This window comes from Sphingorhabdus sp., assembly GCF_035329025.1.
GTDB lineage: Bacteria > Pseudomonadota > Alphaproteobacteria > Sphingomonadales > Sphingomonadaceae > Sphingorhabdus_B.
This window is the reverse complement of the sequence record NZ_DAOLHN010000017.1, coordinates 1-54,326: the sequence shown is the minus strand read 5'-3', so window position 1 is coordinate 54,326 and position 54,326 is coordinate 1. Positions and strand designations below refer to the sequence as shown.

Sequence of the window (54,326 nt, the reverse complement as noted above, 5' to 3'; positions counted from 1 at the left end):
GCATCGAACGCATCCATGTCGAGCAGGATGCCGGCAAGCTGATGCACGATCAGCATCCGACCATGTCTTATGTCGATTTGAACCGATCGGGCGTCGCCCTGATGGAAATCGTTTCACGCCCCGATATGCGCTCGCCTGCAGAGGCAGGGGCGTATGTGAAAAAGCTGCGCTCAATCCTGCGCTATGTCGGTTCTTGCGATGGCAATATGGAGGAAGGTTCGCTGCGTGCCGACGTCAACGTCTCGGTGCGCAAGCCCGGCGAAGAATTTGGCACGCGCACCGAGACTAAGAATGTCAACTCGATCCGCTTCGTCATGCAGGCAATCGAGGTTGAAGCGCGGCGGCAGGTCGATCTGATTGAAGATGGCGGCCAAGTCGTTCAGGAAACCCGTCTGTTCGATCCGAACAAGATGGAAACCCGTTCGATGCGGAGCAAGGAAGACGCGCACGACTATCGCTATTTCCCCGATCCGGACCTGTTGCCGCTCGAACTCGATGACGCATTTCTTGAGGAATGCCGTGCAAGTTTGCCCGAACTGCCTGACGCCAAGCGCGCGCGGTACGAGAATGAGCTGGGCCTGACGGCCTACAACGCAGCCGTTCTGACTGCCGAAGCCGAAACGGCCTGCTGGTTCGAAGATCTGCTGAGCTACGGTGTCGACCCGAAACAGGGTTCGAACTGGTTGCTGTCCGAACTGTTCGGCGCGCTGAACAAGCTCGGCAAGTCGCTCGACGAAAGCCCGGTCAGCCCCGCACAGGCCGCAGAACTGCTCAAGCTGGTCGCTGATGGCACCATTTCGGGCAGCATCGCTAAGCAGGTGTTCGAGATCATGCTCGAAACCGGGCAGGGTGCGGCTTCGATTGTCGAGGAAAAAGGCCTCAAGCAGACCAGTGATACTGGCACCATTGAGGCCGTCATCGCCGAAATCCTCGCCAACAATCCGGGACAACTCGAACAATATCGCGGCGGCAAGGAGCAGCTGTTTGGCTTCTTCGTCGGCCAGACGATGAAGGCGATGCAGGGCAAGGCCAATCCCGGCGTGGTCAATGAATTGCTCAAAAAGGCACTCGCGGGCTAAGGTGCGTGTGAAACGATTTCACATTCGGGTGGCAAATAGTCTCTTGCGCAGTGACATTATCGGCGCGAGAAATGCTCAATAGCGGCGGTTGGCCGCCTGGAGCGATAATGGCGCGAGGTTTAGGAATTGGGTTGGCATTGGCGGCATTGTTCGCCGCCAGCCCGATTCTGGCGCAATCTCCCGTGGCAACAGAAAAATATGCGGTGCGCGAGGGGTTTGCCTTTCCGCACGATAGAGCACCCCGCATACTGGTTTTTCGCCCTGAAGTTAAAGTGGGGGAGCAAACCACGGCGGGTATCTTCCAGAACAATGCCGAATGGCATGCCTCTGCGACGCGCGAACTTGGCAATGCGCTGATCGCGGCGGGGAGCAGGCGCGGGATCGAAATGGTGCTGTATGACGATCGAGCCGCGAATAGCCAGTTATTGACAGAGCATCGTGCGCTGTTCCGTCTGGTGGTCGGCACGATCATCCGGCACAAATTGTTCGGCAAAGATCCTCTGCCTTCCAAGGTTGACAGTTTCGACTGGAGCTTGGGCAGCGGTGTTGCGAAAATCGCACCTGCGGCAAAGGCCGACTATGGCCTGTTCCTTCTCAGCCACGACAGTTTTGAATCGGCCGGGCGCCGCGCCGCGAAACTGGTCGCCGCGCTGATGGGCAATGGCGACATTGCAGGCACGCATTTCGGCTATGCTGCACTGGTCGATATGAAAAATGGCGACATTGTCTGGCTGGGGGTCGATTTGAAGGCGCGAGGAGACGTTCGCACGGCAGAGGGTGCTGCGCTACGCGTCGAGCAATTGCTGACCGGTTTTCCTGCCCGCGTCGCCGGAAAGGCCAATGGTCAATGAAGCATTTCATCCATGCTTTTGCGCTTGCGACTTGTGTCTTGGCTAGCTCTGCCTCACTCGCGGCCCAGCCGCTAGAACTGCTCCCGACTAGTGCGGGGTATCAACCAAAGGACGAGATAGAGAAGGGCCTTTGGCTCGAAATGGACGAGGCCGAGCAGCAGATGCGCGCGTCCAAATTCTTGATCGAGGACCCCGAACTGAATGCCTATGTGAAAGGCGTTCTGTGTCGCGCAGTTGGCACCGAAAAATGCGGTGCGGCGCGCATCTATCTGATGCGCACACCACAGTTCAACGCGGCGATGGCACCCAATGGCATGATGCTGGTGTGGAGTGGCCTGCTGTTGCGGGCGCGCAATGAGGCTGAACTGGCCGCGGTTCTAGGCCATGAATTCGTTCATTTTGAACAGCAGCACAGCTTGAAATCCTTTCATGACATCAAGGCAAAATCCAATGCGATGACCTGGTTGGGATTTGTACCCGGCGGCATGCTGGCGCAGATCGGGCTTATGGGGTCTGTCTTCCGCTTCAACCGCGAAATGGAAAAACAGGCAGATATTGCCGCACTCGACTATCTTAGCGCCAGCGGATATGACCCGACGGCACCCTCCAAAATATGGGAACAGCTTCTTGGCGAAATGGAGGTGCAGGCCAAGGCGAACAAAAGCGGGGCCGTGGCGCAGGAGGCGAGCGACTTTTTCTCGTCGCACCCAAATACTCGTGATCGCATGGAATATCTGCGCGCTGCGGCCCAGCATAAAGCCCCGAGCAGCGACGATGGGGCAGGGCGCTATCGTGCTGCCATCGCCCGCTGGTGGCCGCGCCTGATCGATGACCAAGTGAAGCTCAATGATTTCGCAACCACCGAATTTTTACTCGAAGGCTTGGCGCGCGGAAATTGGACGGCAGACCTGCTTTTCGCCCGTGGTGAACTGTATCGTGCGCGCGGGAAAGAGGGCGATCTGGCGAAGGCGGAGGGGTTTTACCGTCAATCGCTTATGAAGGATCCCGCATTGGCCGAAAGCTGGCGCAGCCTTGGAATGCTTTTGCTGCGTCAGCGTAAGTTGGTCGAGGGTCGGAAGACGCTACGCCGCTATCTGGAAAGCGCCCCGACCGCGAGTGATCGACCGATGATCGAGGCAATGGCGCGGGAGCCGCAGAAATGAGACTGGTTCCCATGGCGATCTCGCTGTTGGCGCTGGTCGGTGCGTCTGTTCCCGGCTTTGCGGAATGGAAGGCGCTGGTAGCCGATGAAGGCGTAAATGTTGCGGGGAAGCTGATATTTGCAACGCCCAAATCGGGTTGGAACAGATCATCAGCCCGTCCGTCCGACCATGGAGAACGTTGGACCCGCGATGGCCTCGCGCTCAACGAACTTACTTTCTTTGCCGCCATTCCAGATGGCAGTACAATCTACAACGCGCCTTATGGTTCAGCGAAAAAACTGCCCCAATTCCGCTCGAATATGCTGGCGACCGAGATTGTCGAACTGTTCGAGAACAGCAACCGTATCCTTCTGGACTCATCGGTTTTTTCCATCGATGCGGTCGAACCCGCGAAATTGGGCACATATGAAGGCGTCCGTTTCGCTTATAGTTATGCCGCGCAGGATGAAGGCCTGACCCGCAAGGGGGAGGGGGTTGCCGCGATAGTCGAGGGTAAGCTCTATCTGGTCAATTTTATAGCGCCTGAAATCCACTATTTCGATCGCGACATCGAAGAGATCAGGCAGTTGGTGGCAACGTTGCAATTGCGTCCACCCCAAGCCATACGGCCCTGAAAACGGGTTGTCGTAACAGCGAGCAATCCTGCCGCTTTCGGCACTTGCCCTAGGCCGACTTTGCCGTTAGAGGCACCCGACCGCACGGCCAATACGGGTGTGGCGGAGCGGGCGTGGCGGAATTGGTAGACGCGCTGGTTTTAGGTACCAGTATCGCAAGATGTGGGGGTTCGAGTCCCTTCGCCCGCACCAGTTCACAAGCGCCCGGCTTCCCAGCCAAGTCCGTCCACAGATTTTTGACGCGCAAATCTGCGCAGAGTTGAGGATTAGAGTTTTAGTTATGCAAGCCCAGGAAACCCAGAATGAAGGCCTGAAGCGGGCCTATCGCCTCACCGTCACCGTTGCCGATATCGAATCGCGGATCGACGCCGAAGTGCAGAAAATCGCGCCGCAGGTGCGTATGCCCGGCTTCCGCCCCGGCAAGGTTCCTGCAAACCTCGTCAAGAAAATGCACAAGGATGCACTGCTTCAGGAAGCGCTGAACACATCTATCCAGGAAGGCGTGCAGAAAACGATCACTGACAACAAGCTGCGCCCAGCGACCCAGCCCCACGTGCATCTCGATCATGACTATGCGCCCGGCAAGGATGCAGTCGTCGATTTTCACTTCGAAATCCTGCCGAGCATCCCCGAAGTAAAGATTGAAGGCCTGTCGCTCGAACGTCTGACGGTTGAAGCCGAAGGCGCGGAAATCGATGCTGCGCTGGGGCGTCTTGCATCGGGTCACAAGAATTTCGAAACCGCTGCGAAGAGCTATAAGGCTGCGACGGGCGACGTCGTTGTCATCGATTTCGAAGGCAAGGTTGACGGCGTTCCGTTCGACGGCGGCAAGGGCGAGGGCATGTCGGTCGAGCTTGGTTCGGGCCAGCTGATCCCCGGCTTTGAAGACCAGCTTGTTGGCGTAAAGGCCAATGACAGCAAGGTCATCAACGTAACCTTCCCCGAAAATTATGGTGCCAAGGAACTGGCGGGCAAAGCCGCAACCTTTGACATCGTTGTCGGCGAAGTGAAGAAACCGGTTGAAAGCAAGGCTGATGACAGCCTCGCCCAAGCCTTCGGTCTCGAAAGCCTCGACAAGCTCAAGGAACTGATGAAGGTCCAGGTCGAGCAGGAACTGAACGGCCTGACCCGCACCTATATGAAGCGCCAGTTGCTCGACCAGTTGGCCGCGGATCATGATTTCGAAGTGCCCCCCTCGATGGTTGAGGCCGAGTTCGAACAGATCTGGGCGCAGCTTGAACAGGAAGCGGATCGCGAAGACGATCCCGAAGCTGCCCGCAAGGAAATGGAAGCTGAACGCGAAGATTATCGCGATATCGCGGTTCGCCGCGTGCGCCTTGGCCTGCTGCTTTCGGAAATCGGCCAGGCGAATGGTGTCGAAGTCAGTCAGCAGGAAATGAACATGCTGGTGACACAGGCTGCACAGCAATATCGTCAGGAAGACCGCCAGCGTTTCGTGCAATATCTGCAGGAAAACCCGATGGCAGCAGCACAGCTTCGTGCTCCGCTGTTCGAAGACAAGGTTGTCGACTTTTTGTTCGACAAGGCAAGTGTGACCGAAAAGACCGTGACCCGCGCTGAACTCGAAGCGGCGATCGAGGCCGAACCCGAAGCGAAGCCCGCCAAAAAGGCTCCGGCGAAGAAGGCCGCTGCCAAGAAGGAAGCCGCCCCCGCCAAGGAAGAAAAGCCTGCTGCCAAAAAGGCCGCTACCAAAAAGGAAGTGGCTAAGGACGAGGGCGAAAAACCTGCGAAAAAGGCTCCGGCCAAAAAGGCAGCAGCCAAGAAATAATCGCTTAGGGCGATACATAATAAAGGGCTCGGAGTGATCCGGGCCCTTTCTGTTTTGTATTGTTGGTAGCCAGCGATTAAGTGACAAGGTCTGTAAAATGCGGTCTTGGCCGGGTTTCCAGGCAGACAAGAAGGGTCCAATAGGCGATACAGCGCAGGATAGGCCCGATCTTAACCCTTTTCCTGCTTGAAACTTTCACCCGCTGCCCCGATGTAGGCATTGTTCAGAAACACAAAGCACAGAGGCGTTCATGCACGATCCGTTCCGCGATCCCACCCAGGCACTAGTTCCCGTCGTTATCGAGCAATCGAACCGCGGCGAACGGAGCTGGGATATTTTCTCTCGGCTGCTGCGCGAACGCATCATTTTCGTGACCGGCGAGGTTGAGGACAATATGGCTGCAGTCATCACGGCGCAGCTGCTGTTCCTCGAATCCGATAATCCCAAAAAGGATATCTGGATGTACATCAACTCGCCTGGCGGCGTTGTGACAGCCGGTATGGCGATCCACGATACCATGCAATATATCCGCCCGCGCGTTGGTACTGTCTGCATTGGTCAGGCTGCGTCGATGGGCAGTTTTCTGCTCGCAGCGGGTGAGCCGGGGATGCGGATCGCCTTAACCAATGCCCGCATCATGGTGCACCAGCCCTCGGGCGGTGCGCGCGGCATGGCTTCCGACATCCAGATTCAGGCCAATGAGATCCTGCGCATTCGCAAGCGTATGAATGATCTTTACGCCAAATATACCGGCAAGCCTTTGAAGGACATTGAAAAGGCGATGGATCGCGACACTTTCCTTGAGGCCGATGAAGCCAAGGCATTCGGCATTGTGGACGAGGTATTCGACAAGCGTCCCGCGACTACCGAAGGCAGTGATAGCTGATCCGCATTGCCCGTCTTTACCGTTTATCGACCGCGTTTCTGAAACAGAATTGCGGATTTTTCAGCTATTGCGAAATTATGACATCGCGATAGGATGGCAATGTTTGGGCAATTCAGCTCGAGTTTTGTCGTGCGTAGTACAGGAAGTTTATGACCAAGTTGAGCGGCTCCGATACCAAGAGCACCCTATATTGCTCCTTCTGCGGCAAGTCGCAGCACGAAGTGCGCAAGCTGATTGCGGGCCCGACCGTCTTCATCTGCGATGAATGCGTCGATCTGTGCAACGACATCATCCGCGAGGAAACCAAGGGCGCGCTCACTGGCAAGAAAGACGGTGAAGTCCCGACACCGCAGGAAATCTGCGATGTTTTGGACGATTATGTCATCGGTCAGTTTCAAGCGAAACGCGTTCTGTCAGTCGCGGTTCACAACCACTACAAGCGTCTCAACCATGCGCAGAAGAATGGCGATGTCGAACTTGCCAAGTCGAACATCTTGCTGATCGGCCCGACTGGTTGCGGCAAGACGCTCCTTGCACAGACGCTGGCGAAGACCTTTGACGTGCCTTTTACCATGGCCGATGCGACGACTCTGACCGAAGCAGGCTATGTTGGTGAGGACGTCGAGAATATCATTCTCAAGCTGTTGCAGGCCTCCGATTACAATGTTGAGCGTGCCCAGCGCGGTATCGTTTATATCGATGAAATTGATAAAATCAGCCGCAAGGCCGAAAACCCTTCGATTACTCGTGACGTCAGTGGTGAGGGCGTGCAACAGGCACTGCTCAAGCTGATGGAAGGCACGACCGCCAGCGTTCCTCCGCAAGGCGGGCGCAAGCATCCGCAGCAGGAATTTCTGCAGGTTGATACGACGAATATTCTTTTCATCTGCGGCGGCGCCTTTGCCGGCCTTGAAAAGATCATTGCGAACCGACTCGAAGGCAAGTCGATCGGATTTGGCGCGCATGTTGCCGATCCGGACGAGCGTCGCACGGGTGAGGTGTTGAAGCAGATCGAACCCGAAGATCTGTTGAAATATGGCCTTATTCCGGAATTTGTCGGGCGTTTGCCGGTCACGGCGACACTGGAAGACCTAGATGTTGCTGCGCTGGTCAAGATTTTGGCTGAGCCCAAAAATGCTTTGGTGAAACAGTATCGCAAGCTGTTTGAAATGGAGAATGTCGGGCTGACATTCACCGACGATGCACTGGAAGCGGTGGCCAAGCGCGCCATCGAGCGCAAGACTGGCGCGCGAGGCCTTCGATCAATTCTCGAGGCGATCCTGCTCGATACCATGTTCGAATTGCCATCGATGCACGGTGTCAGCGAGGTAGTAGTTGACAAGGACGTGGTCGAAGGCCGGAAAGAGCCCGTGCGCGTCTTCTCCGAGACAGCAAAAGAGTCTGCGGCCTAATTTTTTCTAAAGCTGTTGCTGGCGTGCAACAGTCGAAAGAACTCGGCTTGGAAATCGCGAATTTCCGAGGGTTTTTTGTTCTTTCTGGCTGTCCGAGGACCGCATGATACTCGTAGCCATGCTGCAAAGCAGCAAATGTCACATTCCTGACACACAAAGGGGGCACCGAATGGGTAGGCCGAGCTTTGCCGAATCGTCAGATTCAAGCTAACGGCGGGATATGGGGGCGTTCGCCTTCGCACATATATAGGGGTATAAGATGCAAATCCGTTTCTATCTGGCGGCAGGCGTAGCCGCGCTCTCGATTGCGAGCTTTACGGCGACACCCGCCGAAGCCCAGCAGATTACAACCGGTATCGAAGGTTCCGTAGTTGACGACTCGGGTAACCCGATTGGCGGCGCTGAAGTTGTCATAACGGACACCCGTACCGGTGCGACACGCACGATCACAACGGGCGCAGATGGCAAATTCAATGCATCGAACCTTGTGACCGGAGGTCCCTACACCATTTCCGCCAATGCTTCTGGCTATGAGGGCCAGTCGGCTGAGGGCATTAATACCACCCTTCAGGGTAACACCAGCCTGACTTTCACCCTTGCTTCGGGCGCTGGCGAAATCGTCGTCACCGGCAGCCGCGTTCAGGCAACGCAACTGGCAGTTGGCCCGGGTCAGACTTTCACCACCGAAATTCTGGAAGCGGCCCCGACTTTTAACCGCGACGTTCGCGACGTCATCCGTATCGACCCGCGCGTCAGCCTCGACCGCGACGACACTGGTTCGGGTCAGGACCGCATTTCATGCCTTGGCGGCAATGACCGCGGGAATGCATTCACCGTTGACGGTATAAGCCAGGGTGACATTTACGGCCTTAACGACACCGGCTTCTCTTCGCGCAGTTCTACCCCGCTGCCCTATGCCGCTATTCGTGAATCACAGGTGCAGTTCGCTCCCTTCGACGTAGATTATGGCCAGTTCACTGGTTGTGCAATCAACGTCGTGACCAAGTCGGGAACCAACGACTACAAGTTCGGTGGCTTCTATGAATTTTCCAACAACGATCTGCGTGCAGACGACGTTTTCGACAGCAACACCAATGCCAGCCGCGTTGTAGCACCGATCAAGCCCGACAAGCGCTGGGGCGTTTATCTTGGTGGTCCGATCATCAAGGACAAGCTGTTTATTTTCGGTGCCTATGAAAACCAGCGCGCTGGTCAGTCGCAGGATGACGGTCCGGCAGGCGCAGGCTATGCCAACGAAATGTCGGGCGTTCCGGTTGCCGAATTCAACCGTATCCGCGAAATTCTCAATCGCGTTTACAAGATTGACACGGGCGACTTGGTGACCAGTCGCCCATACAAGAATGATCGTTATTTTGCCCGTGCAGACTGGCAGATTACTGATGACCATCGTCTTGAGGCAACATATCAGAAACTGGAAGAGTCGACGCTTCGTACGGACGACTTATTCACAGGCAACTCACCGCAAGCGATAGGCCAGAATACCTTCTATCTCTCAGGCACCAAGTCGGACTATTATTCTGGTCGCCTCTATTCGCAGTGGACCGATGTACTCTCGACAGAGCTGCGTTATTCGCGTTCGGAAGTTCAGGATCTTCAGGATCCGTTTGGCGGCGGTGAAGCCCAATCAGGCAGCCCGATTCCACGCATCATTGTCGGTATTGACAATGCAACAGGCAACGACGGTGCAGTGCTGGCAGGTCCGGGCAATTCGCGATCAGCCAACGATCTGCGCACAACGCTGGAGCAGTATCGTGCCGTAGCGAAGCTGGACATGGGAGACCACCAGATCAAATTTGGTGCAGAACTGAACCGCGCGAACTTGTTCAACCTATTTGTTCAAAATGCGACTGGAACCATGGTGTTCCGTAACGCAACCGATTTGGAAGCTGGCTTGCTCTCGCCAGGTCTGGGCAACAATCAGACTTCGACCACACCCGCAAATGTGATCGCAGGTAACACCGAAGGTGCTTTTGGTAACTTCTCTCAGACGGGTGATGTGAACGATGCAGCTGCGCGTTTCAACCGCAGCATCTACTCGATCTTTGCCCAAGATGACTGGCAGGTCACCGACGCCCTCAGTGCCGTGATCGGTATTCGTGCCGACTGGTATGATGGCGGGGCACCGGAATTTAATCCGAACTTCTTCACTCGCTATGGCTTCGGCAACAACACAGGCTTCAGCAACCTGCCCCCGATTATTATGCCGCGTGCAGCGCTGACTTATGACATGGGCGACTTTGCTGTATTCTCGCGTGCACAGGTACGTGCAGGCGTTGGTATCTTCTCCGGCGGTGATCCGCTTGTGTGGTTCGGTAATGCATTCCAGAATGATGGTAGTGGCTTTGCCCAAGGAACAACGCAGGCTGCCGGATGCCCGGCTGGTCAGATCGATGTTGTCACAGGTGGAACTTTCACTGGTCTTCCCACCTGCTTCCGGCAGGCAGCAATCGATTCTGCGGCACGGGGCCTTGGCTTTACTCAAGCCATCGATACCGATATCAAAATGCCTTCGGTGCTGCGCGCCAACTTAGGTTTCACATCGGAGCTGAATTTTGCCGAAAGCGGCTTCTTCAGCGGGTGGAACCTGACACTCGACTACATCTACAGCAAGTACAAGAACCCGTTCACCGTGGTTGACCTGTCGCAGGTGCCTGAATTCCGTGCAGGCCGCGCAAGCCAGACCGTCGACGGTCGCCCGATCTATGTCACAATCGACCCGAGCAATGCAGGCTGTACAGCGAAATTTGTTTCGGCTGATCCTACCCCGGTGTTCACTGGGGTTAATGCGGCATGCTTCACTACCGCGCGTGAGGACGAGTTGATGCTGACCAATGCTGGCAGCTTCCGCAGCCACAATGCATCGTTCCTGCTGTCGAAATATTTCGACGGTGGCGTCTTTACCGATGGTGGTTCGACTTTCGTCAGCTTTGGCTATGCATTTTCTGACAGTCAGGATCGTCGCAACATGTACAGCTCGACCGCTGGGTCGAACTACGACATTACTGCGGCTTTCGATCGCCAGAACCCTGCTGCCTCACGTGGTTTTTACAACAGCCGTCACAACGTCACCTTTAACACCAGCTTTAAGGAAGAGTTTTTTGGTGATTATGCGACACGTTTTGGCCTGACCTTCGTTGCACGTTCTGGACGTCCGTACAGCCTGACCTTTACTGGTTCGGGCGTATTCAATGACAGTGCGTCCGGCTCTGACAACGCTCTGATCTATCTGCCAACCGGCCTTACCGACCCGAATGTGTCGCCCAGCTCGACGATCACAGCTACACAGATGCAGTCGCTGGTCGATTTTGCTAACGGCCTTGGGTGTGCAAAGAAGTATATCGGTAAAACCGTTCCGCGTAACAGCTGCTCGAACAACTGGTATTATGATATGGACCTCTCGGTGTCGCAAGAACTGCCCGGACCGGGCCATTTCTTCGGCAAGAGCGACAAGATCCGTCTCTACGCCAGCTTCGACAACTTCTTGAACATGCTCGACTCGGGTTGGAATGTTCAGCGTCGTCGTGATTTTGGTGGTCGTCAGGATCTGGCAACGGTTACCGGGGTCGATGCACAGGGCCGCTATATCTTTTCGAGCGCTGCGGGCCTGAACTCGTTCGACTCTGACAACTTCATCAACGTCAGTTCATCGGTCTGGCGCATCAAGCTCGGCGTGTCGTACGACTTCTAATCGCTTGGATTAAAATTGAATTCGGAAAGGGCGGAGCTGAAAAGTTCCGCCCTTTTTGTTTGGGTGACAGAATTCGGTCGCCGTTAGTCCCTGCGATGCAGTTGAAAGGCTACTTATAAATACAACTGTCCAGCCCGTCGCGCTTCACCACGCCAATCCGTGCGGCGATACTGTTGCCATAGCGGCGGGTGAAGCCGCTAGCACCGTTGACGGCGCGTTTCTTGGGTAGGGGCAGGGCCGCCGCCATGCGGGCCGCTTCGACGCGGCTGAGGTTGGCGGCGCTTTTATTGAAATAGCGTTGCGCGCCCGATTCCGCGCCATAGGTGCCAATACCTGTCTCCGCGACGTTCAGGTACACTTCCATAATCCGACGCTTTCCCCAGAATGTTTCGATGAGGAAGGTGAAATAGGTTTCGGGTACTTTGCGGACATAGCGTGTCCAGCCACTGCCTTGCCAAAGGAACACATTTTTAGCCGTCTGTTGGCTGATGGTCGAACCGCCACGAATACGTCCGCCGCGCTGGTTGCGCTGGATCGCTTTTTCGATCGCTTCGGTATCAAATCCGCTGTGCTGGCAAAATTTCCCGTCTTCGGCGGCGATGACTGCACGCACCAGATTGGGGGATATGTTCGATAAAGGCTCCCAATCGCGCTCGGCTCCATTGCTGTCGAACAGCATGGTCAAGGTCGTCGGTGCCGGTACGAAGCGATACAGCAACACCAAGGCGAAGGTGATCGCCAGATACCAGAGCAGGCAGCGGATGAGGAATGAGAAGAAACGGGCGACGGGCGAACGCTTTGCTTGGGCCATAGCCTTAGCTAGCGCGCACCCGTGGCCGCGTCATCCATTTTTACAAATGCCTTTAGACGGCAGCGAGCAAACGCTTTTCGCCCGCGATCCGTAACATCGCCTTTTGCAGCTTTTCAAATGCGCGCACCTCGATCTGGCGCACGCGTTCGCGGCTGACATTATATTCCTGGCTGAGTTCCTCAAGCGTCCGGGGCTCTTCAATCAGGCGGCGTTCGGTCAGGATATGCTTTTCACGGTCGTTCAGGCTGCCCATGGCCTCCAGCAGCAACTGGTGGCGCACATCACTTTCCTGCGCTTCAGCGACGCGTTCGTCCTGCAGCGGTTCGTGGTCGACCAGCCAATCCTGCCACTGGCCATCGCCATCCTCACGCATTGAAACGTTCAGTGAGGTATCTCCACCCATCGCCATGCGACGGTTCATTTCGATGACTTCGCTTTCGGACACGCCAAGGTCGGTCGAGATTTTGGCAACGTCTTCAGGCCGCAGATCGCCATCCTCAAACGCTTGCATGTTGTTTTTCATGCGGCGGAGGTTGAAGAAAAGCTTCTTTTGCGCGGCGGTGGTGCCGATTTTGACCAGACTCCAGCTGCGCAGGATAAATTCCTGCATCGACGCCTTGATCCACCACATCGCATAGGTTGCGAGGCGGAAGCCGCGATCGGGATCGAATTTCTTCACGCCCTGCATCAGGCCGACATTGCCTTCGGAGATCAGCTCCGAAACGGGCAGGCCATAGCCACGATAGCCCATGGCGATTTTCGCAACGAGTCGCAGGTGCGACGATACGAGCTGCGCAGCAGCGGCAGGGTCTTCATGCTCCTGATAGCGCTTGGCGAGCATATATTCTTGCTCGGGCGCAAGTATCGGATATTTTTTTATTTCCGCCAGATAGCGGTTGAGGCTGTCGTCCCCCCCAAGGGCAGGGATAGTTGCCGGAACATTTTTAGTCTCTGACATTATCTTCCTCTTTCATGTCCGCGCCGGGGCCTCATCAAGCACCCCTTTGTCGAACCGTTACAGTGAATTCTATACCCTGAGCGACGTTAGCAGAAGGTGAATATCATCAGGCAATCTGCTTTCGAAACCCAGCTTTTCACCGGTAATGGGATGAATAAACCCCAGTGACACCGCGTGCAAGGCTTGTCGGTCGAAATAGGACTGATTTGGTCCAAATTTAAATGCTTTTCGTCGATTATTATAAGTGGAATCTCCAACCAATGGGTGGCCGATATGTGCCATATGGACGCGGACCTGATGCGTGCGTCCGGTTTCCAGGCGGCATTCGACCAGCGATGCATCCTTGAACTGCTCAATTGTGCGGTAATGGGTGACGGCGTGTTTGCCCTTGCCTTCAGGCAGGACAGCCATTTTCTTGCGATTGGTGGTCGAACGACCGATTTGGGTGCGGATTGTTCCGCCTGCGGGGGAGGGCTGGCCGACGACCACCGCAAGATAACGACGTTCGATGTCGTGGGTAGCGAAGAGCTTTGCCAAGCCTTCATGTGCGGCATCGGATTTGGCAACGACCAGCAGCCCCGAAGTATCTCGGTCGATGCGATGGACAATTCCCGGGCGCTGAACCCCGCCTATTCCGGACAATTTGCCTTTGCAGTGGTGGAGCAGGGCATTCACCAATGTGCCGTCGGCATGGCCTGCCGCCGGATGCACTACAAGCCCGGCGGGCTTGTTGACAATGATCAGATGTTCGTCCTCGAACACAATGTCGAGTTCGATGTCTTGCGGTGCTGCCTTGTCTGGAACAGGAGCAGGAACGGTGAGGGTAAAAGCCTGGCCCTGATGACGCTTGCTGGATGGATCCGACACGGCTTGACCTGCGATTTGAAGCGCGTCAGCTTCCAGCAACGCCTGAATACGGGCGCGTGACAGCGAGGGAATTGCTTCCGCCAGAGCGCGGTCCAAACGTCCCGGGCCCAAAATGCCGCTATGCGTGACTTCTTGCCCCTCCATGGCCCGAATGTGGGGGCATTTTGTTGTTTATCAAGCATGGTTTGCCGATTTTGCGGATGTAACCGCGATTGAAGGGTTGAAACGGCATTGCACTGCGTTCATTGCACTGACGTCATGACCAACAGGGGACCCGGCTGACCATGTCCGACAATGATATCGACCTTGCTGCATTGCTGTGCTCGCGGCTATGCCACGACTTGCTCAGTCCGGTAGGGGCCATGAACAATGGCTTGGAACTTCTTGCGGATGAACATGATCCGGAAATGCGGAAACGCTGTATGGATTTGCTGGCTGAAAGCGCGAAATCAGCAGCCGACAAACTGAAGTTTTTTCGCCTCGCATTCGGCGCAGCGGGCGGTTTTGGCAGTGAAGTGGACCCGATGGAGGCCAAAGCGGTCATTGAACCGCTTGTCACCAGCGATGGGCGCACGACCTTGCACTGGGGCGTACCGGCGGGCTTGATGCCCAAAAAGGCGGTGAAGGTTCTGTTGAACCTGGTGCTGATTGCCAAAGATACGCTGGTTCGAGGTGGCGAACTCCATGTGGGCGCCGAAGCACGCGAAGGTGAGCAGGAAATCGTCATTCGCGCAACCGGGCCGCGGATAATCATGGATCAGTCAGTGCGTGACGCGCTTTCCGGCGAGTTGACCGAAAGCCAGATTGACTCTCGAACTGCTGCTGCCTGGATGGTTCGCGGGCTTTGTGCGGCCAATGGCGGGCTGGTGCAAATTGCAGGGCCGGATGACACACAAATTGTTATCGGAGCACTTGTTCGCTGACGCCACATAAGGTGCCAGCGTAAAGCCCTTTTTAACCAAGATTGCCCCATAAGACGTCCTGTTGATTTATTGGGGCGCCTGAAATGGATGATCTGCGCGAAGAATTTATCGCGGAAACCCGGGAAACCTTGGAAATTCTTGCCGGACAGTTGGTCCAGTGGGAGAAAACGCCCGATGATCTGGGGCTGATCGACAGCGCCTTTCGCTTCGTTCACACGGTAAAGGGGAGCTGCGGCTTTCTGGACCTGCCTCGTTTGTTGCGGCTTAGTCATGCGGCCGAAGATGTTTTGAGCCACGCCCGCGATGGCCGAATAACCGTATGTCCTGAACTGGTGTCAGCTACTTTGGCGGTAATCGACCGGATTGCGGCCTTGACCGATGCACTCGAAACGGGTGAATCGGTTTTTGACAATGATCCCGACCTTATTTCGGCGATGATTGCGTTTTTGCCTTCTGAGGCTGATGCGCATGATTCAGTGTCAGTGCCCGCCGCTGATGATGTCAAAGATGAAAATCTAACGGTTATTGACGACACCATAAGTCGCAACAAGAACCGGACTGTTCGCGTCTCGTTAAACTTGCTCGACAAGCTGATGAACGGAGTGTCCGATCTTGTGCTTGCACGCAATGAGGTGTCTCGCCAGCTCCGCAGATATGGCGCATCGACCGAAATCGATCATGCCTTCGGTCGCCTTTCGACAACCGTCGCGGAAATGCGCGATGCCATCGGAATGATGCGTATGCAGCATATCGACCGGTTGTTTTCCTCCCTGCCACGATTGTTACGCGACATCTGCATTGATCTCGACAAGCAAATTGAGCTGACCGTCGAAGGCAGCGAAGTTGAAGTCGACCGGGAGATGGTCGAGGCACTGCGCGATCCGTTGACCCACATTTTGCGCAATTCAGCCGACCACGGGATAGAAAGCGCCGAGGAGCGGCGTGCTGCTGGCAAAGACCCGGTCGGCCATATCCATGTTATTGCCCGCCAGTCGGGCAACCAGATTCTGGTCGAGATCAGCGATGACGGCCGCGGCATTGATTTGGAAAAATTGGGCCAGAAGGCGATTGCGCGGAAATTGTTGACGGCCAGCCAGTGGCAAAAAATGTCTGACCGCGCCAAACTTGATACGATTTTTGCGCCTGGACTTTCCACTGCCGACGCAGTGACAGCCATTTCCGGACGCGGCGTGGGTATGGATGTGGTTCGCAACAATATGCATGCGATTGGTGGAACCATCGATCTTGAAAACCATGAGGGGCATGGTTTGAAGATTACTTTGCGCCTGCCGCTGACCCTGTCGATCATTGCGGGTCTCTCCCTTCGGGCGGGTGGGCAATTGTTCGGGATTTCCCGGTCTTCTGTGGTGGAAATCATTTCAGTCTCCAACCGTAATGTAGAAATCGAACATATCGGCGAAATGCCCATTGCCAAAGTGCGCGGCGAACGTCTGGCTTATGCAAAGCTGGAAGAATTGCTGGACCTTGCAGAAACTGAATGCAGCCAGGGGATGGCGCGCACGCTGGTGATTATTCGCCCTGCGGTCGGTGCGACCTTCGCGCTGGATGTAGAGGCAGTCGTTGATAATGAGGAACTGGTGGTCAAGCCGGGTGCCCCGCTCATCATGGCAACCGGGCTATATGCCGGTACGACGCTTCCCGACAATGGTCGCCCCATGCTGTTGCTCGACGCCAGTGGTTTGGCCGCTACGATCGGTATCGAAGAGGATATATTCGACCGCCAATCGGAACGGCAGGATTCGACACATCTCGAAAAACGACAACTGGATTCTGGTTTGTTGTTCGAAACGATGGATGGTTCGATCCGGGCGATCCGTCTGGCCGCCGTTGAGCGGATGGAGGATTTCGAACGCACAGCGTTTCACGAAGTGGGCGGGCGTCTATGTATTTCGGCGAACGAAACGCTAATCGATGTCTATGGCCTGGACCAGATTCCTGACGAAGGGCATGTGAAACTTCTGCGCCTTTCCGATGGGACGAGCACAGTATTCCTGGCTGTCGCGGATGTGATCGATATTTTTGCAATCGATGCAGAGGTTGCGCCCTCGCTTAATCCGGAGATCTATGAAGGCATCGTGCATGTGGATGGCCGGCCGATCGAACTGCTCAGTAGCTACAGCTTTTTCGAACTGAAATCTGGCGAAGTCAGGGCTCATGCATCCCAAAGGCCATTGTGCTTTATCAGTGCCCATCAAGAAGATGGTTGGGAGCATAGGGTTCTGGCACCGCTTCTTAGGGCATCCGGTTATGATGTGACATTCGATGAACATCAAAGGCCTTCGGCGTCGGTTGTCCTTTCGCTCGACGCCGGCACCGACAATTTGGTTGGTGATAGCCGCCTCGTTAAATTACGGGACAGTCTGCGCTCGAGTGAAGACGGGCGAGATTCCATTTATCGCTATGATCGTGCGGCACTGCTTTCTGCGGTTAGTGCAAAAATTGCGGGGGGTGTGTGAAATGACCAAGCTATTTTTGATCGCAGAAATTGCCGGCACGTCTATCGCAATTTGCAGCGACGTGATCGAGTCCGTTGTGACGATCGGCGATGTGGTCGATGTGCCGCGCAGTGACCCCGTTATTGCGGGCCTGTTCGCGCTACGCAGCCGCGTGTTGACCTTGATTGACTGTCAGTATCGGGTGACGGGCCAACGCAAAGCTGTTGAGCATAAGGGACTTGCGGTTGTCGCTTCGATCGGTGGACACAATTTCGGCCTGATGGTTGACAGGGTCCGAGATGTTGTTTCGGTCGCGGACGACGCCTTGGTCCAAGCTGCAAAACTCGACCGCAAATGGCGCGACCTGGTAAGTGAGCTCGTTGAAATCGATGGCAAATTGCACATGGTCGTCGATCCGGAGCGGTTGGTTGCCATCGATGATCGCATGGCGGCTTGAACTTGGGCATCGATTTTTGTTGCCGGATGCCCTGGAATTAACCGGTCACTAACAGCCTGGCACTAGATTTGGTTCAATATGGACCAAGGAGCATCCGCAATGAAAACCTGCCTGATTGTCGATGACAGCAAAGTCATACGGAAGGTGGCTCGCCACATATTGGAAACATTGGAATTTCAGGTGAACGAGGCTGCCGACGGAAATGAGGCGCTCGATCAATGTGCCAGTCGCCAGCCCGACGTCATCCTGCTCGACTGGAATATGCCGATTATGAGCGGGATGGACTTTTTGCGCGCATATCGCGCTTCCACAGCCGCTTCCGCCAAGGTGATATTCTGCACGACAGAAAATGGCATCGGGCATATCCAGGCAGCGATCGAAGCGGGGGCGGACGAATATGTCATGAAACCGTTCGATCGCGAAACTCTGGAAACCAAATTGCAGATGGTGGGATGTATCTGAACCACTGATCATGCGCGTGTCTTCCGGCCTTGCAACTCCGCCTCAGGAACAAAGCGATCGTCCGATAAGGGTACTGCTTGTCGACGACAGCAATGTTGTGCGTTCGATTTTTGCGCGGATGTTGAGCGACAGCGGAGAGATCGAGGTTGTCGGCGAAGCTGGAAACAGCGAAGAAGCGTTGAAGCTGCTCAAAACTGTGCGGCCCGACATCATCCTCCTTGATATCGAAATGCCCGAACGGTCGGGCCTGGATGCGCTGCCCGACATATTGGATGCCGCCGGTGGAGGCAGAGTGCTGGTGGTATCGTCCTTCGTTGAAGAGAACGGCCCCGCGGCAATAAGAGCGCTCGAGCTCGGTGCTTGTGATACGCTTTCAAAGCCCGGTCGCTTCGGCTTTGCCGGTCGATTCCCGGAACTGCTTGTCGAAAAGGTTGTTCGCTTAGGGAGCTCATCCAGACTGGTTGCGCGGAAGAATGCGGCGCCTGAAAATGCCATTCCGATTTCGGATAGTAAATTTGAGATACCGGTGCCGGATTGTATCGCGATTGGTGCATCTACGGGCGGGATACCGGTTATTTACGAAATCGTTCGTAACCTGCCGGCTGAGTTGCATTGTCCGGTGTTCATCGCGCAGCATCTGCCCGACGCATTTATGGAGTTTTTTGCACGCCAGCTTTCGGCTCATACTGATCGCACGGTTTGCGTGCCAAAACCGGGAATGGAAATCTCTGAGCGCACAATCTATGTTTCACCAGGAAGCGCGCATTTGACTTGTGCGCAAAACGGTCGTCGCCGCAAAATTGAGCATCTCGATTATTATCCGAGCAGTCGGTATAGCCCGTCTGTCGACGCTCTGTTCGAATCGGTTGCGCAGGTTTACGGTTCGGGTGCTCTGGCGATCGTTTTGAGCGGCATGGGGAATGATGGCGCTGCGGGCGCTGTTCGTCTTTCTGCTGCTGGTGCCAATGTCATCGTACAAGACGCCGAAAGCTCCGTGGTCTGGGGAATGCCTGGAGCCGTTGCCAAGGCAGGGCTTGCCGATGCAATATTGCCGCCGCCACTCATGTCCCGATTGCTCGCCAGAGCGGTACAGCAATGACCGAGGGTCAAATCGCGCGCGCGCATCGCAAGCTTTCCGAATTGCTCGCGCGGGAGACCGGCCAACAATTGTTAGCAAACCGGCACTGGCGCGTAGAGATGGCGCTGAAGCCGATACTGCGAAAGCATTCCATCCCTGATATCGATATGCTGGCCACGATCCTTGATGGTGGAGGCGAACCAGAACTTCTCAAGGAATGCATGGAATCCATGGTCAACAATGAAACCTGCTTCTTCCGCGACCAGGCGAACTTTGCGCTGCTGACCGGACCGGTAATGGATTCGCTGCGTGCAGCAAGGGCGAATACAAAGCGTTTGCGGATATGGTCGGCGGCCTGCTCGACAGGGCAAGAGCCCCATTCGCTTGCCATGTCATTTCTCGAAAATGCCGAGAAATGGCGCGGTTGGAACATCCAGATTCTGGCGACTGATATTTCGACAACTGCTTTGGCCAAGGCACGCAAGGGCCAATATTCACAGTTTGAGATTCAGCGCGGCCTTCCGGTAATGCTGATGCTTAAATATTTCGACCAGGTTGACGGTGATTGGGTGGCAAAGCCTGAAGTCCGCAAAATGGTCACTTTTGCACAGCATAATCAGCTCGATAGCCCTCGCCATATGGGGCAGTTCGACCTCATACTTTGTCGCAACATGCTGATGTATCTCTGCGATGATAAAAGGCGTGAGGTTTTGGAGCAACTCGCATCGGCGTTGACTGCCGATGGCATATTGATGTTGGGTGCCGCCGAGACCGTTATAGGCCAAACGGAGAAATTCGTGGCGTCGCGCGAATTTCGCGGTTTCTATCAGCGAACGGTTTCAGGCAATGTTGCCGCGACCGGCCAGCAACGCCTCGCTATCTAAGCAGGCTTTGCATTGAAGCACTTGCAGCCTATTAAAGCCGAATGATCTGGTATCCATCACCAAATTTCGGCGAGCGAACGCTTCCAATTACGATGCTCGTTCTGCACTATACAGGTATGAAGAGCGGTCCAGAAGCCGTCGAATGGCTGGCCAACCCGGCGTCGAAGGTTTCTGCACATTTTGTCGTCGAGGAAGACGGACAAATCATCCACATGGTCCGTGAAGAGCAACGCGCGCAGCATGCGGGCCTCTCCTATTGGCGTGGGATTACCGATTGCAATAGCGCGAGCATTGGGATCGAAATCGTCAATCCAGGGCATGAATGGGGCTATCGACCATTTCCCGAGGAACAGATGGCGGCACTTGTTCCTTTGGTCGCCGAAATCGTTCGGACCTATGGAATTCCGCCGCGCAACGTTGTTGGCCACAGCGATGTTGCGCCTGCGCGCAAGCAGGATCCCGGCGAATTGTTCGATTGGGAACGCCTGGCGAAAGTCGGGCTTGCGGTTCCGCGACCAACCAAAAATCTTGTAGATCCCGGCTGGGGCGATGCTGCTTTCCTGCTGGCCCTCGAACGATATGGCTACGGCATCGCAGATGGCCCCAAGGCCGTGGTCGCATTCCAGCGCCGTTTCCGGCCGGAAACTGTTGATGGCGTGATCGATGGCCAGTGCCGGGCAATCCTGTGGAGCCTTCTCTTGGAACATGAAGGCGGACCTGCTATCGGCTAACGCGCCAGAGGGTCGGGCGACCGCCGGTGCTTCGCTTGCGGGGTGCGGGAGGAAAGTCCGGGCTCCAGCGAGGAACGGTGCCGGATAACTTCCGGCTGGGGTAACCCAAGGGAAAGTGCCACAGAAAGCAAACCGCCACGGCTTCGGTCGGGTAAGGGCGAAAGGGTGCGGCAAGAGCGCACCGCGCGGGCGGCAACGTCAGCGGCACGGCAAACCCCACCGGGAGCAAAATCGAATAGGGGCGGCACATGGCATCCTCCTGCCAGTCGCCCGGGTTGATTGCTTGACCCTTGTTGCAAGACAAGGGCTAGAGGAATGGTCGCCTATCCCTGAAAAGGGTGGACAGAACCCGGCTTACAGACCCTCTGGCAGTTTTTTCCAGTACAGATAGATGCTTCCCAACAGCGTGAGCACGACGGCCTCAACCACCATTGGTTCAAAAACTTGCGAGGAGCCGCCATCCAGTGCGAGGCTGACAAAACGACCCATTAAGGCAAGGGCAGGGAGAAGCCACGTCGCCGCGAGCCAGGTCGAACTGAGTTTCCATGCTGCGACAAAGGCGAACACGGCAATTGCCAGAAAAAGGCCTCCGATATCGGCCCGAATATTGGCATTTCCGATTGCACCGACCGTCTGAATACCTCGTGCGTCCGCCAAGGAGGCAAGGTCGAACCAATGTTGATACGCTGAAATCAGCGACAATAGCCCGATAATGGCAACAAATATGCGTGATGCAGCCAGCATGAAGCATTCTCCCTTTTGATTTACTTATTGAACCAATTGTGGTTCTCTCCTGTCAGAGGGTATCTACATTGATGAGGGGAAAGCAAATGTCATTAGTCGATAGAGCAAAGAATATCCTTCTTAACCCGAAAGCCGAATGGGATGTCATCGCCAAAGAGCCTGCTACTGTGGGAAGCTTGTTCACTGGCTATGCGATTCCGTTGTCCGTGCTTCCAATTATCGGATCGGTCATTGCGCTGGGGCTGCTGGGCATCGGCGCAGGATCGCTCGCCCCTATGGGCATTGCTTCCGTCGGAGTAGGAATAGCTGCCGGCATGGCCGCCGTGGGCTTTGTTATCGGTCTGGTCATGCTCTATGTGATGAGCCTCATCGTCAATGCGGTGTCGCCAAGCTTCAATGGCAAATCGGACATTGTCAGCGCAACGAAGTTGATGGCCTATGCGTCGACTCCGTCATGGATTGCGGGCCTTATCTCGCCGTTTCTTGGTCCTGTCGGCGGGCTCGTTTCGCTGGCAGCGATCGCCTATGTCGTATATCTGATTTACACGGGTATTGGCCCGATTATGGAAGCTCCGGCGGAGAAAGTTGCCGGTTTTACTGTAGTTATCATATTGATTTACATTGTTCTTTCGGCGGTGCTGACAATGTTTATCGGTGGTATGCTGATCGCCACTTTCTTTGGTGGCGCTATGATGGCTGGCGCAGCCAGCATGTAATTTGGCTGAATTCGGCCTAGCATCGGAGCCATGCCATCGCTAAGGCGGCGGCATGGCTCGTTCTTCACGCAGTAATGACTGGGGATTTCCCCGCTGGCGCGGCTATGGCACCTCGCGTGAAGCGCAGGCTGTCCGGCTGTGCGACAGAGTGGGATGCGATCGTGCAGGGAATTGTCCCGCTCCCAAGTCACCGAACAGCCCGGAACGCTGGATGTTTTGCGAGGATCATGCCGCTGAATATAATCGGGGCTATGATTATTTTGCCGGGCTGAGCGCTGAAGAAGCTGCGGAGCGTGAATCGAACGAACGTCGCGACAATAGCGGCTACCACGAATCTGCACATTATGGTTGGGCTGGGTCCGGTGACGGTAGCCGCAGTCGCGATGAAATGCGTGCGCTCGAACTGCTCGGACTGGATCCGGATGCCGATTTCGAAGAAGTGAAAAAAGCCTGGCGCAAGATTGCCAAGGAAACGCACCCGGACGTGCGACCTAATGATTCAGATGCTGCTAAGGCTTTTCAGGCGGGGCAAGCTGCATTCGATGTTTTGCGCGCGGCAGAAGAGCGGCGCGTCTGGAAGGGCTGAGCACCCTCAGGAGTAGCGCGCGGCGGTTTCGCGTATCAACGCAATCATGTTGGGGATACCCTGAGTCCGGTTCGAGCTCAGCTGGTTTTTGAGATCAAAGGGCGCAAGCGCAGCTTCGATATTGAGCGATCCAATCTCGGCTGCGGTCTTGCCTTCCACCGTTTTTAGCACAAGCGCGATAATGCCTTTGGTTATGGCAGCGTTGCTATCGGCAAGGAACGACAATTGGTTGTCATCTGTCACCGGGTAAACCCATACGCTAGCCGAACAACCACGCACCAAGGTGGCATCTGTTTTTAGCGCATCGGGCATGGGGGGCAGCGCCTTGCCCAGATCGATCAACAGACGATAGCGGTCATCGCCATCGAGAAACTCATATTCGTCGAGAATGTCGGCCAGCGCAGTCATAGGCGCTGCGCTTATGGCCTTGGACTTCAGATATCAATGCCCGCTGCAATGGCTTCAAGCTTTTTAACACGTTCCTTCAGATCGGCTACCTCGATGCGCGACACTGTGGAAGGAGCCCCATCATGCGATGGGCGATGCTGGCTTTCCATTTCGATGCGCTTGAGTTCGATCCAGTCGCGCCATCCGCGCAGGCTGGCGGCAGCGATTATGCCGACGGTTGCCAGCGCAAGGGCACTTACAGTCAGATAGAAGCTGGGGTCCTGTGGCATGGGTCCTTCCTTCCTTTTGGGTTACCGGTCGCGCAGCGCTTCGATTTCACGGCTGACGTCGATGGCGCTTGAATTGTCTGTGGCGATGCGTTCCAGAACTTTAATCCGCTCTTTCAGCTCGCTGATTTCGTTCTGCAGCGCTTGCGTATCGACATTGTTCGCCAGGCGCTGGGTTTTGTTTCCCAACATATCCTGATCTTCGATAATGCCGTACTTCGCCTGATGCTTGCTCTGGATGATCTTGCCGATCGTGATGATGGCAATGATGGCCACAACCATCGTGAAGGGATCGCCAATCATTTGATTACTTCCTTTTCATGCAATGGCTGAGCAGGCAGGCTGCGAAGCGCTTCGATTTCATTGGCAAGACTGTAACCCTGATCAGTCACAATGCGTTCCAAAACAGCAACACGTTCTTCAAGTCGCCCCTTGTCAGCGGCATATTGCGCGGCTTTCTCGGCGATGCTCTGGGCATTCAGTTCCATCTGCCGTTCTTTCATTTTCAACCAAGGACGGAAAATTGCCCCGGCAAATATGGCCAGCAATCCGCAGCAAATGCCCAAAATAGGTATGAGTAAGGGGCTCATAGAAACAGCTTCCTTTTTTATTTCAGTTTGCCGGGCCGCGCAGGGCTTCGATTTCGGCGGTCAACTTGTGGGTATCATCGACTACAATCTTCTCCACACTGGCAAGGCGATCCTTGATCGAACCCAGTTCGGCGCGCAGTTGCGCATTTTCCTGGCTCAGCAGCTTGATCCGTTCGACCGATTCCTGATCAGTCTTGGGATAGACCGCCTGGCCCCACGCACCATCAAGCGGATAGCCATTTTTGATGCGTAGCCAGGTTGTAATAACCCAGCCGGCTGAAATTGAGACAATTCCCACGCCGATCATCGGACCAATTGCAGAAATGATAGCTAGTTTATCCGGATCCATTTGCTTTGCCCTATTGGTCGCGCTCAGCGCAGACTTTCAATTTCATCGGCCAGACGCACGCCTTTGTCAGTCGCGATGCGCTCCAGAACGGCGATCCGTTCTTCCAGCCGGCTGATCTTGCCGCCAAGTTGTTCATTCTCGCTGGTCAACAGTCCGATTTTGCGCTCTGCTTCGGGCAGTTCCTTGGTGGTCTTGCCGCCCCATTCATCTTCCAACGCATAGCCATGCTTGGCGCGGATCCAGTTGTTGATCACCCAGCCTGCGGTGCAAAGACCGACTATCCAGATTATCGTGTCGGGTCCCATATCCCTTTTCCCTTTCCTTGACGCGCTCAGCGCAAGCGTTCGATTTCGCGGCCCAGATTGAGGCTGCTGTCGGTCGCAATCCGTTCCATCACTGAAAGCCTATCTTCCAGGCGGAGCATTTGGCCGCGCATCGCTTCATTCTCGTTGACCAACAATTCGGTCTGGCGCGACGGTGCGAGCCCGTCCTGCTTGAGCGCTGCCCTGACTTTGCGACGACCATACCATTGGATGGTCAGCGTTGCGGCCACGCCCAGCATGCTGCCCAGAAACAGGACAAACATGAATTCGCCTTCGTGCATGTATTTTCTCCCAAGCCGATCTGCTGCTTAGCGCAGGCTTTCGATTTCGTCGGCGAGCTGTTTGTTATTGCTGACATAGAAGGTTTCCATGTCGGCAAGGCGACGGTCGATTTCGCGGAAGCGTGAACGGATGTCGCGGGTGGTTCGGGCAGGGGACTGGCGGACGCCCTGCCAGAATTTCTGCTCGACCTTGTCCTCGGCGTAGAGGTGGATCGGCTTTTTGTCGGCCATCCAGGCGGTGATCCAGTAAGCAATCAGCGTCCAAGGAAAGCCGCCCATCAATGTGAGCATGACCGCGCCCAGCCGAACCCAGAGGACATTGACCCCTGTATAGTCCGCTATGCCTGCGCAAACGCCTTTCCATTTGCCATTCTGCTTATCGAGATAGAATTTGGTGTGCATGCCAGACATCTCAGTTCTTCCTCTCCAGTCGGCGGATATTGTCTAAGTCGGCATATTCCTCACTCTCATGATCGAGGCGGCGGGGATGCCAATCTGGGTTGTCGGCAGCGACAAGGCGTTCGACTGTGTCTAGACGGTCTTCGAGGCGGCGTGCCAGTTCGTGCATGTCACCGAGCATGCGCTCATCATCATTGGTCAGCGTTGCCGCGGTTTTCCACTTGGTGACATAGTGCATGATCAGCCAGGGTAGCCCGATGAAGAGCATCCCGACTACGAATATGGGTACAAGTTCGTCTGCCATCGGCTCAGCCCTTCTTCATTGCTTTTTTCATGGCTTCGAGTTCGGCATCAACTTCGTCGATGGCGTTCAAAGCGTCGATTTCTTCGCCCAGTGTCTTGGGACCATCGGCGCCGATCGACAGAGCATCGGCATAGCCCTGTGCTTCATCGACCCGCCGTTCAAGATCATCGAAACGGCTGAACGCGTCGCGGACCTTGTCACCATTATACATGGTACGCAGCTTGACCTGGTTTTCGGCGCTTTCGAGGCGCGTCATCAAGGCGTTCTGGCGCGAGCGGGCGTCGATCAGCTTTTTCTGCAGCTTGTGAATGTCGGTTTCTGACGCCTTCAGGGCATCGTCGAGCACGGCTACTTCCGAACGGAGCTGTTCCGCCATGTCGACTGCCTTTTTGCGTTCGACCAATGCGGCCTTGGCCAGATCTTCGCGTTCCTTTGACAGAGCCAGCTGGGCTTTTTCGGTCCAATCAGCCTGAAGATGGTCGAGCTTGGCGATATGGCGTTGCAGCTCCTTCTTGTCGGCAATCGTGCGTGCGGCAGAGGCGCGCACTTCGACAAGGGTTTCTTCCATCTCCATTATGATCATGCGGATCAGCTTCGCCGGGTCTTCCGACCTGTCGAGCAGGTCGGTGACATTGGCGGCGATGATATCGCGTGTCCTGGAAAATATGCCCATTGGGTAACTCCGGATATTGAAACGTTCAGTCGACTGGAACATTGCACGAAAAGGGGCGACCGGGGCAAGCTCTTGTAGGGGAGCTGGGGGAGAGCTTTCGCGCCCCGGTCGGCGGCTTGCAGCGTCAGGCAAGATAGGCACTAACGCCGACAGGCCGGTTGGACTGTTCTGCTGCATGGTGGCTGGCATCTTTCTGCTGGATGACAAAGGACGAAAGCCCGAATGCGATGAGCAGCAGCATCGAGATCGACGCGCCGACGATCGTTCCGGTCGGCTGGGTTTCGGTCTGGTTGAGCTTTTGCATTTTCTTTCCTCTTGGTTTCGGCCTTTGAGCGGCTTGCAAGACATATAGCAGGAGGCGTGCCAATTTGATGACAATGGCAGAAATCCGTGCAAATTATACAAAGCTGACGCCAAAATCGGTTTTTGAACCATGTAAATCTTGCCAAATGATGGTGAAATATGCCAACAGTGAGGAATGGAACGCGGTACGCAATTCATCGGCCAAAGTTCGGCCTTTCTCGATGCGGTCGAACGCGCCAGCCGGGCCGCTTCATTGAATCGCCCGATCCTTGTCATCGGCGAACGCGGAACGGGCAAGGAATTGATCGCAGAGCGTCTCCATCGCCTGTCGCAGCGTTGGGACGGCCCGTTGGTAACAATGAACTGCGCCGCTTTGCCCGAAACGCTGATCGAGGCCGAACTGTTTGGGCATGAGGCAGGTGCCTTTACCGGTGCCACCCGCGCACGCGAAGGGCGCTTTGAAGAGGCGCATGGCGGCACATTATTTCTCGACGAGTTGGGCACGCTTTCGATGGGTGCACAAGAGCGCCTGCTGCGGGCCGTCGAATATGGCGAGGTCACACGGATCGGCTCATCCAAGCCCATTCGCGTCGACGTCCGCATCGTAGGGGCAACCAACGAAAGCCTGCCTGACATGGTCGCAAAGGAGCGCTTCCGTGCCGACCTTCTCGACCGTTTGAGTTTCGAGGTCATCACCCTACCGCCTTTGCGTGTCCGTGAGGGGGATATCGAGGTGTTATCCGACTATTTCGGGCGTCGCATGGCGAATGAGCTTGAATGGGATAGCTGGCCGGGCTTTGGTCCGGTCGCACGCCGGGCGATGGAAAATTACAGCTGGCCAGGCAATGTGCGTGAACTGCGCAACGTCGTCGAACGTGCGGTGTATCGCTGGAATTCGCCCGAACAGCCGGTCGATTATGTCCAGTTCGACCCGTTCGAAAGCCCTTGGACTGCACTTCCCAACTCTAGCCCCCAGCCTCGTGAAAGCGAAAGTGGTGGCGGGAAGGAAGAAGACGCTGGTGCATCACGCCATTCGACCGATTTCTCGGCAATCAGTGAGGCGCAGATCAAGGTCGGCGACTTCAAGGCAACCACCGAAGCCTTCGAAAAAGCGCTGCTGGAACAAGCGCTTGCGCAGCATCGCTACAACCAGCGGCAGACGGCGAAGGCGCTCAATCTGAGTTATGACCAGCTACGGCACAGCCTAAAAAAGCACGATCTGCTAGGTTGATAAATCAGCCTTCGGAAACCACCAGCCGGTAACCGACATCGAGTTCATCCAGTTCGAGAATATCGGCATGACGGCGCGCCCATGCTCCGCTATCAAGATCCGCAGCTAGTTGCTCCAAAGCGGCCTCTGCGCCCTCGATTTTCCAGAATGAGGACATTCCTTTCCGGATGATAGGGTCGAGATACGCCCGCGGTCGCCTCCAATAGGCATAGAGGAAGCCGTCGGAGCAATCATGCGGCACTGGCACGGTCGTGACGGACACAGGGCCAAGCCAGTTTTGATATTCGTCGATTCCGGGCATTTGCCCCTCATCGAGTGTCACAAGCGCTGGCAGATATTCGGTCAGCCAGCATCCGCGATGCGACGGATCAAAAGTAAGCAGGACAATTGGCCCGCGCGTAACCCGGCGTATCTCGGCCAAGCCCTTCGCCTTGTCAGGCCAATGGTGAATTGTCAGAATTGCCATCGAGGCATCGAAACTTTTGTCTTCAAAGGGCAGCCTGTCGACGCTCGCCTGCACAGCCGGCCCAAGATGTGGGGGGCGTTGCGCAATCATTTCGGCGGATGGTTCGACTGCCGTTACCGAACGGTCAGTCGGCTCATAATTGCCAGCACCAGCCCCTACATTGAGAACGGTTTCCGCATTTTCCAATGCCGCATGGATATGCGCCGCAATGCGCGGGTCAGCCTTGCGCAAATTGGCGTAATCAACGCCGATCCTGTCATAAGTTGCAGACATGGATTGGCTCTAACGCCCGTAAGAACTTCAAGCAATTACCCCTTTTGGTCAGCGCGTTCCGCCCCTTTGCCGTCGAGATTGAGAGCGACAAAATCCCAGTCGATTGCCTTGTTCAAAATCGCCTCGATATGCGCGGCGCGGTCGTTGCGGTAATCGATATAATAGGCATGCTCCCATACATCGAGGATCAGTAGCGGCGTATCGCCATGCTTCACCGGGCAATCGGCATCATGATAGCTTTTGATCTGCAGCCTCTCGCCTTCGAGCAACAGCGCGGTCCAGCCGCTGCCGAAATGGCCGGTTGCTTCTTCTTTCAGTTTTGCGAGTAGATCGGCGTGCGAACCAAATTGATCGGCAATCATATCGGCCAGTTTACCGCCGGGCGTTTTGGCTTCGGGGCTCAAGCATAGCCAGTAGAAACTATGGTTCCAGATTTGGCCGACTTGGTTGAATAAGCTGCCCTTCGCGCTTAGGATCAGTTCAACCAGCGATTTTCCCGCAAGAGCCTCGTCTTCAGCAACAAGCTTGTTCGCTTTGTCGACATAGGATTTGTGGTGTTTGCCATGGTGATATTCGAATGTTTCTGCCGAAATCAGATCGCCGAAAGCTGTTGTGGAATAGGGGAGCAGGGGGAGGGTGAACATCGCTTGTCCTTTTTTTAGCGCGGGAGTGGCGCTGAAATAGCGATGTAAGCACCCGCGCAATGTTTACGACAAACGCGGCGATAGATGGATGCAATGTCACGATAGACTGCATTATCGACGGAAAAAGGCGGCGAAGTCAGCCGCCATTCCCGTTGATTGTTGATGTAGCGTTTAGTCTGTAAAACCCACGAACGTAGCGGCCTCGGCCACCGACTTCCGCGGAGGTACGACGGCGTTTGACGGAAAGTCCATGTCGGGCCAACCCAATGCGATGCTTTTCATGATCACCTGATCGTCCGCAATTCCGGCGTGTTCGCGGACCACGGGTGACTGCATGATGCCCTGGCTGTTGATCACCGTACCGAGGCCGCGCGACCATGCAGCATTGACCAGAGCCGTTGCGACTGCGCCGCAATCAAACGGCGTATCATCACTGCCATCGAGAACTTTGTCATAGGTGATAATCACACAGACCGGGGCGTCGAACTGGCGGAAACCGCGCAGCACCCAGTCCTGCCGTTTTTCCTTGTTGTCGCGTTCAATGCCCATCGCGCCAAACAACTGCTTGGCGACATCGACCTGTCGTTCGCGATGGATGCCTTCAAAGGGTTGGCCGGTTCGGAACTCGCGCGATTGCGGGACGCCCGCCAGTGTGCGTTCGGTGTTACCCTTGCGGATGCGGTCGAGCGGTTCACCGGTGATGACGTAGAAATTCCACGGCTGCGTATTCATCGACGACGGCGCGCGCATCGCCAGCGTCAGGATTTCCTCGATCAGTTCGCGCGGAACCGGATCAGGCTTATAGCCTCTAATGCTGCGCCGACCTAAAATGACTTCGTCAAATTGCATCTCTCTCTCCCGTTAAAAAAAGGCGGCTCAAAGGCCGCCTTTTCCATTTTCCTGTGTTGGCTATCAGCCGCCGTTGAACCCGATCATTGCGTAGAGCATGGGGATGGATAGCAGCGTGTTGGTGCGTGAGAACATCATCGCAGTTGATGCTGCCTTTGCTTTGGTCGCGTCGTCCGCCTCTACCATGCCGAGGGCTTTTTTCTGGTTGGGCCAGATCACGAACCAGACGTTGAACGCCATGATCAGCGCCAGCCACATGCCGATACCGATCAGGCGGTGGCTTTCAGCAAGCATCAGCGCATCCATCAGATATCCTGCGCGCAAGGCAATGATGAGGCCGAATAAAACGGTCATTGCCGCACCCCAGCGGAAGAAAAACAATGCAGACGGAGCGATATGCTTCGACACGCCCGGCTTCAGTTCAGCCGGGATTTTGGGCATTGTCGGGATCTGGACGAAATTGAAATAATAGAGCAGGCCGATCCAGAGGATTCCAAAGAACGTGTGCAGCCAACGAATGGTCTGTTGCTCCAGATCGCCATTGGCCGGAACCGCGAATATCAGGGCTAGCGCGAGAACAAGGCCAACGCCCAGCACCGCGTGCAGATTTCCAAAAAACTTAGCCATATTTCTTCCCCTTTTTGGCTTGGTTAACCCGAATGCTGCGAAGCCTAGCCAAGCCTGCCTTGTGTTACAAGGGGAAGGGTGGCTTTGTTAGCTACAGGATTAGCCCTGCGGCGGCACATTGGGCTCGTCACCCAGTTTCAGGCCATGCTTCAACAACATCGGGATATTCGCCATTGCGAAAAGGAAGGTGATGATTGTCACGCCCCAGACCTTTAGTGTGAGCCACAGATCAAAGCTGAGCGTTGCGCGCATCGCCTCGTTCGCAGTGGCCAAGGCGGCAAAGAACAGGCCCCAGTTGAGCGACAGTTTGAGCCAGCCCTTATCATCAAGGCCGTCATAGGCGGCCTCCAATACATAGCGCAGCAGCGCTTTCCCCCGCACCCAGCCGCCAATCAACAATAGGCCGAAAAAGGCGTAAATCAGTGTTGGTTTGATCTGGATAAAGCGTTCGTCGTGGAACCAGAGGGTCAGTGCGCCGAAAAACACGCCCAGCGCCGCTGTCAATTTGAGCATCGGCGATATCTTGCCGATTTTCCATTTCGACACGATCACCGCAATCACGATGGCGACCATGAAGGTGCCGGTGCCGACAATTGCGCCTTGCTTGGGATCGGCATCAGATGAACCCAGCTTTGATGCCACGAAGAACAGCAGCAGCGGCCCAAAATCGAGCAGGAAGTTGAGCATGCCATGTTTGGGCTTGGCGGTTGGCGTATCGTTCATGCGGATCCTGCAATCGCAACCGCGAGGTCGCGAGCATCAAAGGGGCGGAGGTCGTTAATCGTTTCACCAACACCAATGGCGTGGATCGGAAGGCCGAACTGTTTGGCTGCGGCAACTAGAACGCCACCTCGTGCGCTGCCATCCAGCTTGGTCATCACAAGGCCGGTCACGCCAGCCACTTCCTTGAAGATTTCAATCTGGCTGAGCGCATTCTGCCCGGTGGTCGCGTCGAGGACGAGGACGACATCATGCGGTGCAGCCGGGTTCAGGCGACCCAGAACGCGGCGTATTTTGGCGAGCTCGTCCATCAATTCGCGTTTGTTCTGCAGGCGGCCTGCGGTGTCGACGATCAGCACGTCGATGCCTTCTGCCGTCGCTTTCTTCACGGCATCAAAGACTACGCCTGCGGCATCACCGCCTTCGGGTCCGGTGACGATTGGTACGCCAATCCGGTCAGCCCAGACCTTGAGCTGGCCGATGGCAGCCGCACGGAATGTGTCGCCGGCCGCCAGCATCACGCCATAGTCCTGTTCAAGGAAATTATGCGCCAGCTTGGCAATGGTGGTGGTTTTGCCCGATCCGTTGACGCCGATCACGAGGATGACCTGCGGACGCGGGAAGGCGTCGATTTCGAGCGGCTTGGCCACTGGCGTCAGGATTTGCGTAAGTTCTTCCTCGACCACTTCGCGCAGGTCGGCCATGTCGATGCCCTTGTCGAAGCGCGTGGCCGCAAGCTTGTCGCGGATTTGTGCAGCGGTTGCGGGGCCAAGATCGGTGACGATCAACGCCTCTTCGATCTCGTCGAGCATTTCCGCATCAAGCTTGCCCTTGGTAATCAGGCCGGTCAGATTTTCGCTGAGTTTGCTCGACGTTTTCTTGAGGCCGCCAAGCAGCTTGTCGCGCCAGCCGGGATTGTCACTCATCCGGCGACCCTTCCTTGGAGCCGTCCATTTTCCTGTCCTTCGATCAATGCGGTTACAATAGCGCCTTCAGGCACCTTGCGGTCGAGTTCGACATAAGCGAAATTTTCCGAATGGCCAGATGTGCCGCCTGCCTCGACGACAATTTTTTGTGTGCTGCAGATCAGAGATTTGAGCCATGCATCGCGTTTGGCCGCGACGGCTTCACGCAGTCTGCGCGCGCGATCTTTGATGTCTTGCGCCCGGACTTGCGGCATTTTTGCGGCAGGCGTTCCGGCTTTTGGCGAGTAAGGGAAGATGTGGCCGTGGACGATGGCGCAATCTTCGACCAGCGCGAGGCTGTTTCCGAACATCGCTTCATCTTCGGTCGGGAAACCGGCGATGATGTCCGCGCCGATGGCGATATCATAGCGCTTGGCCTTCATGCGCGCCACAATCTCGATCGCCTGCTCGCGCGAATGGCGACGCTTCATGCGTTTCAGGATCAGGTTATCGCCCGCCTGCAAGCTCAGATGCACATGCGGCATGATGCGGGGTTCGCCAGTAATCAGGTCGAATAGACGCTGGTCGATTTCGACCCCGTCAATGGAAGACAGGCGAAGGCGGGGCAGGGTGGGGACATGGCGGATGATCTGCTCCACCAACCGCCCGAAATTGGGTTGGCCAGGAAGGTCGTGGCCATAGCTGGTAACATCAACACCGGTCAGCACCACTTCGGCGATGCCCCGGTCGACCAGTCGCTGGATATGCTCGACAACCTGGCCGGCAGGAACCGAACGGCTGTTCCCGCGGCCGTAGGGTATGATGCAGAAAGTGCAGCGATGGTCGCAGCCGGTCTGCACCTCGACAAACGCACGGGTGTTGCCGGAAAAGGCGGTGGCAAGGTGCGGCGCGGTCTGCTGCACCGCCATGATGTCGCTGACGCGCACCTTGGGGCCGTCGATAGCAAACAGGGCAGGGGATTGTTTCTCGATGTTGCCGATGACCGCATCGGCCTCTGCCATCACCTCGAAGGTCTGCGGTTCGATCTGCGCTGCGCAGCCGGTGACGATGATGCGCGCATCGGGGCGGCGCTTACGTGCCTGACGGATAGCCTGACGGGTTTGGCGCACCGCTTCGTTGGTCACCGCACAGCTGTTGACGATAACCAAATTGGGTTCGTCACCCAGTTGCTCCGCCAAGGCATGGCTTTCCGCCAAGTTTAGACGGCAGCCCATGGTAATGATTTCGGGGCTGCTCAACCGAATGCGCTCCAGTCAGCTTCGCCGGTGAAGACGTGTGTGGCTGCACCCTCCATCTCGATCGGGGCGCCTTCCTGCCAGCCGATGCGCAAATCGCCGCCGGGCAGGTGGACAGTGACCGGCGATACTGCCTTGCCACTGCGGATTGCGGCAACGGCTGTGGCGCACGCACCGGTGCCGCACGCCAGCGTCAGCCCCACGCCGCGCTCCCACACGCGCAGCCGGATATTTTGGGGATCGACGATGGTCGCCACATTGACGTTTATTTTTTCAGGAAACAACGGGTCCGTCTCGATGACCGGCCCTAGTCGCTCAAGGTCGACGGCGTCGGTGTCGGGGACAAAGAAAATGACATGCGGATTGCCGACATTGACCGCCATCGGTCGTTCGAGGTCTTCCCAGCCAACCGGCATGTCGAACGTATCCATAGGCATGGCGAGCGGGATGAACTCCCAATCAAAGGCTGGCGGGTTCAGGAATACCGTCGCACTGTTTTCCTGTGGCTGCGTTTCGAGGATTCCACCTTTGGTTTCGATGCGGGCCGGCTTGCCCAGCAATGTCGCGACACAGCGCGTCGCGTTGCCACACGCTTCCACTTCTCCACCGTCGGCATTGAAAATGCGCATCCGCACGTCGGCGGATGAAGAGGGCTCGAGCAAAATGAGCTGGTCGCAGCCAATCCCCGTCCGGCGGTCGGCGATCGCATGCGCGCGCGGTCCAGTCATTTTGACAGGGTCGCTGCGGGCATCGATGACAACGAAATCGTTGCCCAGTCCGTGCATCTTGTGAAAAGGCGCTGCCATAACGGCAGCGCATTAGGCTATCGTCTAGTCCCAAGTCCAGAGAAAGCCGCGCCTTGCCTTATCGTTGTCAGCTAGCGGCGCGTTGCACCTTGCTGCCATAGGCAGGCTGTTCGTCTGCCTCGGCCTTATCGCCCAGATTTGAAGATTTGCGGCTGACCAGAAGATTGCGTTCAGCCAGCATTTTCCGAACATTGTCGACCGACATGGGCTGGCCATAAAACCATCCCTGGCCCTTGGTGCAGCCCAGTTCTCGGAGCTTGTCTACCAGTGCCTGTTCTTCAATTCCTTCTGCGGTAATCGGCACGCTCAGGCTGGATCCAAGTCCGGCAATGGCATTTACGATCGCCGCACTCTCCGGGTTTTCCAGCATCGTCGAGACAAAACTGCGATCGATCTTGATGCGATCGAACGGTAATGCGCGCAGATGTGCAAGTGAGCTGTATCCAGTGCCGAAATCGTCCAAGGCAATCTGAATGCCCTGGTTCTTCAGGCTGCCTACAATCGATTGGGCAAGGCTGAGATTTTTAAACAGCGAGCTCTCGGTAATCTCGACTTCAAGTCGCTGGGCCGGAAAGCCCGTTTCAACCAGCAGCTTTACGATTTTCTGCGCGAGCCAAGGGTCTTTTAACTGGACGGGCGAAATGTTGACCGAGATGGTCAGTTTCGGGTCCCAATTCTTCGCCTCAAGCATGGCCTTGCGAATTATGCTGATCGAAAGATCCCCGATCATGCCGGTTTCTTCGGCGACGGGAATGAATTCGTCAGGCGGAATCAGACCGCGCATGGGTGAGACCCAGCGTGCGAGCATTTCAAAGCCCGCCAGTTCGCCAGTCTGCAAGTCGATCTGTTGTTCGAAATAGGGAACGAACTCGTCATTGGGGATGGCCGCACGGATATCGGCTTCAAGCGAATTGCGGGTACGCAGTTCGACTTCCATACCGTTCTCAAACCAGCAGAAGCCGTTACGGCCGTTTTTCTTTGCTGCGTAAAGGGCAATGTCTGCACGGCGGATCAGCATATCTATGCCGTCGCAGTCCAACTCCGGCCTACTGATACCGATCGACGCGGTGATGCTATGGTCGGTATCGCCGATGGTAACCGGTCGAGACAGGGCTTCTATCAAATCTTCAGCAACACGATCGACGGTTTCCGGAAATTCGGGTTCAAACACCATACAGATGCCGAACTCATCACCGCCCAGACGCGACAGCACGCTGGAAGGGGGGACGGTATCGCGCATGCGATCCGCAACTTCGCGCAGCAGCTGATCACCGCTGTCGTGACCATAAAGATCGTTGATCTTTTTGAAACCATCCAGATCAATCATCAGGAAAGCAACCGATTTGCCTCGCCGCGAAGCCCGCGTCGTCAATTCGGCCGTCTTTTCCTTGATAGCTCTTCGATTGAACAGGTTTGTCAGCGGGTCGGTGATGGCCAAGTGCTGGGCGCGAACTTCAGCCTGGCGATAGACATCGACTTCGTCACTCAGCGCGCTGGTGCGACGCCAAATCAGCAATATGAGGGCAATATTGAGTAGCAGTGCGGAAACCATGGCCTGGTCGGTCGTCGCACCTTGACCGAAATACTGCTTCACCAGCTGTGTGCCTACTGATCCGCCAATATAGACGAACATGGCAAGTACCGAAAAGATAAGTAGCAGACTTGTCCGGGAAGCTGAATCGCCCCGAATGACTTGTCCGTCTTCACCGATTTCTGGGCGATTGTTCCGCGTGGCCCGCATATCATCCTTACCCCTGTATTCGCAGGCTTTCTGCAGAAGAAAGGTCAAAATTGGGTTAATCCAGGGTTGCTAGTGCAGTCGGGTTGCCGTCTCTTATAACCGGCTTGCATTTTTGCACAGTCGGGGCTAATGGCCCGTCCACACGGGGCTTTGGCTCTATTTATCGATGTGCAGCAACATCACACGCCGGTCAGCGAGGTTTCGCCCACCGGCGTGTTGTGCGTTTCTGCACGGACAGTGTTGAAGGAAGTTCGATGTTCGACAAGCTGAGCGACCGGTTAGGAGGCGTATTCGATCGCCTGCGCGGTCGCGGTGCGCTGAACGAGGCAGACGTCCGCGAAGCGATGCGTGAGGTTCGCGTTGCGCTTCTTGAGGCCGACGTCGCGCTTCCGGTGGCACGCGAATTTGTCGAGAAGGTTACCGAGCAGGCCGTCGGCCAGTCGGTGCTTAAATCGGTTACGCCTGGCCAGCAGGTCGTCAAAATCGTCAATGATGCGCTTGTCGAAATGCTCGGCTCGGATGCGAGCGAACTGAACCTCGCCGTTGCGCCGCCCGCGATCATCATGATGGTTGGCCTGCAAGGGTCGGGTAAAACCACCACGACTGCAAAGATTGCCAAACTTCTCAAGGAGAAGGAGCGCAAAAAGGTATTGATGGCGTCGCTGGACGTCAACCGCCCGGCCGCGCAGGAGCAGTTGGCGACGCTCGGTACCCAAGTCGATGTTGCAACTTTGCCAATTGTTGCGGGCCAGCAGCCGGTGGATATTGCCAAGCGCGCGATGCAGGCGGCAAAGCTGCAGGGCTTCGACGTCCTGATGCTTGATACCGCAGGTCGCCTGCATGTTGACCAGCAACTGATGGACGAAATGAAGGCTGTCGCCAACGTTTCAACGCCGCAGGAAATCCTGCTCGTGGTCGACTCTTTGACCGGTCAGGATGCAGTCAACGTCGCACAGAATTTTAGCGAACAGGTTGATCTGACTGGCGTCGTGCTGACCCGTATGGACGGCGATGCGCGCGGCGGTGCTGCACTTTCGATGCGCGCCGTTACCGGAAAGCCGATCAAATTCGCGGGCGTCGGCGAAAAGATGGACGCCATCGAGGCCTTCCATCCGGAACGCGTTGCCGGCCGTATTCTTGGCATGGGCGACGTTGTCGGCCTGGTTGAGCGCGCCGCACAGGTTGTCGATCAGGAAGAGTCGGAAAAGCTCGCCGCCAAAATGGCGAAAGGCCAGTTCGACCTCAATGATCTGCGCGCCCAGCTTCGCCAGATGACCAAGATGGGCGGTCTTGGTGCTCTTGCTGGTATGATGCCGGGCATGAAAAAGGCCAAGGCGGCGATGGCGCAAGGCGGTATGGACGACAAAATACTGCACCGCATGGATGCAATCATCGGCTCGATGACGCCTAAAGAACGCGAAAAGCCAGCATTATTGAACGCGAAGCGCAAGATCCGCGTCGCCAATGGTTCGGGCACCACGGTGCAAGACGTCAACCGCCTCCTGAAAATGCATCAGGAGATGGAAAGCGCGATGAAGCGCATCAAGAAAATGGGCGGGCTGAAAGGGCTTGCCGCGTTGTTCGGCAAATCGGGCGGCGATCTGGGCGCGACGATGGAGGGCATGCACGGGTTGCCGCCGGGTTCGATGCCCAAAGGAATGGGTGGCCTTCCGGGTATGCCTGGTGGTGGTGCGGGCGGCTTGCCGCCGGACATCGCTCGGTTGCTGAATAAGAAAAAATAGAACTTCACATTAATTCAAAGAATTGTTTCAGAAAGGTAAAGGTAAATATCATGGCATTGGCAATGCGTTTGTCGCGCGGCGGTTCAAAGAAGCGCCCTTATTACAAAATCGTCGTCGCTGACGCGCGTGCACCGCGCGACGGCAAGTTCATCGAGCGTATCGGCAGCTACAATCCGCTGCTTGCCAAGGATGATGCTGCGCGTATCGTTCTCGATGCCGACCGCGCGAAGCACTGGCTCGCCGCTGGTGCGCAGCCTTCGGACCGTGTTGCACGCTTTCTCGACGCCGCTGGCGTGAAGGAACGCGCTGCGAAGAACAATCCGAACAAGGGCGAACCCGGCCAGAAAGCCAAGGACCGCGCTGAAGACAAGGCTGCCAAGATCGCAGAAGCTGAAGAAGCTGCTGCTGCGGCTCCTGCGGTTGAAGAAGTTGTTGAAGAAGCCGCTCCCGCAGAGGAAGTCGCTGCCGAAGCACCCGCTGCCGAAGAAGCTGCTCCTGTCGAAGCCGCCGCTGAAGAAGCGCCTGCTTCTGACGAGGCCAGCGAAGAAAAGGCTGAGGGTTAATCCTTGGCTGACAAGGCCGTCACGCTTGCCGCCATTTCGGGCGCGCACGGCGTGACGGGCGAAGTCCGGTTAAAGCTGTTCGCCGAGAGCGTGGATAGCCTCAAACGGCATAAAAATTACAATGGCGGTGCGCTGACACTGAAATCGGTACGCCCGCACAAGGGCGGCGCGATCGCGCGTTTCGCCGAAATCACCGACCGCAATGCCGCAGAAGCGCTGCGCAGCACATTGCTGACCGTACCACGCAGCGAACTGCCAGCGTTGGACGATGGCGAATATTATTACAGCGATCTGATAGGGCTGCCATGCGTGTCCACCGACGGTGCCGATCTGGGCACCTGCATTGCAGTCGAAAATTTCGGCGCAGGCGACATATTGGAAATCGGAAAGCCCGACCGCAAGAAATTCATGGTGCCGATGAATGAACGCGCGGTGCCTGAATGGGGAGAGCGGATTGTCGTTGACGCTGCCTTTGCTCAATAGTATATACATCATGTATATACGGAGGCGCGTATGGGCAAAGAATATCCTGCAAAAAGCTTTAAATCGGGCAATTCCGTAGCAATTCGAATGCCTGCGGCACTGGGCATCGAGCCGGATCGGGAATGGACGGTTGTGATGGATGATGACCGCATCGTTATCGAGCCAATGGAAAAGCCCAAACGCAAGTTCAACATCGCGAAAGTAGCCGGATCGGCCAGTACCTTGAGATATATTGCTCCCGAAAGTCGGTTGTTCGAACCGCGACCATCGACGAACGAAGAGATCAAGCGCAATTGATGCGGTACCTATTGGATACCAACATCATCGTCGCGTTGACAATCGATGCCGATGAAAAGGTCGTTAGTCGTGCTGCCGAATGCGACTCCGATGATATAGTAACCTCGTCAATCGCGCTTGCCGAGGTTGCTTTGGGCGTTGAGAAAGGCAAGCCGCCAACGATGGAAGAGTTGGGTGCGTTCATGGAAGAAGTGCCTGTTCTCGATTTCGATCACGCAGCGGCCATGGAATATGCACGTTTGCCGTTCAAACGGGGTAGCTTTGATCGATTGATCGCCGCTCATGCGCTTTCGCGGAACTTAGTCGTTGTGACCGGAAATGAAAAGGACTTTGCCGATGTGCCGGGGCTGAAGGTTGAGAATTGGACGGTTTGACATGATCTATCTGATGGCGTGGTGTCTTCCGTCATTCTTGCTTTCGTCTTTGGTCGCCCTGTTTGCCCGATTGGAAGGAAGGCAAAAAGCCTACTGGGTTTCGGTGGTTTTGATTGGCTATGCGCCGCTGCCCGTATTGGCATACTTGGCGATGTTTGGCTTGAGCTTGATGCGCGAGGTCGACATGAGCATTACTGACGCGAGTGCCTTCATCGTGGGAATTCCTTTCGTTGGCTGTTCGATCGGCATAGCAGGCGGACTTGTTGTTGCTTCACTCAAATCCGTCCCGCCAAAATCCTGATGACCTTCGAAACCAAAATCCTCACCCTCTATCCGGAGATGTTCCCTGGCCCGCTTGGTGTGTCGCTCGCTGGCCGCGCATTGGCGGAGGGCAGATGGGCCTGCAATCCCATCCACATCCGTGACTTTGCGAGCGACAAGCATCGCACTGTCGATGACACACCTGCAGGTGGTGGAGCGGGGATGGTGTTGAAGGCCGCCGTCATGGCGGCAGCGGTCGATCATGCGGTTGAAAAAACACCGGATTTACCCATTCTCGCCATGACACCGCGCGGTAAACCCATCACCCAAGCGCGCATTCGCGAACTCGCAACCGGCCCCGGTGTCACCATCCTTTGCGGCCGTTTTGAGGGCTTTGACGAGCGCCTGTTCGACGCCCGTCCGCAAATCGAGCAGGTCAGCATGGGCGACATCATCCTTTCCGGTGGGGAAATGGGCGCTTTGATGCTTTTAGATGCTTGCATTCGGCTGCTTCCCGGCGTAATGGGCGCGGCTTCAAGCGGGGACGACGAATCCTTTGAACAGGGTTTGTTAGAATATCCGCACTATACCCGACCCCAAGAGTGGGAAGGGCGCACGATCCCTGAAGTGCTGCGGTCGGGGGATCATGCGAAGATCAAAGCCTGGCGGAAACAACAGGCCGAGAACGATACACGGCTACGCAGGCCAGACCTTTGGGAGCGTTACAAGAACGCTCGGGACTGACCTGCCTCTGGTGTGCAGTTGAAGAAGGAAGAAGACAGGCCATGAACCTGATCCAGACACTTGAGCAAGAGGCGATTGCCGAACTTGCCACCAAGAAGAACATCCCGGAATTCCGGGCCGGTGACACCCTGCGCGTTGGCGTGAAGGTGATCGAAGGTGATCGTACCCGTGTGCAGAATTATGAAGGCGTGTGCATCGCGCGTTCGAACAAGGGCATGGGATCGAACTTCACCGTCCGCAAGATTTCGTTCGGCGAAGGCGTAGAGCGCGTATTCCCGCTTTATTCGCCGAACGTTGAAAGCATCGAAGTTGTCCGCCGCGGCGCTGTTCGTCGTGCGAAGCTTTACTATTTGCGCGGCCGCACCGGTAAAAAGGCGCGTATCGCCGAACGCAAGATTACTACCAAACAGGATGCCGCAGGCTGATCCCGTCTGGTTGTTTGAAACCAAGATACCGAAAGGGCCGGGATCCGCTAAAGGGACCCCGGCCTTTTTTATGCCTGCCCCCGTGAAAGCGGGGGTCCCGATAGCAAGTTCGAATGTGAGGAAGTCATAATGGGTTATCGAGTTGTAGTTGCGGGTGCCACGGGCAATGTCGGGCGCGAAATGCTGAATATCCTGGCGGAGCGGGAATTCCCGATCGATGAACTGGCCGCGCTTGCCTCGTCGCGTTCTGCTGGTGACACGATCGAGTTTGGTGAAACCGGTCAGACGCTGAAGGTCCAGAATATCGAGCATTTCGATCCGGCTGGTTGGGATATTGCGCTGTTCGCCATCGGCACCGACGGGTCAAAGGAATATGCACCCAAATTTGCGGCTGCGGGCTGTGTGGTGATCGATAACGCATCGCTCTATCGGATGGATCCCGACGTGCCGTTGATCGTGCCAGAGGTCAATCCAGACGCGATTGACGGATATAAGGCGCGTAACATCATCGCCAACCCGAACTGCTCAACAGCACAGCTGGTTGTGGCTCTCAAGCCGTTGCACGATGCCGCGAAAATTAAGCGCGTTGTGGTGTCGACCTATCAGTCCGCCTCAGGGGCGGGCAAAGCAGGCATGGACGAATTGTTCGAACAGTCGCGTGCCATATTCGTGGGCGACCAGGTTGAGCCGCGCAAATTCACCAAGCAGATAGCTTTCAACGTCATACCGCATATTGACAAGTTTCTCGAGGACGGGTCGACCAAGGAAGAATGGAAGATGGTGGTTGAGACCAAGAAGATCCTCGATCCCAAGATCAAGGTGACGGCAACTTGCGTTCGTGTACCCGTCTTTGTCGGCCATTCGGAATCGATCAACATCGAATTCGAAAATGAACTGTCTGCCGAAGAGGCGCAAAACATCCTGCGTGAAGCCCCTGGCGTGATGCTGGTCGATAAGCGCGAGGATGGCGGATACGTCACTCCCATCGAATGTGTCGGCGACTATGCGACCTTTATCAGCCGCGTACGTGACGATTCGACCGTCGATAATGGCCTCAATCTTTGGTGCGTCTCGGATAACCTCCGCAAAGGTGCAGCGCTAAACGCTGTGCAAATTGCTGAATTGCTGGGCCGTCGGCACTTGAAGAAGGGCTAAATGCAGTTCAGGGTGTCGGCATGACACTTCATGCCGACCTCTTCTTCTCGTTTCGCTCGCCTTATTCCTACCTCGCCATCGGACGATATCGTGCGATGGCGGAGGAATGGGGAATCGATATTGCGCTTCGTCCGGTCTATCCACTTGCCATTCGCGAGCCAGATTTCTTCGAGCGGAACCACCCTAACTGGCTGCGCTACACCTTTACCGACATGATGCGGGTCGCTCAATATCACGGCATAGCATTCGGCCCGCCCCGTCCCGATCCGATCGTACAGAACGTTGTGACGCGGCAGATTTCCGAGGATCAGCCCTATATATATCGCCTGACGCGTATCGGGCAGGCAGCGGCGCGTCGGGGCAAGGGTTTGGGTTTTGCACATGAGGCCGCCAAGCTGATCTGGGGCGGAGCGGAAAACTGGCACGAAGGCGATCATCTGGCGGGTGCCGCCGAGCGAGCCGGTCTTGACCTTGCCGAACTGGATGCTGAGGCTCTGAACGACGCAGAAGCGCTTGACGCAGAAATCCATGCCAACCAGGCCGCACTCGAAGCAGGCGGCCATTGGGGAGTGCCAACGCTGGTGTTTGAAAGTGAGCCCTTTTTTGGGCAAGACCGGATTGAAATGGCGCTATGGCGGATGCAGCAAAAGGGACTTCAAAAACGCGGTTAGTCAGGCAGGTGCTGCGGAGGTTCGAGCTCGGGTTTGACGGGCTTTATCAGCAAGACCAGCGGCAGGAACGCGAGCACCATATAGAACATCAGCTGGAAGTCGCTCAGATAGGCAATCATTGCCGCTTGCCGGTTTATCTCCAGGTCCAGAACGCGCATCACGGCATCGCCGAGTACGCCGAAGCGGTCGGCTGTTGACGGATCGATTACGTCAAAGCTGGATGAGGTAATCCTGCCGCCCAATTCTTCATGGTTGATTTGCATGCTGCGTGTCAGCATCGTGACGCTGATTGAAATACCCAAACTACCGCCCAGACTGCGGGCGAGATAGAGCAGGCTGGAGGCATCGGTGCGTACCGACAAGGGCAGGGTGGAAAAGGCAATGACGTTGGTGGGCATGAAGGTCACGCCCATGCCAAAGCCCTGCAGCAGGCCAACGGTGATGAAGTGCCAAGCCCCCATTTCGATGGCCCAACCGGTCATCAGCCACATCGACAGCGCGACGAGTGAAAAGCCCGAAAAAATGATCCAGCGAATGTCGAGGAAGGTGACCAACCGGCCAGCCACCACCATCCCGATCAATATCCCAATCCCGCGCGGGGCAAGCAGCGCGCCGGTGTCGAATACGGTGTAGCCATAGATGTTCTGCAGCATAGGCGGCAGCAATGCGAAAATGCCATACATCATCAGGCCAATCAACGACCCGAACATCAGCGCGGTCAGGAAGTTACCGTTGGTGATCATATTGGGATCGAATAACGGCTTTTTGGTCGTCATGCTGTGGATGGCGAACATCCAGAATGCAGCGATCGCAACACCCAGCTCAATGATGATTTCCCAGCTTTCGAACCAGTCTTCATGCTGGCCACGATCGAGCATCAATTGCAAGGAGGCCAGGCCAAGCGCGAGCATCGCAAAGCCGAAAACGTCGAGCTTTCTCTCGGTAACCGGGCGCGATGGCAATAACCACCAGAGCAAGGCCAATGTTGGAATGCCGATGGGCAGATTGATGTAGAAGACCCAGCGCCAGTTATAGCTTTCAGTCAGCCACCCACCGATCATCGGTCCGAAAATGGGGGCAATCATAATACCCATGCCCCAGACCTGCATCGCGCGTGGCGCTTTTTCCGGCGGATTGATATCCAGCAATATGGTCTGGGAAAGCGGGCCGATAAAGGCGGCGCATATCCCCTGCAGGATACGGAACAGAACCATTTGTGTGAGGCTGGTCGCGATGCCGCACAGCATCGACGTCACGATAAAACCGGCAACGGCAAACAGAAACAGCCGGCGGGATCCGACACGATCCGAAAGCCATCCAGCCGCAGGCATCGCCACGGCGCTTGCCAGGATATAGCTGGTCAATACCCATGTGACGCTGTCGATGGTCGCGCCCAGGCTGGTCTGCATATGGGGTATTGCGACATTGGCGATGGTGGAATCGAGGATCTGGATAATCGACGCGCCCATGACGGCAACGGTCAGCAAACCCCGATGCTCGACGGGTAGCGCTGCCTTGCCCGGGGTGTAGTTACTTGCTGGTGTCGATGCGGACATAGGCCGACAATCCGGCGATCATTTGCCGCTTTGGCTTTTCGAGAATTTCGATCCGTACCGGAACGCGCTGTGTGACCTTTACCCAATTGCCACTGGCATTTTGTGCCGGAAGAACCGAGAATTCAGAGCCAGTGCCTGCGCCGATGCTAGCGACACGGCCTTTGATCTTGAGGCCGGGATAGGCGTCAAAGCTGACTTTGGCGGGTTGGCCCACGCGCATTTTGGCGAGGTCTGTTTCCTTGAAGTTGGCTTCTACCCAGCCATTGCCATCTGTGACGATCGTCAATGCAGGCAGGCCTTGCACCATCATCTGGCCATATTGCAGCCGGTCTGCCTGGCTAACAATGCCGCTGGCAGGTGCGCGAATTTCGGTTTTGGATAGGTCAAGCAGCGCCTTGTCGCGCTGGACCTGTCCGGCAAGCACGCCCGGGTTTACACCGGGAGCCGCTGCGCCGGTGGCAAGGGCAGCGCGCGCCATTTTTGCGTCTGCTTCGGCACCGGCCAGTTTGCTGCGGGCCGTCGACAGCGCATGTTCAGCTGCCTGCAGACGGGCCTTGGTGGTGAAGCCGCTCTGCATCAGCGACGACTGACGCTTATACTCTTCAGTAAAAAAGGCGACATCATCGCGCGCAGCCTGAATGTCGACGCCGCTATTGCCGAGGTCCGTTTCGAGCGTCACTACTTTCACCTGTGCGGCGGCAATCGATGCCTCTGCTTGGGCAATCGCAATCTTGAATGGTTCGGGGTCTATGCGAAACAGCAGGTCGCCTGCGTTGACATGCTGGTTTTCCTTTACGCCGACTTCGACAATCCGGCCCCCGACTTCGGCGGCGACCGAAACCTTGTCCTGCTGCACATAGGCATTGTCGGTTGAGACATAATGGTCATTGGCAAGATAATAGGCGATGCCACCGACCAGCAGGAGCAATGGAACTGATACCATTGCCAGCAAGCGCAACCATTTGCGCGGATGCTTTAGCGGTTGTGACTCCATTTGCGCGCTGGGCTTCATTTGGGCATCGGCTTCAGCCATTGGCGGCCTCCGGTGCTTTGCGGGTAAGGTTGAGGCGGATGGTGTCGAGCATTGCTTCAAGATTAGCTTGCTGGGCATCGTTCAAACCCGAAACGGCATCGGCAAACAATTCAGTGGCGAGCGGCTTCAGGTCTTCGAGGCGCGATTCGCCTGACGCTGTCAGATAGACGCGCCATGCACGGCGATCGCTTGGGTCAGCGCGGCGCTCGACCAGACCTGCATCCTGCATCCTGTCAATCATGCGGCCCAATGTAATCGGTTCGACATCCATCATTTCGGCGAGCGCGACCTGTGTGCTGCCTCCGAAGCGGTTTAGAAGCCCCAGCACCCGCCATTGTGGGCGGGTAATGCCTTTGGTCCGGACACGCTCGTCAAATGCGCGACGCATAAGCCGCGCTGTATCGCCAATCAGGAAACCAAGATCTTCGCTCATAGGCACTGATATAATAGCAATGCTTATTATAGGCAATGCTCCAACTGCTTGCCTTGATACGTTGCTCTGCGTAACTTGGCCTCATGCAAAACTGGATATTCAAAACCGTCGACGGCATCGCCATCCATGTACGTGAAGTCGGGGAAGGCAGGCCCGTTATTCTGTTGCACGGCTATTTCAGCGAAGCGGAAACCAATTGGATCAAATATGGTCATGCGGCTCTCCTGGCTGAGGCTGGATTTCGCGTAATCATGCCAGACCTGCGCGCGCACGGGCTCAGCGACAAACCGCATGATCCGGCACATTATCCCAAGGACATATTGGCCGACGACCAACTTGCTTTGATCGACCATCTCGGCCTTAGTGATTTCGATCTGGGGGGCTATTCGCTGGGTGGACGAACAGTGGCGAGGATGCTCGCAAAAGGATGTCGTCCGCGACGTGTGGTGATTTCAGGCATGGGCCTCGAAGGACTGGCCGATACTGGCAAACGCGCCGGGCATTTTCGCCATGTACTCGAAAATCTGGGAAAGCATGAACGCGGATCGCCTGCGTTCATGGCCGAAGCATTTCTGAAAACGACGGGTGGCGATCCGGTGGCGTTATTGCGCATATTGGACACTTTCGTTGATACACCGGTTGACCTTCTTGCCCGCTTTGACTTGCCGATTGGTGTGGTCTGCGGAGAAGATGACAACGATAATGGTTCTGCAACTGCGCTGGCCCGAACATTGCCCCAGGGCCGGTTGATTTCAGTACCGGGCAATCACATGAGCGCTGTAATCAAACCCGAATTGGGAGAGGTCATCAGGGATTATTTGCTGGAGGCTTTGTGATGGAGGAGACGCCAATCGAAAAAGGCTTTTGGCGTTTCTGGTTGTCAGGGTTGATGCTGTTTGCCGTTATGATCGTCCTGAACCCGTCGATATCGAACAGCATTGCGCCGACAGGCATATCCGACCATCAGGCAGCGGCAACTGCAGCCAGGGTGGATGCCATCCAGTCGGCGTGGCGGGCGGATAGAGTGTTGTGGCTGGCGCGGGTCAGCATGGCGATCGATCTGGTTTTCATAGCCGTATATAGTTGGGGTGCCTGGCTTGGCGGCAAGACAATGCGTTCAGAAAGTGCCCCCGGCTTGTCGCGGCTCGGGATAGTCATCATGGTCGCTTCAGCTCTGTTCTGCGTGACAGACTATGCCGAAACAATCTCTCAATTCATCCAGGTTATGCGCTATGAAGGCAGCGATGCGCTGGCCGGACTGGCGGCCGCGGTACGCCCATTGAAGACGGTGGCTTGGCTGGTCACTTTCGTCGGTCTGTTAGCAGCACTCCTGCTTCGACAAATGGCGCGCAGGGACTCTTGACCAAATCGGCCAGCAGGCGCAGTGCTGTATCATATATAGATCTCTGGGGAGTTTTCAGATGAATAAATTCATATCGTCAGTCGCACTCGCGGCTGCGCTTCTTGCAACTCCAGTTGCGGCGCAGGATGCGCCTTCTGTCGCTGATGCTGAAGCCTTTATCGCGAAGGCAGAAAAAGATCTGTTCGATTTTTCCATCGAAGCCGGTCGGGTTTACTGGGTCAACGCCACCCATATCACCGATGATACCGATGCCCTGGCAGCGAAATATGGCGAGATTGGCACCGAAAAGTCGGTTCAATATGCGCTGGAAGCCGCAAAGTTCCAGAATGTCGCAGGCCTCTCCGCTGAGACACGGCGGAAGCTTGATATTTTGCGTGGCGGCCTTGTTCTGCCAGCGCCGACCAAAGCGGGAGCTGCTGCCGAGCTAAGCACCATCGCAACCAAGCTGAATTCGACCTATGGCAAGGGGAAAGGCACGCTCAAGGGCAAGGAAATCAACGGCTCCGACATTGAAGCGGAAATGGGCACCAACCGGAACCCCGAAGAGCTGAAGGAAATGTGGACCAGCTGGCACGACAATGTCGGTAAGCCGATGGGCAAGGATTATGCCCGCATGGTCGAAATTGCCAATGAAGGAGCGAACGAGCTGGGCTTCAAGGACGTCGGTGCCATGTGGCGTTCGGGCTATGATATGCCCGCCGATGATTTTGCCAAACTGACCGACAAGCTTTGGCTCGAGGTGAAACCGCTTTACGATGAACTGCACACCTACACGCGGAACAAGCTGAACGCGGAATATGGAGATGCGGTACAACCCAAAACCGGACCGATCCGCGCTGACTTGCTCGGCAATATGTGGGCACAGGAATGGGGTGGCATTTACGATATTGTAGCGCCTGCAGGTGCCGGTGATATCGGTTATGATATTGGCGATCTGCTGAAAGCCAAGAATATCGACGAAATCGGCATGGTGAAAATCGGCGAGGGCTTCTTCTCGTCGCTGGGCTTCGACCCGCTGCCAAAAAGTTTTTATGACCGCTCACAATTTCTCAAGCCGCGCGATCGGGAAGTGGTCTGTCACGCTTCGGCCTGGGATATCGACAATGTCGATGATCTGCGCATCAAGATGTGCATAAAGGTCAACAGCAGCGATTTCGTGACCATTCATCACGAGTTGGGCCACAATTATTATCAGCGGGCCTATAACAAGCAAAGCTATCTGCATCTGAATGGTGCGAATGATGGCTTCCATGAAGCGATTGGTGATGCCATTGCGCTGTCGATAACACCGGAATATCTGGTGCAGATCGGCCTGCTCGATAAATCGAAGGTACCCAGTGCGGATAAGGACACTGGCCTGTTGCTGCGTCAGGCTATGGACAAGGTGGCATTCCTGCCCTTTGGTCTGCTCGTCGACAAATGGCGTTGGGGCGTGTTCAACGGAACGATCACTCCGGCAAACTACAACAAGGGCTGGACTGACCTTCGTCGGCAGTATCAGGGCATTGTTCCGCCGGTTGAACGTCCTGCAGATGCCTTCGATCCGGGGGCAAAATACCATATCCCGGGTAACACGCCTTACACCCGCTATTTCCTGGCCCGCATCCTGCAATTCCAGTTCTACAAGGCCGCCTGCGATGCCGCTGGCTGGAAAGGACCGCTGCACCGTTGTTCCTTCTATGGCAACAAAGAGGTCGGCCAGAAGTTGAATGCGATGCTCGAAATGGGCGCATCCAAGCCGTGGCCAGACGCACTCGAAGCCTTCACCGGAAGCCGCGAAATGTCGGGCAAGGCGATGATCGAATATTTTAAACCCTTGATGGATTGGTTGAAAAAGCAGAATAAGGGGCAGAAGAAGGGCTGGTAAAGCTCGGAGGAGGAAATGGCGCCATGCGTAAATCGATAGCCTGCCTTGGTTTGGCACTTTCGATACCGGGCGCCGTTTCCGCCCAGTCAGTCAATTATCAGTCGCAGTTGCTGCAGGGCGAAGTTGTTCTCAACATCTCGGGGTCTGGAAGTTATACGCAAAGGGGCAATATTGTCTATCTGAGCGGACAGATGGTCTCGGATGCCGCCAGCGCGGTCGATGCCGATGCCCTGAACCAGCAGAATTTTGATATGCTGGTCAACAGCCTTGGTACAATGGGCGTCAGCCCGGCGCAGATCAGGAAAACCAAAACGGCACCATCCAGCCAACCAACAGCGGGGCAGGCGCGGTCGGTTTGGCATATTTACATCGATCTTTATGACCAGACTCGTCTCAGCGAAGTGATTTCGTCGATGGAGGGTGCCGAGGTGCGGTCGATCCAGCCGCCGCAATATGATGTAACTGACCGCAACGCACTGCTGACTTTCGCCCGCCAGCGCGCAATCGACGATGCCAAGCGACAGGCGGATGCTTATGCAACAGCACTCACTATGGTAGTACGGCGCATAACGCGGATAGAGGAAGTATCATCAGGGGTGTCGACGACGCCCAATGGTGGTTCGGTCAACGAAGGCGATGTTGTTGCCAATGCCAATGTAAAGATCGACATTGTGTTCGGGCCGATGTTCAATTCGGCACCTGCACCCGGTACGCCCTGAAAGCAGCGGTCAGGCGTTCCTTGCCATCAAGCCGCCGTCTACAGGGATGACGGCGCCCGTGATGAAGCTGGCGGCGGGTAGAACAAGACTGAGCGTCATGTGCGCCACCTCTTCGGGCCACGCATAGCGGCGCAGTGCGGTGCGGCGTTTGGCGTAAAGCATCTTGTCGTCTTCGGGTACATTGTTGGTCATGCCGGTCCGGATCGGCCCGGGGCAGATGCAGTTGACGGTGATGCCCTCCTTGCCCAAATCGACAGCCATGCCGCGTGTCAGACCGGTTACTCCGGTCTTGGCTGCGACATAGGGCGTATCGCCGGGGGTGGCGCCTAGCCCTTCGGTGGAAGCGATATTGACGATACGGGCGGCGTCGCTCTTGCGCAGCCAAGGAAGCGCAGCGCGCACCGTGCGTTGGTGAGCGGTCAGCAGAATGGCCAGTGCGCGGTCCCAGATTGCATCATATTCGTCCGCAGCATCTAGAGGGCAGAATGCAGAGATGCCGGCATTGTTGACAAGGATATCGATGCCCCCAAAATCATTGGCAACATTCGCGATCACCGACTTGATCGCATCGTGATTTGAAACATCCAGGGCATAGGCGTTCGCTGTACCACTATTAGCTTTGATCTCGGCTACAACCGCATCGCACGCCGCCTGATCCAAATCCGTGACTGCAACCTTGGCGCCTTCGCTGGCGAACAGGATGGCGGTCGCCCGCCCCATGCCGCTGGCTGCTCCGGTAATTATAGCCGTGCGGCCTGCAATCGAGCGCGACAATGGGGGGCATATTTCCATGATAATCCTCAGCGGAATGGGGGTTCGTTGAAAGCGCGCAGCTTGCGACTATGAAGGCTGTTTCCTGCTTCGCGCAGTAGCTCACATGTCTGGATACCGATTTGGAGGTGGGCTGCGATAGCTTCTTCGTAAAAGCGGTTGGCCTGACCCGGCAGCTTGATTTCGCCGTGCAGCGGCTTGTCCGAAACGCAGAGCAGAGTGCCGTAGGGCACACGGAAACGATAGCCTTGCGCGGCAATGGTGGCGGATTCCATATCGATGGCAACGGCACGCGATTGCGAGAAACGCAACGCGCTGTCGGTGTAACGCAATTCCCAGTTGCGATCATCAGTGGTGACGACAGTTCCCGTGCGCATCCGGCGTTTAAGGTTCGCGCCGCTGGTGCCCGATACCTGCACGGCGGCAGCTTCAAGCGCCTGCTGAACCTCGGCAATCGGGGGAATGGGAATTTCCGGCGGCAGTACTCGGTCCAGTATGTTGTCGTCGCGCAAATAAGCGTGGGCGAGCACATAGTCGCCTATGCGTTGTGTATCACGCAGGCCGCCGCAATGGCCAATCATCAGCCAGACTTCGGGGCGCAGGACGGCAAGGTGATCGCAGATATTTTTCGCGTTTGAAGGGCCAACGCCGATATTGACCAACGTTATGCCGCTCTCACCCTCAGCCATCAAGTGGTAAGCGGGCATCTGGTGCTTGCGCCATGTGCTGTCCGCAACCAATTGGGCGTGGTCTTCTGTTGCTTCATCAACATATAGGCCACCTGCGCCGGACAGTGCGGTGTAGCGGCCCTTGCCGACCTGCTGGCAGGCCCAGGCAACGAATTCGTCGACATAGCGGTTGTAGTTGGTGAACAGGATGTAGCGTTGGAAATGCTCGGCAGGCGTGCCGGTATAGTGCTTCAGGCGAGCGAGCGAGAAGTCAGTACGCAATCCGTCAAACAGCGACAGCGGCGAGCCATCTTCATTCGCAATCAGCAAGCCGTCGGCGGCCTCATCGCCAATGTCTGCCAGATCGGTAGCCGGGAACCATTTCGACAGCTCGGTCGGGGAAACGTCTCCCAGTTCCAGTCCATCGAGCACGTAAGGAAAGGGGATTTCCTGTTTGCCGGGGCGGACTTGCATTTCCAGTTCATATTGGTCGACCAGCAGATCGATCTGGCTGCGGAGATAGTCGCCAAAAATTTCGGGGCGGGTCAAAGTGATGCTGTAGGTGCCGGGCTTTTCCAGTCGTCCGAAGGCAAGGTTTGCAGCATGATCGCGCTCGGTACCGTGATAGCGGATGACCAGTTCGGGATAAGCAAATGCACCAATTGCGCGGTCTGCCATGTCGGGCAGGGTGCGGTCTTTGAGATAGGCGGCAAGCGCATCGCGAAGGCGGGCAACCGATGCGTCATAATGTTCGGTGATTTGGCGGATTATGTCTTGTGTCTGTTTATTGGCCATGGAGGCGGATTGTCCATTTCATGCAATTTGGCAAGCAAAAAGGGCGGGAATCACCCCGCCCATATTTTTGGCAGGATGGCTTCGGCCACACTACCAATAGCTTGTTTCAGCCTTATGTCAGAGCTGGCCAAGCATATAATCGGCTGAGCTGACTTTGAAATCGCCAGGCGCCTCGACGTTGATTTGTTCAACCACACCGTCGTTGACGACCATTGAGAAACGCTGGCCGCGCTTGCCCATGCCAAAGCCCGAACCGTCCATGGTCAGGCCGACAGCTTCCGCAAAATCGGCATTGCCGTCTGCCAGCATGGTGATCGCGTCAGAGCCACCCGATTTGTTCCAGGCGCCGAGAACGAACGCGTCATTGACCGCCGTGCAGGCGATTTCATCAATGCCCTTGGCTTTGAGCTCATCGGCCTTTTCGACGAAGCCGGGGAGGTGGCGCGCCGAGCAGGTCGGCGTAAATGCACCCGGTACCGAAAACAGGGCAACCTTGCGGCCTGCAAAATATTCCGAGCTCTGCACCGGCTGAGGGCCTTCTGCAGTCGCCTTAACCAGTTTCACATCGGGGAGTTTGTCACCTACTTTGATCGTCACGGCATTTCCTTCCATAGCCAAAATATCGAGTGCCTCCTGACGCATAGTGGGATGCGTATGCCAAGCAAATAGGGATTGTCTTTGTCGGTTCCAAGGTCCGCTTGTCGATACGACGTGACATTAGGGCAACAGGCCGCTTGGTTAATGATGCTTCATCATTCAAGTTGAAATTTCGGTAAACACGATCCCGCATTGTCGCCTCTCCATATAAGATGGAGGGGTGTTGAAATGAAGAAATATAGAGGGAGTATCGCTGCCGCTCTAATGGCGCTTTCTTTGGTGGCGACACCGGCGCAGGCTTGCTGGAACAATGCCGAACAGGATGCGGCGCGCATCGCCAATATGAATCAGATGCTGATGGTCTCGGCGCTTCGCTGCCGCTTTGGAAAGCAAAATTTCCTGAGCGATTATAATAGGTTCATCCGGTTCAATAATGACGTTCTAGCCAGTCAGCACCATCTGATAAAGGCGAGATATGCCAGAACCATGGGGGACAAGGCAGCATTCGCTGAATTGGACCGCTTCATCATTAGTTTGTCGAACTATTATGGCGGAGGCCATGGTGACCCTGACTGTACCGAACTGGAAAAGCTGTCGAAACAACTCGCTGTGGGACGCCACGACGTTAACACGCTTGCCCAAATGGCTGATCGTGTTGTCGGCGTTCCCAAACAGGCAGCTCAAGCCTGTGCGGTTTCAATCGCGGCGCGGCGATAGAGAATAGCATATAAAGCAATCTTTATATTGATATTGCCTTGCTTTAAATTCTCGGCTAGGGGGCTGGCAATTCAAATCCCCTAGCCGGAGTTTATCCTGTGTCCGCAGATTATGTCGTCGCCGACCTTTCGCTTGCCGAATATGGCCGAGCAGAAATTGCCATCGCTGAAACCGAAATGCCGGGCCTGATGGCCCTTCGTTCCGAATATGGTGCAGCGCAGCCCTTGAAGGGCGCGCGGATCACGGGTTCGCTTCACATGACGATCCAGACTGCCGTGCTGATCGAAACACTCGTGGCTCTGGGCGCCGAAGTGCGTTGGGCGACCTGCAACATCTTCTCGACCCAGGATCATGCGGCGGCGGCAATTGCGGCTGCAGGCATTCCGGTGTTTGCTGTGAAGGGCGAAACCCTGGCCGACTATTGGGACTATGTTGGCAAGATTTTTGATTGGGATGATGGCACTGGCCGCACCGCCAACATGATCCTCGACGATGGCGGCGA

At 56.0% G+C, this 54,326-nt stretch carries 63 protein-coding genes, 1 tRNA gene and 1 other RNA gene; 36 read left to right on the top strand and 29 right to left on the bottom strand.

Features of this window, described 5'->3' with window-relative positions; translation table 11 throughout:
• The 9 genes from gatB to PKC81_RS06590 form a co-directional block, all read left to right on the top strand.
• On the top strand, positions 1 to 1,079 hold a 1,079-nt coding region (gene gatB / locus PKC81_RS06630; RefSeq protein ID WP_324334340.1), incomplete at its 5' end, for an Asp-tRNA(Asn)/Glu-tRNA(Gln) amidotransferase subunit GatB.
• A 107-nt stretch (positions 1,080 to 1,186) separates the two neighbouring features.
• On the top strand, positions 1,187 to 1,930 hold the full coding sequence (locus PKC81_RS06625) for a hypothetical protein (RefSeq protein WP_324334338.1): 744 nt from the start codon (positions 1,187 to 1,189) through the stop codon (positions 1,928 to 1,930).
• Complete coding sequence (locus tag PKC81_RS06620) at positions 1,927 to 3,093, top strand: M48 family metalloprotease (RefSeq protein WP_324334336.1); 1,167 nt, start codon at positions 1,927 to 1,929, stop codon at positions 3,091 to 3,093. Before PKC81_RS06625 ends, PKC81_RS06620 begins: the two co-directional genes overlap by 4 nt.
• Positions 3,090 to 3,707, top strand: a complete 618-nt coding sequence (locus tag PKC81_RS06615; protein ID WP_324334334.1) for a hypothetical protein — start codon at positions 3,090 to 3,092, stop codon at positions 3,705 to 3,707. Before PKC81_RS06620 ends, PKC81_RS06615 begins: the two co-directional genes overlap by 4 nt.
• Before the next feature lie 107 nt (positions 3,708 to 3,814).
• Positions 3,815 to 3,899, top strand: a tRNA-Leu gene (locus tag PKC81_RS06610).
• Positions 3,900 to 3,987: 88 nt separating this feature from the next.
• Positions 3,988 to 5,496 (top strand): trigger factor, encoded by a 1,509-nt coding sequence (gene tig / locus PKC81_RS06605; RefSeq protein WP_324334332.1) that lies wholly within the window; start codon positions 3,988 to 3,990, stop codon positions 5,494 to 5,496.
• 250 nt (positions 5,497 to 5,746) lie between these two features.
• Positions 5,747 to 6,382 carry an ATP-dependent Clp protease proteolytic subunit gene (locus PKC81_RS06600; protein ID WP_298604009.1) on the top strand — a complete coding sequence of 212 codons (636 nt, stop codon included), beginning with the start codon at positions 5,747 to 5,749 and terminating at the stop codon, positions 6,380 to 6,382.
• A 149-nt stretch (positions 6,383 to 6,531) separates the two neighbouring features.
• Positions 6,532 to 7,794 carry an ATP-dependent Clp protease ATP-binding subunit ClpX gene (gene clpX, locus PKC81_RS06595; protein ID WP_324334329.1) on the top strand — a complete coding sequence of 421 codons (1,263 nt, stop codon included), beginning with the start codon at positions 6,532 to 6,534 and terminating at the stop codon, positions 7,792 to 7,794.
• 259 nt (positions 7,795 to 8,053) lie between these two features.
• Positions 8,054 to 11,503, top strand: coding sequence for a TonB-dependent receptor (locus PKC81_RS06590; protein WP_324334327.1), 3,450 nt, complete (start codon positions 8,054 to 8,056; stop codon positions 11,501 to 11,503).
• Positions 11,504 to 11,612: 109 nt separating this feature from the next.
• On the opposite strand, the gene mtgA is transcribed toward PKC81_RS06590, so the two are convergent.
• The 3 genes from mtgA to PKC81_RS06575 form a co-directional block, all read right to left on the bottom strand.
• A complete protein-coding gene (gene mtgA, locus PKC81_RS06585; RefSeq protein ID WP_324334325.1) occupies positions 11,613 to 12,314 on the bottom strand; it encodes a monofunctional biosynthetic peptidoglycan transglycosylase in 702 nt (233 codons plus the stop codon).
• 52 nt (positions 12,315 to 12,366) lie between these two features.
• Positions 12,367 to 13,272: an RNA polymerase sigma factor RpoH gene (gene rpoH, locus PKC81_RS06580; protein WP_324334323.1), complete on the bottom strand. Its 906-nt coding sequence runs from the start codon at positions 13,270 to 13,272 to the stop codon at positions 12,367 to 12,369.
• Positions 13,273 to 13,341: 69 nt separating this feature from the next.
• The gene (locus tag PKC81_RS06575; protein WP_324334321.1) at positions 13,342 to 14,283 is read right to left on the bottom strand and encodes an RluA family pseudouridine synthase; all 942 of its coding nucleotides are present in this window, start codon (positions 14,281 to 14,283) and stop codon (positions 13,342 to 13,344) included.
• Positions 14,284 to 14,423: 140 nt separating this feature from the next.
• Between PKC81_RS06575 and PKC81_RS06570 the strand changes: the two genes are divergently transcribed.
• The 10 genes from PKC81_RS06570 (at position 14,424) to PKC81_RS06525 (ending at position 23,176) form a co-directional block, all read left to right on the top strand.
• On the top strand, positions 14,424 to 15,062 hold the full coding sequence (locus tag PKC81_RS06570) for a histidine phosphotransferase family protein (protein WP_324334319.1): 639 nt from the start codon (positions 14,424 to 14,426) through the stop codon (positions 15,060 to 15,062).
• Between the two features lie 83 nt (positions 15,063 to 15,145).
• Positions 15,146 to 17,539 (top strand): chemotaxis protein CheA, encoded by a 2,394-nt coding sequence (locus PKC81_RS06565; protein WP_324334317.1) that lies wholly within the window; start codon positions 15,146 to 15,148, stop codon positions 17,537 to 17,539.
• Position 17,540: 1 nt separating this feature from the next.
• Positions 17,541 to 17,975, top strand: coding sequence for a chemotaxis protein CheW (locus PKC81_RS06560; protein WP_324334315.1), 435 nt, complete (start codon positions 17,541 to 17,543; stop codon positions 17,973 to 17,975).
• Between the two features lie 99 nt (positions 17,976 to 18,074).
• Positions 18,075 to 18,437 (top strand): response regulator, encoded by a 363-nt coding sequence (locus PKC81_RS06555; protein WP_324334313.1) that lies wholly within the window; start codon positions 18,075 to 18,077, stop codon positions 18,435 to 18,437.
• A gap of 10 nt (positions 18,438 to 18,447) precedes the next feature.
• A complete protein-coding gene (cheB, locus tag PKC81_RS06550; RefSeq protein ID WP_324334311.1) occupies positions 18,448 to 19,536 on the top strand; it encodes a chemotaxis-specific protein-glutamate methyltransferase CheB in 1,089 nt (362 codons plus the stop codon).
• Complete coding sequence (locus tag PKC81_RS06545; RefSeq protein WP_324334309.1) at positions 19,533 to 20,399, top strand: CheR family methyltransferase; 867 nt, start codon at positions 19,533 to 19,535, stop codon at positions 20,397 to 20,399. The genes cheB and PKC81_RS06545 overlap by 4 nt, the downstream gene beginning before the upstream one ends.
• Before the next feature lie 41 nt (positions 20,400 to 20,440).
• Positions 20,441 to 21,130, top strand: coding sequence for an N-acetylmuramoyl-L-alanine amidase (locus tag PKC81_RS06540; RefSeq protein ID WP_324334307.1), 690 nt, complete (start codon positions 20,441 to 20,443; stop codon positions 21,128 to 21,130).
• A gap of 4 nt (positions 21,131 to 21,134) precedes the next feature.
• Positions 21,135 to 21,503: RNase P RNA component class A (gene rnpB / locus PKC81_RS06535), an RNA gene on the top strand.
• 457 nt (positions 21,504 to 21,960) lie between these two features.
• A complete protein-coding gene (locus tag PKC81_RS06530) occupies positions 21,961 to 22,590 on the top strand; it encodes a Yip1 family protein (RefSeq protein WP_324334305.1) in 630 nt (209 codons plus the stop codon).
• Positions 22,591 to 22,642: 52 nt separating this feature from the next.
• Entirely contained in the window at positions 22,643 to 23,176 is a 534-nt protein-coding gene (locus tag PKC81_RS06525; RefSeq protein WP_324334303.1) for a DnaJ domain-containing protein, read from the top strand.
• A 6-nt stretch (positions 23,177 to 23,182) separates the two neighbouring features.
• Here PKC81_RS06525 and PKC81_RS06520 read toward each other — a convergent pair whose 3' ends face one another.
• The 11 genes from PKC81_RS06520 to PKC81_RS06470 all read right to left on the bottom strand — a co-directional run bounded on the left by PKC81_RS06520 (position 23,183) and on the right by PKC81_RS06470 (position 27,073).
• Positions 23,183 to 23,584, bottom strand: coding sequence for a SufE family protein (locus tag PKC81_RS06520; protein WP_324334301.1), 402 nt, complete (start codon positions 23,582 to 23,584; stop codon positions 23,183 to 23,185).
• A gap of 26 nt (positions 23,585 to 23,610) precedes the next feature.
• Positions 23,611 to 23,853, bottom strand: a complete 243-nt coding sequence (locus PKC81_RS06515) for a hypothetical protein (RefSeq protein WP_298597717.1) — start codon at positions 23,851 to 23,853, stop codon at positions 23,611 to 23,613.
• Positions 23,854 to 23,874: 21 nt separating this feature from the next.
• On the bottom strand, positions 23,875 to 24,153 hold the full coding sequence (locus PKC81_RS06510) for a hypothetical protein (protein ID WP_324334299.1): 279 nt from the start codon (positions 24,151 to 24,153) through the stop codon (positions 23,875 to 23,877).
• A complete protein-coding gene (locus PKC81_RS06505; protein WP_324334298.1) occupies positions 24,150 to 24,440 on the bottom strand; it encodes a hypothetical protein in 291 nt (96 codons plus the stop codon). The genes PKC81_RS06510 and PKC81_RS06505 overlap by 4 nt, the downstream gene beginning before the upstream one ends.
• Positions 24,441 to 24,462: 22 nt before the next feature.
• Positions 24,463 to 24,789, bottom strand: a complete 327-nt coding sequence (locus PKC81_RS06500) for a hypothetical protein (RefSeq protein WP_324334296.1) — start codon at positions 24,787 to 24,789, stop codon at positions 24,463 to 24,465.
• Between the two features lie 23 nt (positions 24,790 to 24,812).
• Complete coding sequence (locus tag PKC81_RS06495; protein ID WP_324334293.1) at positions 24,813 to 25,094, bottom strand: hypothetical protein; 282 nt, start codon at positions 25,092 to 25,094, stop codon at positions 24,813 to 24,815.
• A 26-nt stretch (positions 25,095 to 25,120) separates the two neighbouring features.
• Positions 25,121 to 25,393 (bottom strand): hypothetical protein, encoded by a 273-nt coding sequence (locus tag PKC81_RS06490; RefSeq protein WP_324334292.1) that lies wholly within the window; start codon positions 25,391 to 25,393, stop codon positions 25,121 to 25,123.
• A gap of 27 nt (positions 25,394 to 25,420) precedes the next feature.
• On the bottom strand, positions 25,421 to 25,804 hold the full coding sequence (gene pspC / locus PKC81_RS06485) for an envelope stress response membrane protein PspC (protein ID WP_324334290.1): 384 nt from the start codon (positions 25,802 to 25,804) through the stop codon (positions 25,421 to 25,423).
• Between the two features lies 1 nt (position 25,805).
• Positions 25,806 to 26,096 (bottom strand): envelope stress response membrane protein PspB, encoded by a 291-nt coding sequence (gene pspB / locus PKC81_RS06480; protein WP_298597735.1) that lies wholly within the window; start codon positions 26,094 to 26,096, stop codon positions 25,806 to 25,808.
• Between the two features lie 4 nt (positions 26,097 to 26,100).
• Positions 26,101 to 26,769, bottom strand: coding sequence for a phage shock protein PspA (gene pspA, locus PKC81_RS06475; protein ID WP_324334286.1), 669 nt, complete (start codon positions 26,767 to 26,769; stop codon positions 26,101 to 26,103).
• Positions 26,770 to 26,893: 124 nt separating this feature from the next.
• The gene (locus tag PKC81_RS06470) at positions 26,894 to 27,073 is read right to left on the bottom strand and encodes a hypothetical protein (protein ID WP_115548288.1); all 180 of its coding nucleotides are present in this window, start codon (positions 27,071 to 27,073) and stop codon (positions 26,894 to 26,896) included.
• A gap of 174 nt (positions 27,074 to 27,247) precedes the next feature.
• Between PKC81_RS06470 and pspF the strand changes: the two genes are divergently transcribed.
• Positions 27,248 to 28,303, top strand: a complete 1,056-nt coding sequence (gene pspF / locus PKC81_RS06465) for a phage shock protein operon transcriptional activator (RefSeq protein WP_324334281.1) — start codon at positions 27,248 to 27,250, stop codon at positions 28,301 to 28,303.
• A gap of 4 nt (positions 28,304 to 28,307) precedes the next feature.
• Here the strand turns inward: pspF and PKC81_RS06460 are convergent, their stop codons facing one another.
• The 9 genes from PKC81_RS06460 to PKC81_RS06420 form a co-directional block, all read right to left on the bottom strand.
• A complete protein-coding gene (locus PKC81_RS06460; RefSeq protein ID WP_324334279.1) occupies positions 28,308 to 29,042 on the bottom strand; it encodes a class I SAM-dependent methyltransferase in 735 nt (244 codons plus the stop codon).
• A 35-nt stretch (positions 29,043 to 29,077) separates the two neighbouring features.
• On the bottom strand, positions 29,078 to 29,686 hold the full coding sequence (locus PKC81_RS06455) for a superoxide dismutase (protein WP_324334277.1): 609 nt from the start codon (positions 29,684 to 29,686) through the stop codon (positions 29,078 to 29,080).
• A gap of 171 nt (positions 29,687 to 29,857) precedes the next feature.
• Positions 29,858 to 30,535 (bottom strand): nitroreductase, encoded by a 678-nt coding sequence (locus PKC81_RS06450; protein WP_324334275.1) that lies wholly within the window; start codon positions 30,533 to 30,535, stop codon positions 29,858 to 29,860.
• A gap of 63 nt (positions 30,536 to 30,598) precedes the next feature.
• Positions 30,599 to 31,162: a urate hydroxylase PuuD gene (locus PKC81_RS06445; RefSeq protein WP_324334273.1), complete on the bottom strand. Its 564-nt coding sequence runs from the start codon at positions 31,160 to 31,162 to the stop codon at positions 30,599 to 30,601.
• Positions 31,163 to 31,261: 99 nt separating this feature from the next.
• Positions 31,262 to 31,885: an inner membrane-spanning protein YciB gene (locus PKC81_RS06440; protein ID WP_324334271.1), complete on the bottom strand. Its 624-nt coding sequence runs from the start codon at positions 31,883 to 31,885 to the stop codon at positions 31,262 to 31,264.
• The gene (gene ftsY / locus PKC81_RS06435; protein WP_324334269.1) at positions 31,882 to 32,808 is read right to left on the bottom strand and encodes a signal recognition particle-docking protein FtsY; all 927 of its coding nucleotides are present in this window, start codon (positions 32,806 to 32,808) and stop codon (positions 31,882 to 31,884) included. The genes PKC81_RS06440 and ftsY overlap by 4 nt, the downstream gene beginning before the upstream one ends.
• The gene (gene mtaB / locus PKC81_RS06430; protein ID WP_324334267.1) at positions 32,805 to 34,046 is read right to left on the bottom strand and encodes a tRNA (N(6)-L-threonylcarbamoyladenosine(37)-C(2))-methylthiotransferase MtaB; all 1,242 of its coding nucleotides are present in this window, start codon (positions 34,044 to 34,046) and stop codon (positions 32,805 to 32,807) included. The genes ftsY and mtaB overlap by 4 nt, the downstream gene beginning before the upstream one ends.
• Positions 34,043 to 34,849 carry a diaminopimelate epimerase gene (gene dapF / locus PKC81_RS06425; RefSeq protein WP_324334264.1) on the bottom strand — a complete coding sequence of 269 codons (807 nt, stop codon included), beginning with the start codon at positions 34,847 to 34,849 and terminating at the stop codon, positions 34,043 to 34,045. The genes mtaB and dapF overlap by 4 nt, the downstream gene beginning before the upstream one ends.
• 67 nt (positions 34,850 to 34,916) lie before the next feature.
• Positions 34,917 to 36,482: an EAL domain-containing protein gene (locus tag PKC81_RS06420; RefSeq protein ID WP_324334262.1), complete on the bottom strand. Its 1,566-nt coding sequence runs from the start codon at positions 36,480 to 36,482 to the stop codon at positions 34,917 to 34,919.
• 362 nt (positions 36,483 to 36,844) lie between these two features.
• Here PKC81_RS06420 and ffh point away from each other — a divergent pair, with 362 nt between their 5' ends.
• From ffh to PKC81_RS06370, 10 genes are all read left to right on the top strand, one after another.
• Complete coding sequence (gene ffh / locus PKC81_RS06415) at positions 36,845 to 38,332, top strand: signal recognition particle protein (protein ID WP_324334260.1); 1,488 nt, start codon at positions 36,845 to 36,847, stop codon at positions 38,330 to 38,332.
• 50 nt (positions 38,333 to 38,382) lie between these two features.
• Positions 38,383 to 38,895 carry a 30S ribosomal protein S16 gene (gene rpsP, locus PKC81_RS06410; RefSeq protein ID WP_324334258.1) on the top strand — a complete coding sequence of 171 codons (513 nt, stop codon included), beginning with the start codon at positions 38,383 to 38,385 and terminating at the stop codon, positions 38,893 to 38,895.
• 3 nt (positions 38,896 to 38,898) lie between these two features.
• On the top strand, positions 38,899 to 39,378 hold the full coding sequence (gene rimM / locus PKC81_RS06405; RefSeq protein WP_324334256.1) for a ribosome maturation factor RimM: 480 nt from the start codon (positions 38,899 to 38,901) through the stop codon (positions 39,376 to 39,378).
• Positions 39,379 to 39,465: 87 nt separating this feature from the next.
• Complete coding sequence (locus PKC81_RS06400; RefSeq protein WP_324334254.1) at positions 39,466 to 39,675, top strand: hypothetical protein; 210 nt, start codon at positions 39,466 to 39,468, stop codon at positions 39,673 to 39,675.
• Positions 39,675 to 40,049 carry a type II toxin-antitoxin system VapC family toxin gene (locus PKC81_RS06395; RefSeq protein WP_324334252.1) on the top strand — a complete coding sequence of 125 codons (375 nt, stop codon included), beginning with the start codon at positions 39,675 to 39,677 and terminating at the stop codon, positions 40,047 to 40,049. Before PKC81_RS06400 ends, PKC81_RS06395 begins: the two co-directional genes overlap by 1 nt.
• A gap of 1 nt (position 40,050) precedes the next feature.
• Entirely contained in the window at positions 40,051 to 40,350 is a 300-nt protein-coding gene (locus tag PKC81_RS06390; protein WP_324334250.1) for a hypothetical protein, read from the top strand.
• Entirely contained in the window at positions 40,350 to 41,054 is a 705-nt protein-coding gene (gene trmD / locus PKC81_RS06385; protein ID WP_324334248.1) for a tRNA (guanosine(37)-N1)-methyltransferase TrmD, read from the top strand. The genes PKC81_RS06390 and trmD overlap by 1 nt, the downstream gene beginning before the upstream one ends.
• A 41-nt stretch (positions 41,055 to 41,095) precedes the next feature.
• The gene (rplS, locus tag PKC81_RS06380; protein ID WP_298599385.1) at positions 41,096 to 41,479 is read left to right on the top strand and encodes a 50S ribosomal protein L19; all 384 of its coding nucleotides are present in this window, start codon (positions 41,096 to 41,098) and stop codon (positions 41,477 to 41,479) included.
• A 129-nt stretch (positions 41,480 to 41,608) separates the two neighbouring features.
• On the top strand, positions 41,609 to 42,634 hold the full coding sequence (locus PKC81_RS06375) for an aspartate-semialdehyde dehydrogenase (protein WP_324334245.1): 1,026 nt from the start codon (positions 41,609 to 41,611) through the stop codon (positions 42,632 to 42,634).
• Between the two features lie 20 nt (positions 42,635 to 42,654).
• Positions 42,655 to 43,305: a 2-hydroxychromene-2-carboxylate isomerase gene (locus PKC81_RS06370; RefSeq protein ID WP_324334243.1), complete on the top strand. Its 651-nt coding sequence runs from the start codon at positions 42,655 to 42,657 to the stop codon at positions 43,303 to 43,305.
• Here PKC81_RS06370 and PKC81_RS06365 read toward each other — a convergent pair.
• The 3 genes from PKC81_RS06365 to PKC81_RS06355 are packed head-to-tail and all read right to left on the bottom strand — an operon-like array spanning position 43,302 to position 46,327.
• Positions 43,302 to 44,861: a DHA2 family efflux MFS transporter permease subunit gene (locus PKC81_RS06365; protein ID WP_324334241.1), complete on the bottom strand. Its 1,560-nt coding sequence runs from the start codon at positions 44,859 to 44,861 to the stop codon at positions 43,302 to 43,304. The genes PKC81_RS06370 and PKC81_RS06365 overlap by 4 nt on opposite strands.
• Positions 44,836 to 45,894, bottom strand: coding sequence for an HlyD family secretion protein (locus tag PKC81_RS06360; protein ID WP_324334239.1), 1,059 nt, complete (start codon positions 45,892 to 45,894; stop codon positions 44,836 to 44,838). Before PKC81_RS06360 ends, PKC81_RS06365 begins: the two co-directional genes overlap by 26 nt.
• A complete protein-coding gene (locus tag PKC81_RS06355) occupies positions 45,887 to 46,327 on the bottom strand; it encodes a MarR family transcriptional regulator (protein ID WP_324334237.1) in 441 nt (146 codons plus the stop codon). The genes PKC81_RS06360 and PKC81_RS06355 overlap by 8 nt, the downstream gene beginning before the upstream one ends.
• 83 nt (positions 46,328 to 46,410) lie before the next feature.
• On the opposite strand from PKC81_RS06355, the gene PKC81_RS06350 reads away from it, so the two are divergent.
• From PKC81_RS06350 to PKC81_RS06335, 4 genes are read left to right on the top strand one after another with little or no spacing between them, the layout of a single operon-like run.
• Positions 46,411 to 47,163 (top strand): alpha/beta fold hydrolase, encoded by a 753-nt coding sequence (locus PKC81_RS06350; RefSeq protein WP_324334235.1) that lies wholly within the window; start codon positions 46,411 to 46,413, stop codon positions 47,161 to 47,163.
• A complete protein-coding gene (locus tag PKC81_RS06345; RefSeq protein ID WP_324334233.1) occupies positions 47,163 to 47,690 on the top strand; it encodes a hypothetical protein in 528 nt (175 codons plus the stop codon). Before PKC81_RS06350 ends, PKC81_RS06345 begins: the two co-directional genes overlap by 1 nt.
• A 58-nt stretch (positions 47,691 to 47,748) precedes the next feature.
• Positions 47,749 to 49,557 carry a M2 family metallopeptidase gene (locus tag PKC81_RS06340; protein ID WP_324334231.1) on the top strand — a complete coding sequence of 603 codons (1,809 nt, stop codon included), beginning with the start codon at positions 47,749 to 47,751 and terminating at the stop codon, positions 49,555 to 49,557.
• Between the two features lie 23 nt (positions 49,558 to 49,580).
• Positions 49,581 to 50,276, top strand: a complete 696-nt coding sequence (locus PKC81_RS06335) for an SIMPL domain-containing protein (protein ID WP_324334229.1) — start codon at positions 49,581 to 49,583, stop codon at positions 50,274 to 50,276.
• 9 nt (positions 50,277 to 50,285) lie between these two features.
• Here PKC81_RS06335 and PKC81_RS06330 read toward each other — a convergent pair whose 3' ends face one another.
• The 3 genes from PKC81_RS06330 to PKC81_RS06320 form a co-directional block, all read right to left on the bottom strand.
• Positions 50,286 to 51,068 (bottom strand): SDR family NAD(P)-dependent oxidoreductase, encoded by a 783-nt coding sequence (locus PKC81_RS06330; protein WP_324334227.1) that lies wholly within the window; start codon positions 51,066 to 51,068, stop codon positions 50,286 to 50,288.
• Between the two features lie 8 nt (positions 51,069 to 51,076).
• Positions 51,077 to 52,510, bottom strand: a complete 1,434-nt coding sequence (locus tag PKC81_RS06325; protein WP_324334225.1) for an AMP nucleosidase — start codon at positions 52,508 to 52,510, stop codon at positions 51,077 to 51,079.
• A gap of 117 nt (positions 52,511 to 52,627) precedes the next feature.
• On the bottom strand, positions 52,628 to 53,107 hold the full coding sequence (locus PKC81_RS06320; RefSeq protein ID WP_324334223.1) for a peroxiredoxin: 480 nt from the start codon (positions 53,105 to 53,107) through the stop codon (positions 52,628 to 52,630).
• A gap of 228 nt (positions 53,108 to 53,335) precedes the next feature.
• On the opposite strand from PKC81_RS06320, the gene PKC81_RS06315 reads away from it, so the two are divergent.
• Both PKC81_RS06315 and PKC81_RS06310 read left to right on the top strand, forming a co-directional pair.
• On the top strand, positions 53,336 to 53,824 hold the full coding sequence (locus PKC81_RS06315; protein ID WP_324334221.1) for a hypothetical protein: 489 nt from the start codon (positions 53,336 to 53,338) through the stop codon (positions 53,822 to 53,824).
• Between the two features lie 98 nt (positions 53,825 to 53,922).
• A partial coding sequence (locus PKC81_RS06310; protein ID WP_324334219.1) for an adenosylhomocysteinase occupies positions 53,923 to 54,326 on the top strand: 404 nt, incomplete at its 3' end.

Excerpts from the sequence above, each read along its gene's own strand:
- PKC81_RS06625 (WP_324334338.1), top strand. The coding sequence starts at position 1,187 with ATGGCGCGAGGTTTAGGAATTGGGTTGGCATTGGCGGCATTGTTCGCC.
- PKC81_RS06360 (WP_324334239.1), bottom strand. The coding sequence starts at position 45,894 with ATGGCTGAAGCCGATGCCCAAATGAAGCCCAGCGCGCAAATGGAGTCA.
- PKC81_RS06395 (WP_324334252.1), top strand. The coding sequence starts at position 39,675 with ATGCGGTACCTATTGGATACCAACATCATCGTCGCGTTGACAATCGAT.
- rpoH (WP_324334323.1), bottom strand. The coding sequence starts at position 13,272 with ATGTCAGAGACTAAAAATGTTCCGGCAACTATCCCTGCCCTTGGGGGG.
- PKC81_RS06400 (WP_324334254.1), top strand. The coding sequence starts at position 39,466 with ATGCCTGCGGCACTGGGCATCGAGCCGGATCGGGAATGGACGGTTGTG.
- PKC81_RS06570 (WP_324334319.1), top strand. The coding sequence starts at position 14,424 with ATGTCCGACAATGATATCGACCTTGCTGCATTGCTGTGCTCGCGGCTA.
- PKC81_RS06520 (WP_324334301.1), bottom strand. The coding sequence starts at position 23,584 with ATGACTGCGCTGGCCGACATTCTCGACGAATATGAGTTTCTCGATGGC.
- PKC81_RS06470 (WP_115548288.1), bottom strand. The coding sequence starts at position 27,073 with ATGCAAAAGCTCAACCAGACCGAAACCCAGCCGACCGGAACGATCGTC.
- PKC81_RS06390 (WP_324334250.1), top strand. The coding sequence starts at position 40,051 with ATGATCTATCTGATGGCGTGGTGTCTTCCGTCATTCTTGCTTTCGTCT.
- PKC81_RS06505 (WP_324334298.1), bottom strand. The coding sequence starts at position 24,440 with ATGAGCCCCTTACTCATACCTATTTTGGGCATTTGCTGCGGATTGCTG.
- pspA (WP_324334286.1), bottom strand. The coding sequence starts at position 26,769 with ATGGGCATATTTTCCAGGACACGCGATATCATCGCCGCCAATGTCACC.
- pspC (WP_324334290.1), bottom strand. The coding sequence starts at position 25,804 with ATGTCTGGCATGCACACCAAATTCTATCTCGATAAGCAGAATGGCAAA.
- PKC81_RS06565 (WP_324334317.1), top strand. The coding sequence starts at position 15,146 with ATGGATGATCTGCGCGAAGAATTTATCGCGGAAACCCGGGAAACCTTG.
- PKC81_RS06440 (WP_324334271.1), bottom strand. The coding sequence starts at position 31,885 with ATGAACGATACGCCAACCGCCAAGCCCAAACATGGCATGCTCAACTTC.
- PKC81_RS06335 (WP_324334229.1), top strand. The coding sequence starts at position 49,581 with ATGCGTAAATCGATAGCCTGCCTTGGTTTGGCACTTTCGATACCGGGC.
- PKC81_RS06375 (WP_324334245.1), top strand. The coding sequence starts at position 41,609 with ATGGGTTATCGAGTTGTAGTTGCGGGTGCCACGGGCAATGTCGGGCGC.
- PKC81_RS06525 (WP_324334303.1), top strand. The coding sequence starts at position 22,643 with ATGGCTCGTTCTTCACGCAGTAATGACTGGGGATTTCCCCGCTGGCGC.
- pspF (WP_324334281.1), top strand. The coding sequence starts at position 27,248 with ATGGAACGCGGTACGCAATTCATCGGCCAAAGTTCGGCCTTTCTCGAT.
- PKC81_RS06365 (WP_324334241.1), bottom strand. The coding sequence starts at position 44,861 with ATGTCCGCATCGACACCAGCAAGTAACTACACCCCGGGCAAGGCAGCG.
- PKC81_RS06345 (WP_324334233.1), top strand. The coding sequence starts at position 47,163 with ATGGAGGAGACGCCAATCGAAAAAGGCTTTTGGCGTTTCTGGTTGTCA.
- PKC81_RS06495 (WP_324334293.1), bottom strand. The coding sequence starts at position 25,094 with ATGGGACCCGACACGATAATCTGGATAGTCGGTCTTTGCACCGCAGGC.
- clpX (WP_324334329.1), top strand. The coding sequence starts at position 6,532 with ATGACCAAGTTGAGCGGCTCCGATACCAAGAGCACCCTATATTGCTCC.
- trmD (WP_324334248.1), top strand. The coding sequence starts at position 40,350 with ATGACCTTCGAAACCAAAATCCTCACCCTCTATCCGGAGATGTTCCCT.
- PKC81_RS06370 (WP_324334243.1), top strand. The coding sequence starts at position 42,655 with ATGACACTTCATGCCGACCTCTTCTTCTCGTTTCGCTCGCCTTATTCC.
- PKC81_RS06615 (WP_324334334.1), top strand. The coding sequence starts at position 3,090 with ATGAGACTGGTTCCCATGGCGATCTCGCTGTTGGCGCTGGTCGGTGCG.
- PKC81_RS06555 (WP_324334313.1), top strand. The coding sequence starts at position 18,075 with ATGAAAACCTGCCTGATTGTCGATGACAGCAAAGTCATACGGAAGGTG.
- rplS (WP_298599385.1), top strand. The coding sequence starts at position 41,096 with ATGAACCTGATCCAGACACTTGAGCAAGAGGCGATTGCCGAACTTGCC.
- dapF (WP_324334264.1), bottom strand. The coding sequence starts at position 34,849 with ATGGCAGCGCCTTTTCACAAGATGCACGGACTGGGCAACGATTTCGTT.
- PKC81_RS06460 (WP_324334279.1), bottom strand. The coding sequence starts at position 29,042 with ATGTCTGCAACTTATGACAGGATCGGCGTTGATTACGCCAATTTGCGC.
- PKC81_RS06510 (WP_324334299.1), bottom strand. The coding sequence starts at position 24,153 with ATGATTGGCGATCCCTTCACGATGGTTGTGGCCATCATTGCCATCATC.
- pspB (WP_298597735.1), bottom strand. The coding sequence starts at position 26,096 with ATGGCAGACGAACTTGTACCCATATTCGTAGTCGGGATGCTCTTCATC.
- rpsP (WP_324334258.1), top strand. The coding sequence starts at position 38,383 with ATGGCATTGGCAATGCGTTTGTCGCGCGGCGGTTCAAAGAAGCGCCCT.
- PKC81_RS06455 (WP_324334277.1), bottom strand. The coding sequence starts at position 29,686 with ATGTTCACCCTCCCCCTGCTCCCCTATTCCACAACAGCTTTCGGCGAT.
- PKC81_RS06450 (WP_324334275.1), bottom strand. The coding sequence starts at position 30,535 with ATGCAATTTGACGAAGTCATTTTAGGTCGGCGCAGCATTAGAGGCTAT.
- PKC81_RS06350 (WP_324334235.1), top strand. The coding sequence starts at position 46,411 with ATGCAAAACTGGATATTCAAAACCGTCGACGGCATCGCCATCCATGTA.
- PKC81_RS06420 (WP_324334262.1), bottom strand. The coding sequence starts at position 36,482 with ATGTTCGTCTATATTGGCGGATCAGTAGGCACACAGCTGGTGAAGCAG.
- PKC81_RS06620 (WP_324334336.1), top strand. The coding sequence starts at position 1,927 with ATGAAGCATTTCATCCATGCTTTTGCGCTTGCGACTTGTGTCTTGGCT.
- PKC81_RS06530 (WP_324334305.1), top strand. The coding sequence starts at position 21,961 with ATGTCATTAGTCGATAGAGCAAAGAATATCCTTCTTAACCCGAAAGCC.
- PKC81_RS06560 (WP_324334315.1), top strand. The coding sequence starts at position 17,541 with ATGACCAAGCTATTTTTGATCGCAGAAATTGCCGGCACGTCTATCGCA.
- ffh (WP_324334260.1), top strand. The coding sequence starts at position 36,845 with ATGTTCGACAAGCTGAGCGACCGGTTAGGAGGCGTATTCGATCGCCTG.
- PKC81_RS06340 (WP_324334231.1), top strand. The coding sequence starts at position 47,749 with ATGAATAAATTCATATCGTCAGTCGCACTCGCGGCTGCGCTTCTTGCA.
- mtgA (WP_324334325.1), bottom strand. The coding sequence starts at position 12,314 with ATGGCCCAAGCAAAGCGTTCGCCCGTCGCCCGTTTCTTCTCATTCCTC.
- PKC81_RS06445 (WP_324334273.1), bottom strand. The coding sequence starts at position 31,162 with ATGGCTAAGTTTTTTGGAAATCTGCACGCGGTGCTGGGCGTTGGCCTT.
- PKC81_RS06325 (WP_324334225.1), bottom strand. The coding sequence starts at position 52,510 with ATGGCCAATAAACAGACACAAGACATAATCCGCCAAATCACCGAACAT.
- PKC81_RS06355 (WP_324334237.1), bottom strand. The coding sequence starts at position 46,327 with ATGAGCGAAGATCTTGGTTTCCTGATTGGCGATACAGCGCGGCTTATG.
- PKC81_RS06490 (WP_324334292.1), bottom strand. The coding sequence starts at position 25,393 with ATGCACGAAGGCGAATTCATGTTTGTCCTGTTTCTGGGCAGCATGCTG.
- PKC81_RS06545 (WP_324334309.1), top strand. The coding sequence starts at position 19,533 with ATGACCGAGGGTCAAATCGCGCGCGCGCATCGCAAGCTTTCCGAATTG.
- PKC81_RS06600 (WP_298604009.1), top strand. The coding sequence starts at position 5,747 with ATGCACGATCCGTTCCGCGATCCCACCCAGGCACTAGTTCCCGTCGTT.
- PKC81_RS06515 (WP_298597717.1), bottom strand. The coding sequence starts at position 23,853 with ATGCCACAGGACCCCAGCTTCTATCTGACTGTAAGTGCCCTTGCGCTG.
- cheB (WP_324334311.1), top strand. The coding sequence starts at position 18,448 with ATGCGCGTGTCTTCCGGCCTTGCAACTCCGCCTCAGGAACAAAGCGAT.
- PKC81_RS06575 (WP_324334321.1), bottom strand. The coding sequence starts at position 14,283 with ATGGAGGGGCAAGAAGTCACGCATAGCGGCATTTTGGGCCCGGGACGT.
- PKC81_RS06500 (WP_324334296.1), bottom strand. The coding sequence starts at position 24,789 with ATGGATCCGGATAAACTAGCTATCATTTCTGCAATTGGTCCGATGATC.
- ftsY (WP_324334269.1), bottom strand. The coding sequence starts at position 32,808 with ATGAGTGACAATCCCGGCTGGCGCGACAAGCTGCTTGGCGGCCTCAAG.
- PKC81_RS06330 (WP_324334227.1), bottom strand. The coding sequence starts at position 51,068 with ATGGAAATATGCCCCCCATTGTCGCGCTCGATTGCAGGCCGCACGGCT.
- PKC81_RS06540 (WP_324334307.1), top strand. The coding sequence starts at position 20,441 with ATGATCTGGTATCCATCACCAAATTTCGGCGAGCGAACGCTTCCAATT.
- PKC81_RS06315 (WP_324334221.1), top strand. The coding sequence starts at position 53,336 with ATGAAGAAATATAGAGGGAGTATCGCTGCCGCTCTAATGGCGCTTTCT.
- tig (WP_324334332.1), top strand. The coding sequence starts at position 3,988 with ATGCAAGCCCAGGAAACCCAGAATGAAGGCCTGAAGCGGGCCTATCGC.
- PKC81_RS06590 (WP_324334327.1), top strand. The coding sequence starts at position 8,054 with ATGCAAATCCGTTTCTATCTGGCGGCAGGCGTAGCCGCGCTCTCGATT.